General features: G+C 72.8%; 43 protein-coding genes, 2 pseudogenes and 1 riboswitch. Of the genes and pseudogenes, 19 read left to right on the top strand and 26 right to left on the bottom strand.

Annotated features, from left to right (window positions below; genetic code table 11):
• The 11 genes and pseudogenes from ACFYYJ_RS12265 to ACFYYJ_RS12215 form a co-directional block, all read right to left on the bottom strand.
• Positions 1 to 235 (bottom strand): annotated as a pseudogene (locus tag ACFYYJ_RS12265) (sulfate ABC transporter substrate-binding protein); the annotation flags it as partial.
• Positions 236 to 459: 224 nt separating this feature from the next.
• Entirely contained in the window at positions 460 to 1,809 is a 1,350-nt protein-coding gene (locus ACFYYJ_RS12260) for a sulfate adenylyltransferase subunit 1 (protein WP_385121209.1), read from the bottom strand.
• A gap of 2 nt (positions 1,810 to 1,811) precedes the next feature.
• Positions 1,812 to 2,753, bottom strand: coding sequence for a sulfate adenylyltransferase subunit CysD (cysD, locus tag ACFYYJ_RS12255; protein ID WP_385121211.1), 942 nt, complete (start codon positions 2,751 to 2,753; stop codon positions 1,812 to 1,814).
• Positions 2,750 to 3,295: an adenylyl-sulfate kinase gene (cysC, locus tag ACFYYJ_RS12250; RefSeq protein ID WP_385121213.1), complete on the bottom strand. Its 546-nt coding sequence runs from the start codon at positions 3,293 to 3,295 to the stop codon at positions 2,750 to 2,752. The genes cysD and cysC overlap by 4 nt, the downstream gene beginning before the upstream one ends.
• 35 nt (positions 3,296 to 3,330) lie before the next feature.
• On the bottom strand, positions 3,331 to 4,044 hold the full coding sequence (locus ACFYYJ_RS12245) for a phosphoadenylyl-sulfate reductase (protein ID WP_385362387.1): 714 nt from the start codon (positions 4,042 to 4,044) through the stop codon (positions 3,331 to 3,333).
• Positions 4,041 to 4,220 carry a hypothetical protein gene (locus ACFYYJ_RS12240; protein ID WP_007267254.1) on the bottom strand — a complete coding sequence of 60 codons (180 nt, stop codon included), beginning with the start codon at positions 4,218 to 4,220 and terminating at the stop codon, positions 4,041 to 4,043. Before ACFYYJ_RS12240 ends, ACFYYJ_RS12245 begins: the two co-directional genes overlap by 4 nt.
• Positions 4,217 to 5,926 (bottom strand): nitrite/sulfite reductase, encoded by a 1,710-nt coding sequence (locus ACFYYJ_RS12235; protein ID WP_385362385.1) that lies wholly within the window; start codon positions 5,924 to 5,926, stop codon positions 4,217 to 4,219. The genes ACFYYJ_RS12240 and ACFYYJ_RS12235 overlap by 4 nt, the downstream gene beginning before the upstream one ends.
• A gap of 238 nt (positions 5,927 to 6,164) precedes the next feature.
• Positions 6,165 to 6,248, bottom strand: a complete 84-nt coding sequence (locus ACFYYJ_RS12230; RefSeq protein WP_310942095.1) for a putative leader peptide — start codon at positions 6,246 to 6,248, stop codon at positions 6,165 to 6,167.
• Between the two features lie 629 nt (positions 6,249 to 6,877).
• Positions 6,878 to 7,447, bottom strand: coding sequence for a GNAT family N-acetyltransferase (locus ACFYYJ_RS12225; protein WP_385121221.1), 570 nt, complete (start codon positions 7,445 to 7,447; stop codon positions 6,878 to 6,880).
• A 13-nt stretch (positions 7,448 to 7,460) separates the two neighbouring features.
• Positions 7,461 to 8,744, bottom strand: coding sequence for a GAF domain-containing protein (locus ACFYYJ_RS12220; protein ID WP_389131371.1), 1,284 nt, complete (start codon positions 8,742 to 8,744; stop codon positions 7,461 to 7,463).
• Positions 8,745 to 9,100: 356 nt separating this feature from the next.
• Positions 9,101 to 10,744, bottom strand: a complete 1,644-nt coding sequence (locus ACFYYJ_RS12215; RefSeq protein WP_389131319.1) for an acyl-CoA dehydrogenase family protein — start codon at positions 10,742 to 10,744, stop codon at positions 9,101 to 9,103.
• A 17-nt stretch (positions 10,745 to 10,761) separates the two neighbouring features.
• Between ACFYYJ_RS12215 and ACFYYJ_RS12210 the strand changes: the two genes are divergently transcribed.
• A complete protein-coding gene (locus tag ACFYYJ_RS12210; protein ID WP_385121227.1) occupies positions 10,762 to 11,889 on the top strand; it encodes a YihY/virulence factor BrkB family protein in 1,128 nt (375 codons plus the stop codon).
• Positions 11,890 to 11,934: 45 nt separating this feature from the next.
• On the opposite strand, the gene ACFYYJ_RS12205 is transcribed toward ACFYYJ_RS12210, so the two are convergent.
• The gene (locus ACFYYJ_RS12205) at positions 11,935 to 12,810 is read right to left on the bottom strand and encodes a hypothetical protein (protein WP_389131315.1); all 876 of its coding nucleotides are present in this window, start codon (positions 12,808 to 12,810) and stop codon (positions 11,935 to 11,937) included.
• Positions 12,811 to 12,870: 60 nt separating this feature from the next.
• On the opposite strand from ACFYYJ_RS12205, the pseudogene ACFYYJ_RS12200 reads away from it, so the two are divergent.
• Positions 12,871 to 13,615: pseudogene (locus ACFYYJ_RS12200) on the top strand (helix-turn-helix domain-containing protein).
• Here ACFYYJ_RS12200 and ACFYYJ_RS12195 read toward each other — a convergent pair.
• On the bottom strand, positions 13,549 to 13,947 hold the full coding sequence (locus tag ACFYYJ_RS12195) for a VOC family protein (RefSeq protein WP_385121233.1): 399 nt from the start codon (positions 13,945 to 13,947) through the stop codon (positions 13,549 to 13,551). The pseudogene ACFYYJ_RS12200 and the gene ACFYYJ_RS12195 overlap by 67 nt on opposite strands.
• Positions 13,948 to 14,145: 198 nt before the next feature.
• Here ACFYYJ_RS12195 and ACFYYJ_RS12190 point away from each other — a divergent pair, with 198 nt between their 5' ends.
• Positions 14,146 to 15,363, top strand: coding sequence for a cytochrome P450 (locus tag ACFYYJ_RS12190; RefSeq protein WP_389131312.1), 1,218 nt, complete (start codon positions 14,146 to 14,148; stop codon positions 15,361 to 15,363).
• A gap of 71 nt (positions 15,364 to 15,434) precedes the next feature.
• Here ACFYYJ_RS12190 and ACFYYJ_RS12185 read toward each other — a convergent pair whose 3' ends face one another.
• Complete coding sequence (locus ACFYYJ_RS12185; RefSeq protein WP_385121238.1) at positions 15,435 to 15,866, bottom strand: hypothetical protein; 432 nt, start codon at positions 15,864 to 15,866, stop codon at positions 15,435 to 15,437.
• Positions 15,867 to 16,044: 178 nt separating this feature from the next.
• On the opposite strand from ACFYYJ_RS12185, the gene ACFYYJ_RS12180 reads away from it, so the two are divergent.
• The 3 genes from ACFYYJ_RS12180 to ACFYYJ_RS12170 are packed head-to-tail and all read left to right on the top strand — an operon-like array spanning position 16,045 to position 18,772.
• Positions 16,045 to 17,292 (top strand): histidine kinase, encoded by a 1,248-nt coding sequence (locus ACFYYJ_RS12180; RefSeq protein WP_389131308.1) that lies wholly within the window; start codon positions 16,045 to 16,047, stop codon positions 17,290 to 17,292.
• The gene (locus ACFYYJ_RS12175) at positions 17,280 to 17,936 is read left to right on the top strand and encodes a LuxR C-terminal-related transcriptional regulator (protein ID WP_384592199.1); all 657 of its coding nucleotides are present in this window, start codon (positions 17,280 to 17,282) and stop codon (positions 17,934 to 17,936) included. Before ACFYYJ_RS12180 ends, ACFYYJ_RS12175 begins: the two co-directional genes overlap by 13 nt.
• Complete coding sequence (locus tag ACFYYJ_RS12170; RefSeq protein WP_385121242.1) at positions 17,933 to 18,772, top strand: hypothetical protein; 840 nt, start codon at positions 17,933 to 17,935, stop codon at positions 18,770 to 18,772. Before ACFYYJ_RS12175 ends, ACFYYJ_RS12170 begins: the two co-directional genes overlap by 4 nt.
• Before the next feature lie 4 nt (positions 18,773 to 18,776).
• Here the strand turns inward: ACFYYJ_RS12170 and ACFYYJ_RS12165 are convergent, their stop codons facing one another.
• Positions 18,777 to 19,559, bottom strand: coding sequence for a TetR family transcriptional regulator (locus tag ACFYYJ_RS12165; RefSeq protein WP_389131304.1), 783 nt, complete (start codon positions 19,557 to 19,559; stop codon positions 18,777 to 18,779).
• A gap of 82 nt (positions 19,560 to 19,641) precedes the next feature.
• On the opposite strand from ACFYYJ_RS12165, the gene ACFYYJ_RS12160 reads away from it, so the two are divergent.
• Together ACFYYJ_RS12160 and rsgA are read left to right on the top strand one after the other, a co-directional pair.
• Positions 19,642 to 20,844, top strand: a complete 1,203-nt coding sequence (locus tag ACFYYJ_RS12160) for an FAD-dependent monooxygenase (protein ID WP_389131302.1) — start codon at positions 19,642 to 19,644, stop codon at positions 20,842 to 20,844.
• A 176-nt stretch (positions 20,845 to 21,020) separates the two neighbouring features.
• On the top strand, positions 21,021 to 22,130 hold the full coding sequence (rsgA, locus tag ACFYYJ_RS12155; protein ID WP_385362366.1) for a ribosome small subunit-dependent GTPase A: 1,110 nt from the start codon (positions 21,021 to 21,023) through the stop codon (positions 22,128 to 22,130).
• A gap of 202 nt (positions 22,131 to 22,332) precedes the next feature.
• Here rsgA and ACFYYJ_RS12150 read toward each other — a convergent pair whose 3' ends face one another.
• Entirely contained in the window at positions 22,333 to 22,704 is a 372-nt protein-coding gene (locus tag ACFYYJ_RS12150) for a PPOX class F420-dependent oxidoreductase (protein WP_385121250.1), read from the bottom strand.
• Between the two features lie 12 nt (positions 22,705 to 22,716).
• The gene (locus ACFYYJ_RS12145) at positions 22,717 to 23,151 is read right to left on the bottom strand and encodes a DUF4345 domain-containing protein (protein WP_389131368.1); all 435 of its coding nucleotides are present in this window, start codon (positions 23,149 to 23,151) and stop codon (positions 22,717 to 22,719) included.
• Positions 23,152 to 23,254: 103 nt separating this feature from the next.
• On the opposite strand from ACFYYJ_RS12145, the gene ACFYYJ_RS12140 reads away from it, so the two are divergent.
• Entirely contained in the window at positions 23,255 to 23,860 is a 606-nt protein-coding gene (locus tag ACFYYJ_RS12140; RefSeq protein WP_389131299.1) for a TetR/AcrR family transcriptional regulator, read from the top strand.
• Positions 23,861 to 23,869: 9 nt separating this feature from the next.
• Here the strand turns inward: ACFYYJ_RS12140 and ACFYYJ_RS12135 are convergent, their stop codons facing one another.
• Positions 23,870 to 24,352, bottom strand: a complete 483-nt coding sequence (locus ACFYYJ_RS12135) for a DUF456 domain-containing protein (RefSeq protein ID WP_385121258.1) — start codon at positions 24,350 to 24,352, stop codon at positions 23,870 to 23,872.
• 25 nt (positions 24,353 to 24,377) lie between these two features.
• Entirely contained in the window at positions 24,378 to 25,355 is a 978-nt protein-coding gene (locus ACFYYJ_RS12130; RefSeq protein WP_389131295.1) for a helix-turn-helix domain-containing protein, read from the bottom strand.
• A gap of 198 nt (positions 25,356 to 25,553) precedes the next feature.
• Between ACFYYJ_RS12130 and ACFYYJ_RS12125 the strand changes: the two genes are divergently transcribed.
• From ACFYYJ_RS12125 to ACFYYJ_RS12110, 4 genes are all read left to right on the top strand, one after another.
• Positions 25,554 to 29,330 carry a S8 family serine peptidase gene (locus tag ACFYYJ_RS12125; RefSeq protein WP_389131292.1) on the top strand — a complete coding sequence of 1,259 codons (3,777 nt, stop codon included), beginning with the start codon at positions 25,554 to 25,556 and terminating at the stop codon, positions 29,328 to 29,330.
• Positions 29,331 to 30,359: 1,029 nt separating this feature from the next.
• Positions 30,360 to 31,481, top strand: a complete 1,122-nt coding sequence (locus tag ACFYYJ_RS12120; RefSeq protein ID WP_389131289.1) for a protein phosphatase 2C domain-containing protein — start codon at positions 30,360 to 30,362, stop codon at positions 31,479 to 31,481.
• 102 nt (positions 31,482 to 31,583) lie between these two features.
• Entirely contained in the window at positions 31,584 to 33,326 is a 1,743-nt protein-coding gene (locus ACFYYJ_RS12115; RefSeq protein ID WP_389131286.1) for a pyruvate dehydrogenase, read from the top strand.
• A 138-nt stretch (positions 33,327 to 33,464) separates the two neighbouring features.
• On the top strand, positions 33,465 to 33,911 hold the full coding sequence (locus ACFYYJ_RS12110; RefSeq protein ID WP_385362390.1) for an ATP-binding protein: 447 nt from the start codon (positions 33,465 to 33,467) through the stop codon (positions 33,909 to 33,911).
• A 47-nt stretch (positions 33,912 to 33,958) separates the two neighbouring features.
• Here the strand turns inward: ACFYYJ_RS12110 and ACFYYJ_RS12105 are convergent, their stop codons facing one another.
• Both ACFYYJ_RS12105 and ACFYYJ_RS12100 read right to left on the bottom strand, forming a co-directional pair.
• Complete coding sequence (locus ACFYYJ_RS12105; protein WP_385121271.1) at positions 33,959 to 35,017, bottom strand: DUF2637 domain-containing protein; 1,059 nt, start codon at positions 35,015 to 35,017, stop codon at positions 33,959 to 33,961.
• A gap of 198 nt (positions 35,018 to 35,215) precedes the next feature.
• Positions 35,216 to 36,061, bottom strand: a complete 846-nt coding sequence (locus ACFYYJ_RS12100) for a (2Fe-2S)-binding protein (RefSeq protein ID WP_389131282.1) — start codon at positions 36,059 to 36,061, stop codon at positions 35,216 to 35,218.
• A gap of 126 nt (positions 36,062 to 36,187) precedes the next feature.
• Between ACFYYJ_RS12100 and ACFYYJ_RS12095 the strand changes: the two genes are divergently transcribed.
• Positions 36,188 to 36,889, top strand: a complete 702-nt coding sequence (locus tag ACFYYJ_RS12095; protein ID WP_389131279.1) for a GntR family transcriptional regulator — start codon at positions 36,188 to 36,190, stop codon at positions 36,887 to 36,889.
• A 331-nt stretch (positions 36,890 to 37,220) separates the two neighbouring features.
• On the opposite strand, the gene ACFYYJ_RS12090 is transcribed toward ACFYYJ_RS12095, so the two are convergent.
• Positions 37,221 to 38,012: a hypothetical protein gene (locus ACFYYJ_RS12090; protein WP_385361520.1), complete on the bottom strand. Its 792-nt coding sequence runs from the start codon at positions 38,010 to 38,012 to the stop codon at positions 37,221 to 37,223.
• A gap of 199 nt (positions 38,013 to 38,211) precedes the next feature.
• Positions 38,212 to 39,891 carry a PucR family transcriptional regulator gene (locus tag ACFYYJ_RS12085; RefSeq protein WP_385361523.1) on the bottom strand — a complete coding sequence of 560 codons (1,680 nt, stop codon included), beginning with the start codon at positions 39,889 to 39,891 and terminating at the stop codon, positions 38,212 to 38,214.
• A 689-nt stretch (positions 39,892 to 40,580) separates the two neighbouring features.
• On the opposite strand from ACFYYJ_RS12085, the gene ACFYYJ_RS12080 reads away from it, so the two are divergent.
• The 4 genes from ACFYYJ_RS12080 to ACFYYJ_RS12065 all read left to right on the top strand — a co-directional run bounded on the left by ACFYYJ_RS12080 (position 40,581) and on the right by ACFYYJ_RS12065 (position 45,989).
• Positions 40,581 to 42,044, top strand: a complete 1,464-nt coding sequence (locus tag ACFYYJ_RS12080) for an NCS2 family permease (RefSeq protein WP_385121283.1) — start codon at positions 40,581 to 40,583, stop codon at positions 42,042 to 42,044.
• Between the two features lie 70 nt (positions 42,045 to 42,114).
• Positions 42,115 to 43,308, top strand: coding sequence for an XdhC family protein (locus ACFYYJ_RS12075; RefSeq protein WP_389131275.1), 1,194 nt, complete (start codon positions 42,115 to 42,117; stop codon positions 43,306 to 43,308).
• Between the two features lie 129 nt (positions 43,309 to 43,437).
• Positions 43,438 to 44,676 (top strand): YncE family protein, encoded by a 1,239-nt coding sequence (locus ACFYYJ_RS12070; RefSeq protein WP_385121287.1) that lies wholly within the window; start codon positions 43,438 to 43,440, stop codon positions 44,674 to 44,676.
• A 74-nt stretch (positions 44,677 to 44,750) separates the two neighbouring features.
• Complete coding sequence (locus ACFYYJ_RS12065) at positions 44,751 to 45,989, top strand: GNAT family N-acetyltransferase (RefSeq protein WP_389131273.1); 1,239 nt, start codon at positions 44,751 to 44,753, stop codon at positions 45,987 to 45,989.
• A 9-nt stretch (positions 45,990 to 45,998) separates the two neighbouring features.
• On the opposite strand, the gene ACFYYJ_RS12060 is transcribed toward ACFYYJ_RS12065, so the two are convergent.
• Both ACFYYJ_RS12060 and ACFYYJ_RS12055 read right to left on the bottom strand, forming a co-directional pair.
• Positions 45,999 to 48,215 (bottom strand): germacradienol/geosmin synthase, encoded by a 2,217-nt coding sequence (locus ACFYYJ_RS12060; RefSeq protein ID WP_389131271.1) that lies wholly within the window; start codon positions 48,213 to 48,215, stop codon positions 45,999 to 46,001.
• A 112-nt stretch (positions 48,216 to 48,327) separates the two neighbouring features.
• The gene (locus ACFYYJ_RS12055) at positions 48,328 to 50,322 is read right to left on the bottom strand and encodes an ABC transporter ATP-binding protein (protein ID WP_385121294.1); all 1,995 of its coding nucleotides are present in this window, start codon (positions 50,320 to 50,322) and stop codon (positions 48,328 to 48,330) included.
• A 374-nt stretch (positions 50,323 to 50,696) separates the two neighbouring features.
• Between ACFYYJ_RS12055 and ACFYYJ_RS12050 the strand changes: the two genes are divergently transcribed.
• Positions 50,697 to 50,918 (top strand): hypothetical protein, encoded by a 222-nt coding sequence (locus ACFYYJ_RS12050; RefSeq protein WP_385121297.1) that lies wholly within the window; start codon positions 50,697 to 50,699, stop codon positions 50,916 to 50,918.
• A 189-nt stretch (positions 50,919 to 51,107) separates the two neighbouring features.
• Here the strand turns inward: ACFYYJ_RS12050 and cobN are convergent, their stop codons facing one another.
• Positions 51,108 to 54,752, bottom strand: coding sequence for a cobaltochelatase subunit CobN (gene cobN / locus ACFYYJ_RS12045; RefSeq protein WP_389131267.1), 3,645 nt, complete (start codon positions 54,750 to 54,752; stop codon positions 51,108 to 51,110).
• A 53-nt stretch (positions 54,753 to 54,805) separates the two neighbouring features.
• Positions 54,806 to 54,884, bottom strand: a riboswitch (cobalamin riboswitch).
• Between the last annotated feature and the right edge of the window lie 213 nt (positions 54,885 to 55,097).

Below are 55,097 nucleotides of genomic sequence, written 5' to 3'. Positions count from 1 at the left end.
GGATCAGGCCCTCCTGCAGACCGACCAGCGCGGTCGCGTGCGTCAGGTTCGGGAAGTACCCGATCCGGACCTCCGAGGCCGACAGCTTCTTGCCGCCGGCGGCCACGTTCGCCTGCTTCTCCTCGGCCTGGGACCCGTAGCCGCAGGAGGCGAGGACGCCGATCAGCAGCGGCAGGGCGGCCGCGGCGGCGAGGCCGCGGCGCAGGGTCTTGCTGGTGTTGCGGATGGCAGGCACGGGAGGACTTCCTCTCGCGACGTGGTCATCTCATGACGCACGTCTTCGTTCATGGAGCAAAGGCGGGTACGGCAGGTGGGGGGTGAGGGCGCGAAGGCGGGATGCCGCCGGCAATGGGGTCATCGCGCACATCGCGACACCCCTCCCTGGCCGCTGCCGAGGGCGCCGCTGCCCACGCGGCCGCCCTCCTTGGCGAAGGTCGCATAGAGATCGGCGGGCATGACCTAGAAGTCCCAGCCGTCTTCGTCGGCCTCGGCCGCCTCGTCGGCCGCCCGGTCCTTGGAGGCGAAGGACTCGCCCGCCATGCCCGCCGCCAGCGTGGTGCCGTCGGCGGGGTCGATCAGCAGGAAGGAACCGGTGCGGCGCGAGTCGGCGTACGCGTCGAGCGCGAGCGGCTCGGCGGTGCGGACGACGACGCGGCCGATGTCGTTGGCCACCAGCTGCCCGGGGTTCGGGTGCTGGGACAGGTCGTCCAGGGTCAGCCGCGAGGGGATCTCCTTGACGATGGCCTTGACCGTACGGGTCGTGTGCTTGATCAGCACGCGCGCACCCACGGCCAGCGGCTGGTCGGCCACGTGGCAGACCGTCGCCTCGACGTCCTGCGTGGTGGCCGGGGCGCTCGCCGACGGCGCGATCAGGTCGCCGCGCGAGATGTCGATGTCGTCCGCCAGACGCAGCGTCACCGACTGCGGGGCCCAGGCGATGTCCACGCTCTCGCCGAGCGCGTCGATGCCCACGATCGTGCTCGTACGGCCCGAGGGCAGCACGGTCACGGCTTCGCCGACGCGCAGTACGCCGGAGGCGATCTGGCCCGCGTAACCGCGGTAGTCGGGGTGCTCGGCGGACTGCGGACGGATCACGTACTGCACCGGGAAGCGTGCCGGGCAGGCGGTGAGGTCGTGGCTGACGGGCACGGTCTCCAGGTGCTCCAGCACCGTCGGGCCGCCGTACCAGTCCATGTTCGCGGACGGGTCCACCACGTTGTCACCGGCCAGCGCCGAGATCGGGATCGCGGTGATCTCCGGGACGCCCAGGTCCGAGGCGTACGCCGTGAACTCCTCGGCGATGGCCGCGAAGACGGACTCCTGGTAGCCGACGAGGTCCATCTTGTTGACGGCCAGGACCACGTGGGGGACGCGCAGCAGCGCCGCGACGGCGGCGTGCCGGCGGGTCTGCTCGATCACGCCGTTGCGGGCGTCGACCAGGACCACGGCCAGGTCGGCGGTGGAGGCGCCGGTGACCATGTTCCGGGTGTACTGCACGTGCCCCGGGGTGTCCGCGAGGATGAACCGGCGGCGCGCGGTGGCGAAGTAGCGGTACGCGACGTCGATGGTGATGCCCTGCTCACGCTCGGCCCGCAGGCCGTCGGTGAGCAGCGCGAGGTCGGGGGCTTCCTGGCCGCGGGCCTGGGAGACCGCCTCGACGGCCTCCATCTGGTCCGTCAGCACCGACTTGGAGTCGTGCAGCAGGCGGCCCACCAGGGTGGACTTGCCGTCGTCGACGGAACCGGCGGTCGCGAAGCGCAGCAGGGTGGTCGCCGACACATCGGCGAACTGCTCGGTGGTGCTGGTCATTTCTAGAAGTACCCTTCGCGCTTGCGGTCTTCCATCGCGGCCTCGGACATCTTGTCGTCGGCGCGGGTCGCGCCCCGCTCGGTGAGGCGGGAGACGGCGATTTCGGCGATCACGGCGTCCAGCGTGGCGGCGTCGGAGTCGACGGCACCGGTGCAGGACATGTCACCGACGGTGCGGTAGCGGATGAGACGCGTCTCGGGCGTCTCGTCCTCCTTCGGGCCGCCCCACTCGCCGGCGGTCAGCCACATGCCGTTGCGCAGGAAGACCTCGCGCTCGTGGGCGAAGTAGATCTCGGGCAGCTCGATGCCCTCGCGGGCGATGTACTGCCAGACGTCCAGCTCGGTCCAGTTCGAGAGCGGGAAGACGCGCACGTGCTCGCCCGGGGCGTGGCGGCCGTTGTAGAGCTGCCACAGCTCGGGGCGCTGCCGGCGCGGGTCCCACTGGGAGAACTCGTCGCGCAGGGAGAAGACGCGCTCCTTGGCGCGGGCCTTCTCCTCGTCGCGGCGGCCGCCGCCGAAGACGGCGTCGAACTTCAGCTGCTGGATCGCCTCGGTCAGCGGGACGGTCTGCAGCGGGTTGCGGGTGCCGTCCGGGCGCTCGCGCAGCTTGCCCGCGTCGATGTAGTCCTGGACGGACGCCACGTGCAGGCGCAGGCCGTGCTCGGCGACCGTGCGGTCGCGGTACTCGATGACCTCGGGGAAGTTGTGCCCGGTGTCGACGTGGAGCAGCGAGAAGGGCACCGGCGCCGGCGCGAACGCCTTCAGCGCCAGGTGCAGCATGACGATGGAGTCCTTGCCGCCGGAGAACAGGATCACCGGCTTCTCGAACTCGCCCGCCACCTCGCGGAAGATGTGCACGGCCTCGGACTCGAGGGCGTCGAGGTGCGACAGCGCGTAGGGCGCGTCGGCGTCGGACTCGGCGTGCACGTGTGCGGCGGTGGTCATGCCAGACCCCTCTCGGTGAGCAGCGCGTGCAGGGCCGAAGCCGACTCCTGCACGGTCTGCGTGTGCGACTCGATACGGAGGTCCGGGGAAGCCGGCGCCTCGTACGGGTCGTCGACCCCGGTCAGACCGGAGATCTCGCCCGCCGCCTGCTTGGCGTACAGGCCCTTCACGTCACGCTCGGAGCACACCTCGACCGGGGTGGCCACGTGCACTTCGAGGTAGTTCGTCCCGGTGCCCGCGTGGCGCTTCCGGACGGCCTCGCGGCTGTCCGCGAACGGCGCGATCACCGGCACCAGCGCCTTGACGCCGTTGCTCGCGAGCAGCTCGGCGACGAAGCCGATCCGCTGCACGTTGGTGTGCCGGTCCTCGCGGCTGAAGCCCAGTCCGGCGGAGAGGAACTCGCGGATCTCGTCACCGTCGAGCACCTCCACGCGGTGGCCCTCGGCGCGCAGCCGCTCGGCCAGCGCGTAGGCGATGGTGGTCTTGCCCGCGCTCGGCAGCCCGGTCAGCCATACGGTGGCGCCGTGGTCGCTCACGCTCATCTGCTCTGTCTCCGTAGGTTCTTCGCTGGTCGTCATCAGCCGTGCAGTCCGCACTCGGTCTTGCCCCGCCCGGCCCAGCGGCCGGCCCGCGCGTCCTCGCCCTCCGCCACGCGGCGGGTGCAGGGGGCGCAGCCGACGGAGGCGTAACCGTCCATCAGCAGCGGGTTGGTGAGCACGCCGTGCTCGGCGACGTACGCGTCGACGTCGTCCTGGGTCCAGCGGGCGATGGGCGAGATCTTGACCTTCTGCCGCTTCTCGTCCCAGCCGACCACCGGGGTGTTGGCCCGGGTCGGGGACTCGTCGCGGCGCAGGCCCGTCGCCCACGCCGTGTACGCGGTCAGGCCCTCTTCGAGGGGCTTGACCTTGCGCAGCGCGCAGCACAGGTCGGGGTCGCGGTCGTGCAGCTTCGGGCCGTACTGCGCGTCCTGCTCGGCCACCGTCTGGCGCGGGGTGAGCGTGATGACGTTGACGTCCATCACGGCCTCGACCGCGTCACGGGTGCCGATGGTCTCCTCGAAGTGGTAGCCGGTGTCGAGGAAGACCACGTCCACGCCGGGCATCGCCCGGGAGGCCAGGTGGGCGACGACCGCGTCCTCCATGGAGGAGGTCACGGCGAACTTCTTGCCGAAGGTCTCGGCCGCCCAGGTGAGGATCTCCAGCGCGGAGGCGTCCTCCAGGTCCCGGCCCGCCTGCTCGGCCAGTGCCTTGAGTTCCGCGGCCTTGAGACTCACGTCTTGAGTCGTGGTCATATCTCGTCCCCTCCAGCGGTGTCGGACTGAACGCCCCGGGCCAGCAGCCCGAGGTACTTCAGCTGGAAGGCTCGGTTGCAGGCCCTGCATTCCCAGGCGCCGTGGCCCGTCTCGTTCGGAAACAGGTCCTCGTCGCCGCAGTACGGGCAGTAGAACGGTGCGGCGCGCTCGCTCACGAGAGGTCCTCGTCCTTGGCGCGGCCGACCCAGGCGGCGAAGCGCTCGCCGTCCTCGCGCTGCTCCTCGAAGCGCGTGACGACCCGCTCGACGTAGTCCGGCAGACCGGCCGAGGTGACCTTGAGGCCGCGGACCTTGCGGCCGAAGCCGGCCTCCAGGCCGAGGGCGCCGCCCAGGTGGACCTGGTAGCCCTCCACCTGGTTGCCGTCGTCGTCCAGGACCAGCTGGCCCTTGAGACCGATGTCCGCCACCTGGATACGGGCGCAGGCGTTCGGGCAGCCGTTGATGTTGATGGTGAGCGGCTCGGCGAAGTCCGGCAGGCGGCGCTCCAGCTCGTCGATCAGCGAGGCGCCACGGCCCTTGGTCTCGACGATGGCCAGCTTGCAGAACTCGATGCCGGTGCAGGCCATCGTGCCGCGGCGGAACGGGGACGGCTTGACCCGCAGGTCCAGCGCCTCCAGGGCCTCGACGACCGAGTCGACCTTGTCGGCCTCGATGTCGAGGACGATCATCTTCTGCTCGGCGGTGGTGCGCAGGCGGCCGGAGCCGTGCTGCTCGGCGATGTCCGCGATCTTGGTCAGGGTGGCGCCGTCGACGCGGCCGACGCGGGGCGCGAAGCCGACGTAGAACTTGCCGTCCTGCTGCTGGTGGACGCCGACGTGGTCGCGCCACTGGCCGCTGGGCTGCTCGGGCGCGGGGCCGTCGGTCAGCTTGCGCTTCAGGTACTCGTCCTCCAGGACCTGGCGGAACTTGGCCGGACCCCAGTCGGCGACGAGGAACTTCAGGCGGGCGCGGGTGCGCAGGCGCCGGTAGCCGTAGTCGCGGAAGATCGAGATGACGCCCTCGTACACGTCCGGGACCTCGTCGAGCGAGACCCAGGTGCCGAGGCGGACACCGAGCTTGGGGTTGGTCGAGAGACCGCCGCCGACCCAGACGTCGAAGCCGGGGCCGTGCTCGGGGTGGTTCACGCCCACGAACGCGATGTCGTTGATCTCGTGCGCCACGTCGAGCAGCGGCGAGCCGGAGATCGCGGACTTGAACTTGCGGGGCAGGTTCGAGAAGTCCTTGTTGCCGACGATGCGGCGGTAGATCTCGTCGATGGCGGGGGTGCCGTCGATGATCTCGTCCTGGGCGATGCCGGCCACGGGCGAACCGAGGATGACACGGGGCGTGTCACCGCAGGCCTCGGTGGTGGACAGGCCGACGGCCTCCAGGCGGCGCCAGATCTCCGGGACGTCCTCGATCCGGATCCAGTGGTACTGCACGTTCTGGCGGTCGGTGAGGTCGGCGGTGCCGCGCGCGAACTCCTCCGAGATCTCGCCGATGACGCGGAGCTGCTCGGTGGTCAGCCGGCCGCCGTCGATGCGGACGCGCAGCATGAAGTACTTGTCGTCCAGCTCCTCCGGCTCCAGGATCGCGGTCTTGCCGCCGTCGATTCCGGGCTTGCGCTGGGTGTAGAGGCCCCACCAGCGCATACGGCCGCGCAGGTCGTTGGGGTCGATCGAGTCGAAGCCCGCCTTGGAGTAGATGTTCTCGATGCGCGTCCGCACATTGAGACCGTCGTCGTCCTTCTTGAACTGCTCGTTGCCGTTGAGGGGGGTGTGGTGTCCGACGGCCCACTGGCCCTCACCGCGGTGACGACCGGTCTTGCGGCGCGCGGCGGCTGCGGGAGCTGCGGCTGCGGGCGTTTCGGGGGTGGCGGCCATGGCGGTACGTCCTTCTTCGGCGGCTCAGGGCGGAGGGCAGGAGAGCAGGGGGTGGTAATGGAGTGGCCCCGGCACAGACTCTGACGACGCTGAGCGGGTGCGGCTGATCGCCGCGCCTTCGCCGGGGTGACCGGCGGGCAGGGCGGGGCGGTGTTCGGCCTTCAAGGGGCGGCGATGACCGACGCTTCCACGGCGACGATGCCGGGATTGCGGCGATGTGCGGCGGTTGCTGGTTCCGTCAGCACGCCGGACAGATGGCGCTGGACATGCGGCCGAGGTCGACGTGCCGCCGACTCACCAAGGCAATTCCAGCTCCATTCATGACGGAAGCGTGTCATGGGGCGATTGGAGGAGTCCACTAGTGTCCATTATCCGGACGAAGTCGTCCCGGATCGTGGGACGAGTGACGGGGGTCACTCCCCGGACGGCTCCTCGCCGGAAAGCCGGACGCAAGGAAACGGCCCCCAGGCTCCCTGAAAGCCGAGGACACCGCAACGGCGGTGTCCGAGCTCACGAGGGCGACGGCATGACACCGGAGGTACTCGTTCCCGCACCGCCGGCCCTGGGGACGGCGGGGCTCCCGGAGGCGGACCGCGAGGCCGGGGACCCCCTCGACCCCGTCCCCTCGTCGCCCGGGCCCTCCTCGCCTACCCGGCTCGCAGACCGCTCGGCGCCCGCACACTGCTGGAGCAGCTGGTGCGGGACGCGGTCGGGCGCACCGGTCAGGTCTCCCGGCTGTCGCCGCACCTGGCCGCCCTCGGTGTCGACGAGCAGGCCGCGGCGGGGGAGGACGGCCCCGGGCGGACGGGAGACGACGAGCCGGGCGAGTCCCGGACCTACCGGTCCGGCCGCCGCAGGCCCTCGGAGGAGGAGCCCGAGCGGAACGTGGCGATCGGAGGCGTCACGACCGCCCTCCCGACCGGCGGGCCCGTCGTCGGGGTACTGCTGTGGCTAGACCCCCGAGCCCGGCCACGGACCCGGGGTCGGGGTGGGGACCTTCTCGGAGGTCTCCGTGTCGAAGACCTTGAAGCCGCGGCGCCGGTAGTTGTCCATCGCCGTGGGGCCGTCCTCGCTGCACGTGTGGAGCCAGACCCGTCGGGTCGGTTCCCGGTCCGGCCAGCGGGACGCCAGGTCCCACGCCCGGGCGACGCCCACCGACAGCAGGTGCCCGCCTATCCGGCGGCCCCGGAAGTCGGGGAGCAGGCCGAAGTACACGATCTCCACCACGCCGTCGTCCTGCGGGTCGAGTTCCACGTACCCGGCCGGCGTTCCGCGGTCGTACGCCACCCACGTCTCCACCCCGGGCCTCCCGAGGTGCTCCACCCACTGCGCGCGGGTCAGACCGAGCCGGTCCGTCCAGTGGATGTCGCCGCCCACGGAGGCGTAGAGGAAACGGCTGAACTCCGGGGAGGGGACTTCCGACCGTGAGACGGTGATCTCGGAACCCGGGACGACGGCTTCGACCAGATCGTCCGGCGCGTTCATTTCGAGGGACCAGGTGGTGAGGGTGACGGTGCTCATGCACCTCAGGGAATCACATCCCCCAGCCCTCGACGGAGGGACCTTCGGCCCCCTTTCTTCCCAGCCGCGCCCGGATCACCGACGGCGCCGTGGAGTGCGGGAGCAGCGCGGCCGGGTCCTGCGGACGGATCAGCTCCACTTCCACGTCCGGCGCGAAGCGGTACGGCCGGTGGGTCAGCACGCCCGCCAGGTGACGGCGTACCCGGGACATCTCCGCCCGTACCGTCACCGTACGGGTGGGATCCCCGAACAGCTCCGCCGCCAGCTCCGCCGCGGAGCACCCGCGCGGGTTCTCCGCCAGCAGGAACAGCAGCTCCGCGTGGCGGGGGCTCAGCTCCTGCGTCCAGCTCCCGGCGGCCCCGTACACCGTCGCCGAGCAGGCGGCACCCGCCCGGCCGAGGTCGAGGGCGACCCGGGTGGCGGCGGTCTTCGTACGGTCCTCCGCGATCCGCAGCAGCCAGCCGCCGGGCAGTGGCTCCACCACGCAGCCGCCGAGCTGCGGCACCCACACCCGGCCCGGCCCGAAGTCCTTCGGCAGCGGGATCCGCTCCGCAGGCACGATGCCCGTGACGGCGGCCGTCCAGCCGTGCGGGTCGACGGCCAGCGCCCGCCCCGGCAGCCGGGCCAGCAGCGGCGCGGCCACCGCCCGCAGCCGCTCCAGCGATTCCAGGTGCCGGACCCGCAGCTCCCGCTCCGCGAGCCGGGCCACCGAACTCACCCACGCCAGGGTCGCCGGGTGCATGGTGGCCAGCGGCCCGCTGACGTCGACCACGCCCAGCAGGCGCCCGTCGCGCGGGTCCCGTACGGGCGCCCCCGCGCAGGTCCACTCGTGGTGGCTGGAGACGAAGTGCTCCGCCGAGAACACCTGCACGGGCCGCCGGGCCACGAGCGCCGTGCCGACCCCGTTGGTGCCGACCACGGCCTCGTCCCAGTCGGCCCCCACCGCGAAGCCGAGCCGGTCCGCCTTGCGCAGGATGGAGGAGTGGCCCTCCCGCCACAGCAGCCGCCCGTCCGCGTCGGCGACGACCATGATGTGCAGGGCCTCGTCCAGGGCCGGCAGCAGCCCTTCCCTGAGCACCGGCAGGATCTCCCGCAGCGGCGAGCCGTGCCGCCGCTCCTCGGTCTCGGCGACCGAGAGCATCCGCGAGCGCGCGTCCCGGTCCGGATGCACCCCGCCGGCCATCATCCGGCGCCAGGACTCCGCGATCTCCGGTCTCGGCGGGGCCGGCGGCCTGGCCCCGGCCAGCGCGGCCTCCCGTACCCCCTTGAGCAGACGTGCGGCCTCCCGCGCGTCCATGGCCGAGATGCGTGCGGCGTCGACCGCGCCGCCCGTGGTATTCACCACCGGAACCTCCCCGTCGAACAGGTTCTGCCGAGCGAGCCGCCCGTGGTCCCGGGCCGCCGTTTCCCCCGGCACCCGAAGGACGACTGTCGCACCAAGGGTTGCAACCCCGTGCAACTCTCGCCAAGTCCCGTTCGGTCGACCGAAACTGTCCGGACGCCGCCAGACGGCGTGGCAGCTCCTCCTCGGGGCTCTCCCGGACCAGAGGTGGCGCCGAGTCGGCGCGGCGCCACCTCTGGTTCCGGTCAACGGGCCCGGATCCCGGCTCGGAACGGTTTGGGGACCGTACGCGGGAGCCCGGCGGCTCCCTCCTAGCCCGCGATCCGCGCCCGTTCCACGACCGCGCCGAGGGCGAGGCCGTGCGGCAGCGTGCCGAAGGCCGCGCCCCAGTCGCCTCCCAGCCGGGAGGCGCAGAAGGCGTCCGCCACCTCGGGCGGCGCCCACCTCACCAGCAGCGAACCCTGGAGCACGAGCGCCATGCGCTCCACGACCCGGCGGGCCCGGGCCTCGATCCCCTCCAGGTCGGCGAGCTCAGTGAGGAGGTCCTTGATGGCCGAATCCAGCCGGTGGTCGGCGCCCCGGGCCAGGCCGATCTCCTGGAGGAAGGCGGCGAGGGCCTGAGGCTCGCGCTGGAGGGCGCGGAGCACGTCGAGGGCCTGGACGTTGCCCGAGCCCTCCCAGACGGAGTTCAGCGGGGACTCGCGCAGCAGCCGCGGGAGCCCGGACTCCTCGACGTAGCCGTTGCCGCCCAGGCACTCCAAGGCCTCCGCCACCATCGGCGTACAGCGCTTGGTCACCCAGTACTTCGCCACGGGCACCGCGAGGCGCAGGAAGGCCTTCTCCTGTTCGGTGGTCGCGTCGTAGGCGGCCGCGAGGCGCAGCACGAGGGTGGTGGCCGCCTCCGACTCCAGGGCGAGGTCCGCGAGCACGTTGCGCATCAGCGGCTGCTTGATGAGCGGCGCTCCGAAAGCGGAGCGGTGCTCCGCATGGTGAACGGCCTGCGTGAGCGCCTGCCGCATCAGCGAGGCCGAGCCGATCGCGCAGTCCAGCCGGGTCGCCGCGACCATCTCGATGATGGTTCGGACCCCCCGGCCCTCCTCGCCGACCCGCCGCGCCCAGGTCCCGTCGAACTCCACCTCGCTCGACGCGTTCGACTTGTTGCCCAGCTTGTCCTTCAGCCGTTGGATCGCGAACGCGTTGCGCGTCCCGTCCGGCAGCACTCGCGGCACCAGGAAGCAGCTCAGCCCGCCCGGAGCCTGCCCCAGGACCAGGAACCCGTCGCTCATCGGGGCCGAGCAGAACCACTTGTGCCCGGTCAGCAGGTACTCGCCGGACGCGTCCAGGGGCTTCGCCGCCGTCGTGTTCGCCCGTACGTCGCTGCCGCCCTGCTTCTCCGTCATCCCCATGCCGAAGAGCACCCCGCCCTTCTCGGCGGCCGGCCGCAGCCCCTCCTCGTACACGTGCGAGGTCAGCCGGGGCTCCCACTCGGCCGCGAGCTCCGGGTCGGTCCGCAGCGCCGGGACGGCGGCGTGCGTCATCGAGACCGGGCAGCCGTGACCCGCCTCGGCCTGTGACCAGACGAAGAACCCGGCGGCGCGGCGCAGGTGCCCGGCCGGGCGGCCCCAGGCGTCGGTGAGCCCGGAGGTCACGGCGTGCCCGAGCAGCCGGTGCCAGGCCGGGTGGAACTCCACCTCGTCGATCCGGTTGCCGTACCGGTCGTGCGTGCGCAGCTTCGGAGGGTTCTCGTTCGCCTGCGCACCCCACTCCTGGGCCTGCGCCGAGCCGGCGGCCCGCCCGAGCGCGGTGAGCTCCTCCCGTACCTCGGCGAGGAGTTCGGGCTCCGCGGAGGCGAGGTGGCGCTCGACGCCCTCGGTGAGCGCCCGGTCGCCTCCGTAGACGTCGTGGCCCACGAGGGGCGGGGCCTGGTTGGTGACTGTGTGGGTGGTGGCTGCCATGCGGATACCGTAAGGACGTGCAGCCAGCAAAAGAAAGCTTCGAGCGGATCCCGGGACGCCCGGGACGGCTCCACCGGGCCCGCGCCCTCTACCGCAACGTGTCGAAGCGGAAGATGGGCTGGCTGCTGCTGAAGGACACCGTCAATTCGTGCATCGAGTACCGGATCCTCGGGCTCGCGGCCGAGGCGGCCTTCTTCACGCTCCTCTCGCTGCCGCCGCTCTTCCTCGGCCTGCTGGGCCTGCTCGGCTACGTGGACGGCTGGACGAACACCCAGTCGGTGCAGAGCATCGAGGAGAACATCCTGAACGCGGTCGGCACCGTCCTCTCGGACCGGGGCGTCAACGAGATCGCGAGACCGATGCTGGACGACGTCACCAGGAGCGGCCGCCCGGACCTGATCTCCCTCGGCTTCGCCATCGCCCTGTGGTCGGGTTCGCGCGCCGTCAACGTCTTCATCGACACCATCACCGTGATGTACGGCCTCGACGGGCAGCGCGGCATCGTCAAGACCCGGCTGCTGGCCTTCCTGCTGTACGTGGTCGCGCTGCTGATCGGGGCCATCGTGCTGCCGCTGATGGTGGTGGGGCCCGACGCGGTGGTGCGGCTGGTGCCCTGGGGCACGGACGTGATCGCGATCCTCTACTGGCCGACGGTCACCCTGCTGTCCATCGTCTTCCTGACGACGCTCTACCACGTGTCGGTGCCGGTGCGCTCGCCGTGGATCGAGGACGTGCCGGGCGCGCTGGTCGCCCTGGCGATGTGGGTGCTGGGCTCGTTCCTGCTGCGCATCTACCTCACGAACACGGTGGAGGGCCCCACGATCTACGGCTCCCTGGCCGCCCCCGTGGCGGTGCTGCTGTGGATCGGCATCTCCGCCTTCGCCGTGCTGGTGGGCGCCGCGGTCAACGCAGCCATCGACCGGGTCTGGCCCTCGGTGGCCACGGCCGCGGCGCGCGAGGCGAACGAGCGGGCCCGGGAAGCGGAAGCCGCCCAGCTGATCGCGCGGGCCGCCGCCTGGCGGGCCCTGGCCGAGGGCGAATCGGAGGACGACGAGGACGGTGGCGCCATGCCGTCGGAGTTCCCCGAGCGCTGGTCGAAGTTCCTGCCGCCGGAGGACTACTCCTCGCGCCTGCGCAAGCACTGAGCGGCCAGGACCGCAGGCCCGGCCGGGTCCCGGGCCGCTCAGTGCTCAGCCCTTGGACCAGACGACGAGCCGGCCGCTCACCGTCGGGCTGTACTCCTTGCTGGTCTCCTCGACGAGGGCCATGGCCACGGAGCCCCGGTCGGTGACGGAGCACAGGGCGGCGCCCTTCACGATGCCGCGTCCCTGGGCGTCGGAGCCGCCGAGCTGCACGGGCCCGAAGCCTGTTCCCGCGGCCGCCCGGCAGTTCTCGAAGGTCTGGGCCTGTCCCGCGCGCAGCACCCCGACCTGCCGGCCGGTGGTCGTCATCAGCTTCACGTACGTCGGCGCGTCGCCGGTGTTCCCGCAACCGAAGGACTCCGGCCGGTACTCCAGCTCCATGGCGGCGGTCTGTTCCGCCGTGGCCCCCTTCCCCGTGGACTGCACCTTCACGGAGGTGGACACCCCGGCGTCCAGGTCGACCAGCTGTGTCTCCCCGCACGGTGGAGGCGCGATGCCCCACCGGCCCTGCTGGGTCTGGTAGCCGGCGGGGGCCGTCAGATCCGGACCGCTGCCCGACGGACTGGGAGAAGCCGAGGACGGACCGGGCAGGGGTGCGACCTTCGTCCCGGACCCCGACGGCGAGGGGGAGGAGGCCGACGGGGAGGGTTGCGGCGACGACGGGCCGGCCGTCGCGGTGGCCGCGCCGCTCGCGCCGGACGGCGTCGCGGTGTCGTTCTTCGCCGAGGTGGCGAACAGCGTCGCCACCGTCCCCACCACCGGGACGACGATCCCGATGACCCACCAGGCCCAGCGCGGCGGGTGGCCGGAGGGCGCGGGGGCCGGCGCGGGGGTGGTGTACGGCGCGTACGGCGGTGGGCTCGGCGGCTCGGTCGGCCTCGGCGGAACTCTCCCCGGATCGGGCTGCCCGACTGTGTCCGTCACTTCTCAACTCCCCCTGGTGCCAACGGATGCGGAGACCTTACCGCCCGCTGATCTCCGGGGATGGCCTGGTGTGGAGGGACGTACCAGGAAGCGCCGTCGCGGGCCGTGCCCGGGGCCGTGTTGTGGCGGGCCGGGGGCGGCGGTGTCGTGCTGCCCGACGGGTGCATGGACCTGCTCTGGGTGGACGGGCGGCTGCTGGTCGCCGAGCCCGACACCGGACCGCACCCCGCCGGGGAGGTCTCGGGGCGGGCCTTCGCCGGGATCCGGTTCGCACCCGGGGCCGCGCCCGCGCTGCTCGGCGTACCGGCGCACGTGCTGCGCGACCGGCGCGTCGACCTCGCCGACCTGTGGCCCCGGCCGGAGGTCCGGCGCCTGACGGGGCTGGTGGCGGGGTACGGGGACCCCCGAGCGGGGCTCGAAGCGGTGGCCGCCGCCCGCGCGGCCGGGGCGGGGGCGCCCGACGGCTTCGCCGCCGAGGTGACGGCCCGGCTCCGCGCGGGGGAGACGGTGGCCGGGATCGCGGCCGCGCTCGGCGTGGGGGAGCGGCGGCTGCACCGGCGCTCCCTCGACGTTTTCGGGTACGGGCCCCGCACCCTCGGCCGGATCCTGCGGCTGCGGCACGCCCTGGCCCTGGCCCGCTCGGGGACGGCGTACGCCGAGGTCGCCCACATCGCCGGCTACGCCGACCAGGCGCACCTCGCCGGGGAGGTGAGCGCCGGCCGGGACGACGCTGAGCGCCTACGCCGGACCGGCCGGCGCGAAGAGCGAGACCCCGCAGCCGTCCGGGTCGAGGACCACGGCGTAGCGCTGGCCCCAGAAGGCGTCCCAGGGCTTGAGGTGCCCGGTGTATCCGGCCTCCGTCAACTCGGCGTATACCGCGTCCACCTCGGCGGGTGAGTCGCACAGGAATGCCAGTCCCACGCGGCCGTCGCCGTCGGGGCGGGTCCACGACGGGTCGAAGGACCGCATGGTCGCCTCCGTGTCCCAGCCGATCCGCAACCCGCCGGGACCCGCGGCCTCGACGTGCGGCTCCCCGTCGGCGTCGGCGGGGATCTCCAGGCCGAGGCGGCGGTAGAAGGCGAGCGAGGCGGCCATGTCGGAGACGACGATGCCGATCATGTCGAGTCGAGGAGTCATGGGGCCAGGCTAGGACCGGCCGGCCGGGGAGTCTTGAACGAATCGGACACGGGTCGAGGATTGACGGACCGTCAGTTCGATGGGCAACGTGTACGGGGAAGCCGATCCGAGTCCCGGGCGGTCCCGTGCCACCGCCCCGCGGCCTCCCCGGCAGCTCGTCGTGGAGGCCCTCGGAGCCCTACCGAAGGGACGCGACGCATGATCCCCGCCGGCGAAGTCGACCTGCTCGAGGACACCTGGTCCCGCGAGGTCCCGCACGAGCAGTTCACCCGGCTGCGCCGCGAGGACCCCGTGCACTGGCACGAGATGCCCGGCCCCCACGAGGGCTTCTACGCCGTCACCCGGCACGCCGACGTCAAGGCGGTCAGCCGCGACCCGGAGCTCTGGTCCACGGAACTCGGCTCCTTCATGGTCCGCGACCAGAGCCCCGAGTCCCTGGAGTCCCTGCGCCTGGTCCTGCTCGGCATGGACGCGCCCCGCCACTCCCGCTACCGCGCGCTGGTCAGTGCCGGATTCACGCCCCGGGTCGTGCGCCGGCTCGCCGTCCGGATCGGCGAACGGGCGGCCGCGCTGGTGGAGAGGGCCGTCACCCCCGGCCGGGACATGGACTTCGTGGACGAGGTCGCGGCGTGGCTGCCGATCCAGACGATCTGCGAGATGGTCGGCATACCGGCCGGCGACGAACGGCTGATCTTCGACTGGAGCAACCGGATGGCCGGCGCCCAGGACCCGGAGCTCTCGGCGGGCAAGCACGACAGCGACCTCGCGGCCGCCGAGATCTACGCCTACTGCGACGCCCTGACCGCGCAGCGGCGGGCGCACCCGCGCGAGGACATCCTCTCGACCCTGGTCCACGCGGAGGTGGGCGGCGACCGCCTCACGCAGCACGAGATCAACATGTTCTTCGTGCTGCTCTGCGTCGCGGGCAACGAGACCACGCGCAACCTGCTCTCCCACACCGTGCTGGCCCTCGCCGGACACCCCGGCGCCCGCGCCGAACTCGCCGCGTCCCCGCAGGACGAGGCGCTGTGGAACTCGGCCACGGAGGAGTTCCTCCGGTGGGGCGGATCGATCCACAACTTCCGGCGCACCGCCACCCGCGACACCGTCCTGCGCGGCCGCCCGATCGCCGCCGGTCAGAAGGTGGTCACGTACTACACCTCCGCCAACCGGGACGAGGACGTCTTCGAGGCCCCCTTCACCTTCGACATCCGTCGCACCCCGAACGAGCACCTCGCCTTCGGCGGAGGCGGCCCCCACTTCTGTCTCGGCGCGGGCCTGGCCCGTACGCAGATCAAGGCGCTCGTCCGCGAACTGCTGCTGCGCCACCCCGACTTCGTCCTGGCCGGTGAAGTGCGCCGACTGCGCTCGGACTTCATCAACGGCATCAAACACCTGCCGGTGCGCTTCGGTTAGGTCGTCTCTTTCGGATCTTGCCGGGCGGCGCGGGCCAGGCGAGATCCGGAAGGGACGGCCTGGCCGCGCTCTCAGTGCGGCGCCCGGCGCGCGGCCGCCACGGCGCACGCAGCCGCCAGCGGAAGCTCGGCCGCCAACGCCAGCAGCAGGGCCGTCCCCTGCTCGGAGGTCCCGGCCGAGGTCGTCACGTCGAACCAGGCGTCCATCACCAGCAGCGCGGCCGTCGCGGCGGCCACCGGCGAGGCCCGGGGGTCGCGTTTGCGCAGCAGGGCCCCGGTGCCGGTCAGCCCGGCGGCCAGCATCAGGTCCAGGCCGATCCACGCCGTGGACCAGTTGGAGACCTCGGTGGTCTGCGGCAGGGTCTTCGCCAGGACGAGCATCCACGGGACCAGCGCCATCCCCGCCCCCGTGAGCACCGTCGCGAGGCGGGGCGCGCGCCGGCGGCCGGGGAAGGGGCGGGCGCCGAGCTGCCGGGTGCGGAACTGCGGGGCGACGAGCGTCATGGCTTCCGGGTCTCCTCACGGTCCGGCGGTCCGTCCGCCGGGCACGCCCCCAGCCTCGTCCGCCGGACCGCGAAGATCAGTAGCACCACCGTCCGAACCGGGGGTGGTGCCAGGTACACCCCCACCCGGGTGCCGGCGTGATGGCAACCCTCCGACCAGTGCGATTACCGTACGGGGCATGGCACTTCGCGGCGCGCTGAGGCGTACGTACACCTGGACCGCGGCGCACGCACCGTGGTCGGCGTGGGCCCGGCGCAACACCGCCTTCACCGCGGCCGCGATCCCGGTGGCGCTGCCCGCGCTCCTCGCCCTGGCGTACGCGGTCGTACCGCCCGGGCACAGCCCCGTCGCGCTCCTCCTGCTGTTCGCCCTCAGCCCGCTGCTCACCACCCTCCAGCGCAGCCGCTTCTGGACCCTGCTCGACCTCGACGTGCCCGAGGTGGCGCGCGAGGAGCGCTGGTGGAGACCGCGCGGGCTCCTCGAACGGATGCGCTCCGAGGCGACCTGGCGCCAGTACGGCTACCACCTCGTCGTCAGCCCGCTCGTCGCGGCGGCCGGTGCGCTGGTGGTGCTGGCCTGGGGCGCCGGTGTCGCGGGCACCACCCTGTACGCGTGGGACTGGGCCCTGCCGTACCCGGACCGGAGCCTGAGCCCCGAGCTGATCACCGTGGCCGGTGTCCTCCTGCTGCTCTGCGCACCCTGGCTGGCCGCGCTCACCACCCGTGTCGACGCCTTCGCGGCGGCCGCCCTCCTCGGCCCCAACCGTTCCCGCGAGTTGGAGCGCCGCGTCGAGGACCTCGCCGAGAGCAGGGCCGGCGTCCTGGACGCGGCGGACCTCGAACGCCGCCGCATCGAAAGGGACCTGCACGACGGAGCCCAGCAGCGCCTCGTCGCACTCGCCATGAACCTGGGCATCGCCCGCGCCACCCTGACCGACCTGCCGCCCGAGGCCAGGGCCGTCATCGACGAGGCCCACCGCGAGGCCAAGGAGGCAATCGAGGAGCTGAGCAACCTGGTACGGGGCCTGCACCCGGCCGTACTGGAGGACCGCGGGCTGGACGCGGCGCTCTCCGGGATCGCGGCCCGGGCCCCGTTCCCCGTCGAGCTGACCGTGGACATGGGCACCCGGCCGGGCCCCACCGTGGAGGCCGTCGCCTACTTCGTGGTGTCCGAGGCCCTGGCCAACGTCGCCAAACACGCCCGCGCCGCCCACTGTTCGGTGCGCGTGGAGCGCGCCGGGGGCCGGACCGGCGAGCGACTGCGCATCACCGTCACCGACGACGGGGTCGGCGGAGCCGATCCGGCGCACGGCACCGGCCTGGTGGGCCTGCGCAAGCGCGTAGGGTCGGTCGACGGAACCATCAAGATCACCAGTCCCATCGGGGGACCGACCGACATCACCGTGGAGCTGCCGTGCGCGCCGTGATCGCCGAGGACTCCGTCCTGCTGCGCGTGGGACTCGTCAAAGTCCTCGACATGGCCGGGTTCGACGTGGCCGCCGAGACCGGCGACGCCGAGTCGCTGCTCGCCGCCGTCGAGGAACACCGCCCCCAACTGGCCCTGGTCGACGTACGGATGCCACCGGGCTTCACCGACGAGGGGGTACGCGCCGCTCTGGTGATCCGCCGTCAGTACCCCGACACCGCCGTGCTGCTGCTCTCCCAGTTCGTGGAGGAACGCTACGCCGCCGATCTGCTGGCCACCCGCAGCGGCGCCGGCATCGGCTACCTGCTCAAGCAACGGGTGGCCGACGTCGAGGAGTTCGTCGACGCGCTGCGCCGCGTCGCCGCCGGCGGCACCGCTCTCGACCCCCAGGTCGTCGCCCAGCTCCTGCTGCGCCGCGGTGGCGGCCCGGACCCCCTGGAGCGGCTCACCCCGCGCGAGCGGGAGGTCCTCGCCCTGATGGCGGAGGGCCGTTCCAACGCGGGCATCGCCACCGAACTCGTCGTCAGCGAGAGCGCGGTGGCCAAACACATCAACAGCATCTTCACCAAGCTCGACCTGCCGCCGGCCGACGGCGACCACCGCCGGGTCCTCGCCGTCCTGCGCTTCCTGGACGGCACGCCGTGACGGCGTCCGACGCGCCGGACGCCGCGGACCCGCGGCCGACCGGCCGGCCACGGCGCAGGCACCGCCGGACCTGGATCGCGGTGGCGCTGCTCGGGACCCTCCTGGTGCTGCTGCCGACCGCCTGGCAGACGTGGTCGCTCGGAGCCGTACGCAGCGAAGTCCTGGCGGGCGGCGGCGACGGCCGCCCGGTGAGCGCGCTGGAGATCCTGGGCGGCGACGCCGACATCACCGTCACCCCCCGCGGGGACCGGCAGGTCGGCTACCGGGCCGAGGTCGCCTGGTCGGTCGGCAGGCCCTCCGTCGAGACCAGCCGGCTCGGCGACGCCCTGCGGCTGACCCCACACTGCCCCGGCGCCGACTCCTGGCGGGTCGTCGCCGCCGGCTGCTCGGTCAAGCTGGCGGTGACCGTGCCCGCCGGGATCCCCGTGAAGGTGACGGCCCGCTCCGGCCGGGTGTCCCTGACGGGCCTGGGCGGAACCGTCGACGCGGAGGTCGACTCCGGCCGTCTGGAGATCAACGGCCTGCGCGGAGCCCTGCGCGCGAGGGTGGACTCGGGCCGCCTGACCGCCGCCGACCTCACCTCACCCCAGATCGACGTCCGGGTCGGCTCGGGCCGCGCCGCGGTCACCGCCATCGCCCCGCCGGAGCAGGTCGTCGGCAAGGTCGGTTCCGGCCGCCTGGCCGTCGTCGTGCCCGTGGCGACCACGTTCCGCACCACCTGCGAGGCCGGCAGCGGCCGCTGCGAGGTCCCGGACGGCCTCCGCGACGGAACCTCACCGAGGACCCTCGACATGGAAGCGGGCTCGGGCCGAGCACAGGCCCTGTACGGGCCGTGACCGCTCACGACGCCGACGGGTCCGCCGGCGGCAGGTGCCGGTAGACCGTGGCGCGGGAGACCCCCAGGGCGGCGGCGATCAGTGCGGCACCGCTCCCGGCGGCGTGCATGCGGCGCGCGGTCTCGATCATGGCCGTGCTCATCGCGGCGGGCCGCCCCCGACGGCTCCGGGGCGGCGCCGGGGGCTCGGCGGCCGGCTCGGCCGTACCGTCCAGGAGGCGGTGCACGCCGTCCAACACGGCCGCGCGCAGCGCCTCGACCGGGGCGTCGGCGAACAGCAGCACCGGGTCCGAGAGCATCGCCACGGCCTGCGCGGCCCGCACCCGCTCCGCCAGACCGGGATCGGCCCCGGCCACCAGCGCGTTGGCCCGCAGCATGGCGTCCCGGAAGCGCGCGAAGGCGGGCCCGGGGGTGGCCAGGGCCATGTCCTGGAGGTTCAGCCGGAGCAGGTAGCGGTGCTTCAGCCACACGTCGAGCATCCCCTCGATGGCCGCCCAGCGGGCCCGTCCCGGCCCCGCGGCGGCGGCGTTCGCCATCGCCGCCGCGAGATCGCCCAGCATCGGCTCCACGAGCGCGCCCAGGATGTCGACCTTGCCGGGGAAGTGGTAGAGCACCGCGGCCTTGGTGACGCCGACCCGCTCCGCGATCTCCCGCAGCGAGGTCTCGTGGAATCCACGGACCCCGAACAGCTCCATGGAGGCGCCCAGGATCCGCCGCCGCGTCCGCGACGTCTCATGAACCAATGTCTCGTAATCCGTCTCGGAATTACTGTTCTCAGCGCGTTTCACGCCGAACACCGTATCTCCTTGCCTGAGTTGTGGACAGATGCCTACAGTCACGCCTGACCGACGGTAAGCAGGAGGGGATGTCGTGGACGACAGGACCGTACTGATCTCCGGAGCCGGGATCGCCGGCCCGACGCTGGCCTACTGGCTGGCCCGGCACGGCTTCCGGCCGACCGTGGTGGAACTCGCGACGGGCGTCCGCTCCAGCGGCAGCCCCGTGGACGTCCGGGGACCGGCGGTGGAGGTCGCCGAACGGATGGGCATCGCCGAACGGTTGCGCGAGGCGGGCACCGATGTGACGGACCTGTGGTTCGTCGACGCCGCGGGGCGGCGCACGGGCGGACTCCCCCTGAGTGCGGTCACCGGCGTGGCCGCGGGCGCCCGCGACATCGAGATCGGCCGGGGCGACCTCGCCGCGATCCTCCACCGACAGGCGGCCCCGCACGCCGAGTTCCTCTTCGGCGACTCCATCACCGCCATCGAGCAGGACGAGCACGGAGCGGACGTCACCTTCCGGCACGCGCCACCGCGCCGCTTCGGCCTCGTCATCGGCGCGGACGGCCACCACTCGGGCGTCCGCGGGCTGGTCTTCGGGCCCGAGAGCCGGTTCGTCACCCATGCCGGCCTCTACGTCGCCACCCTGCCCCTCGGCATCCCCGCGCCCCGGCCCCGCACCGTCGTCGCGCACAACACCCCCGGTCGGATGGCCGCCGTACACCCCCGCCGCGGCGACTCCCTCGCCTTCTTCGCCTACCGCTCCGCCCCCGTACCGGAGTCGGACCACCGGGACACCGACGGCCACAAGCGGCTGCTCCTCGACGCGTACGAGGGGGGCGGCTGGCGGATCCCCGAACTGCTGGACCGTGTACGGGCCGCCCGGGACCTGTACTTCGACGCCGTCGGCAAGGTGCGCATGGACCGGTGGTCGCACGGCCGCGTCACACTGCTCGGGGACGCGGCCTCCTCGGTGTCCCTGTTCGGGGACGGCAGCACCCTGGCCATGGCGGGCGCCCACACCCTGGCCGAGGAACTGGCGGCGAGCCCCGAGGACCACGCGGCCGCCTTCCGCCGCTACGAGCGGCGCCACCGCACCCTCGTGGAACCCAAGCAGCGCGGGGTGGAGCGGGCCGCGGCCATGCTGGTCCCGGCGACGCGCACGGGGATCGTCGCGCGGGACCTGGCGAGCCGGGCGTGGTCGGCCGGAAAAAGAATTGGCAACGGCGCGAGGGGCCTTGTTACGGTGGGGCAGTTCCCGCCGAGGACGGACGGGGGCACATCCAGCACGTGATCGATCCGGAGGTGAGTTCATTGATGACTGTCGTCACGCAGGGCGCTGCCCGCACTCAGAAGGCCATCAATGTCACTTCCGTGGTCTCCGGCTGACCTCACACCTCTTTTCACGCGCCGCGCCGCCATCGAGCGGGCGGGTGCGCGCTGCCGGGGCCACCCTGTGAAGGGTTCCCCTTGTCTTTCTCTTCTTTCCCGCAGTCTTCCGCCTTCTCGCACGCCCTCGCTCCCCTCGGCTGGGACGACGCCTGGGCGGCCGAGTTCACCCCCTACGCCGAGCGGGGACTCCTGCCCGGCCGGGTCGTACGGGTCGACCGCGGCCAGTGCGACGTCATGACCGCGGACGGCGTCGTCCGCGCCGACACCGCCTTCGTCACCCCGCACGACCCGCTCCGGGTCATCTGCACCGGTGACTGGGCCGCGGTGGAGGCGGGCGGCAATCCGCGCTACGTGAAGGCGTACCTGCCGCGCCGGACCGCCTTCGTGCGCTCCACCTCCTCGCAGCGGTCCGAGGGGCAGATCCTCGCAGCCAACGTCGACCACGCGATCATCGCCGTATCACTGGCCGTGGAACTCGACCTCGGGCGCATCGAGCGCTTCCTGGCGCTCGCCTGGGAGTCGGGGGCACAGCCGCTGGTCGTCCTCACCAAGGCGGACCTGGTCCCGGACCCGGTGGCGCTCGCACACCTGGTCCAGGACGTGGAAGCCACCGCGCCCGGGGTCCAGGTGCTGACGGTCTCCTCCCTGACCGGGGAGGGCATGGACGTCCTGGCCGCGGTCGTCGGCAGCGGCACGAGCGTGCTCCTGGGCATCTCGGGCGCCGGGAAGTCCACGCTGGCCAACGCGCTGCTCGGCGACGAGGTCATGGAGGTCCAGGCGGCCCGCGAGGTCGACGGCAAGGGCCGCCACACGACCACCACCCGCAACCTGCTCGCCCTGCCGGGCGGCGGCGTACTGATCGACACCCCCGGGCTGCGGGGCGTCGGACTGTGGGACGCCGAGGCGGGGGTCGGGCAGGTCTTCTCGGAGATCGAGGAGTACGCGGAACAGTGCCGCTTCCAGGACTGCGCGCACGATGCGGAGCCGGGCTGCGAGGTGCTGGCCGCGGTGGACTCGGGGGCGCTGTCGGAACGCCGGCTGGAGAGCTACCGCAAGCTGCTGCGGGAGAACCGGCGGATCGTCGCGAAGACGGACGCGCGGATGCGGGCGGAGATCAGCCGTGACTGGCGCCTCAAGTCGGCGGAGGGCCGCGCGAACTACGCCGCGAAGCGGGGCGGCCGGGCCTGACCGTACCGGTACCGGTCTCGGCGCCGCTCCCCGGGGCTCCGCACCGGACCCCGCGCCTCAAACGCCGGCGGGGCGCTGGATGTTCCAGCCCGTCCGGCGTTTGAGGACCGTTCCCCGGGGAGGAGCCCCGGGGAACGGTGGAAGGGCGGGTAGGGGACCGCTCCGCGCAGCGGCCTCCCCGGCACCCCCGGGGAGGGACCCGTCACAGCCCCCACGTGTGGACCCGTTCCGGACGGATCCGGATCACCTCCGGGCTGAAGTGGGGGCCGAGCCCGTGCGGGCCCACCTCCAGCTCCGCCCGGCCCCGGATCTCGATCCCGCGCACCCGCCACGGCCGGGTGCTCACCAGGTCGTCGACCACCAGCGCCAACCGCGCATTGCCCCGCAGGTTGCGCCACTTCTTCGACGCCCCCATCGCCATTCCGCCGACCAGGATCGTCCCGTCGTCCTGCGGGAAGAACCCCACCGGGTTCACCTGTGGCTGTCCCGCCGCGTCCACCGTGGCCAGCCGGCCCAGGTGCTGGGAGCGGAGGTATGCCTGCTCCGCCTCGCTGAAACCGTCGAAGTCCCTCATGCCGAGAGCTTCTCAGGCGCGCCCGCCCACCGCATCGGGCCGCGGCCCTAGGTCCGAGGTCCCGGCCGCCTTCTCGTCGGCGTCCGCCAGCCAGAAGTACACCGGCGGCAGCACCAGCTCGATGACCATGAGCACCACCTGGAACCCGTGCGGCCACCCGTGGACGGCCAGGGACAGCAGCCGCCCCGCCGCGCCCAGCAGGAACACCCCGGCCAGCCACCGGACCACGCCCGCCGGGATCGGCGACCGGCGGCCCGCCCACAGCCAGGCCAGGCCGTAGCCCGCGAACGTCGCGCCCAGGAAGCGGCCGAGGCTGTCGACCGTCGCACCGGCCCCGCCCGCGCCCGGCACCGCCGCGTTCCCCAGGGCCACGTGCGCGAGCCCGATCGCCAGGCACGCACCGCCCATCGCCAGTACGAGCCATTCGAGAGCTTTGGCCTTGGTCATGGTCATGGTGCCGTCTCCCTCCCCCTGCAAAGTAGACCCGTGTCTACTACCGCACGACCAGTACGCACCCACTAGTAGACGCGTGTCAAGTAGCATCGGTCCCGTGCCTCCCCGTCAGCGCCTCACCCCCGTCGAGCGCCGCGCCCGCCTCCTCGCCGTCGGCGCGCAGCTCTTCGCCCAGCACCCGTACGAAGACGTGCTGATGGAGACCGTCGCCGAGCGGGCCGGTGTCTCCCGCGCGCTGCTCTACCGGCACTTCGCCGGCAAGCAGGACCTGTTCGCCGCCGTCTTCCGGCAGGCGTCCGACCGGCTGCTCGAACAGGTCCCGCTCGACCGGCCCGGGGACCCGCTGGGTCAACTCACCGAGGGGCTCGACGTCCACCTCGACTACTTCGTGGCCCACCGCAACACCGTCCTGGCGGCGAACCGCGTCCTCGCCGGCGACCCGGTGGTCCAGACGATCATCGACGGTGAGCTGGACGTCCTGCGGACCCGGGTCCTCGGAGTCCTCCCGCTCGCGGACGATTCCGCACGGGAGGCCGTGGCCGCGGTCCTGAAGAGCTGGCTGGTGTTCGTCCGGGTGCTCTGCCTGGACTGGCTGACCACCGAGACCTGCACGCGCACGGAACTGCGCGACACCTGTATCGGCGCGCTGCTCGGCGCCCTGCGCCCGTTTCTCGGAGCAGACCTCGGGCAGCAGCTGCCCTGAGCGCCCCGCCTACCGCGCCAGCACCGCCCCCACCCACGCCCCCACCACCAGCAGGCACGCGAAGAGCTCCACCAGCACGCTCGTCCCCACCGCCCGCATCACCGTCCGCACCGAGGCCCACGCCTCGCCGTGCGTGCCCAGGCGGAGCCGTTCGCAGAGGTAGGCGCCGCCCACGAAGCCGGGGATCGACCCGATCACCGGGACCAGTACGAAACCCAGCAGCGCGCCCGCACCCGCGAAGACCGCCATCCGCCGGGTGACCCCCACCCCCCGCAGCCGGCGCGGAGGGAGCTGCCGCTTCACCACCTGGACCACCAGCAGCAGGGACGTCGCCGCGACCAGCAGGGCCCACGCCAGGGCCGAGCGCTCGTGCAGCGACCACCACATCACCCCGGCCCACACCAGCAGGGTCCCCGGGACGCCGGGGACCATCACCCCGACCACCCCGAGCAGCAGCACCAGCCCCACCAGGAGCAGCTGAGGCAGATCCATGCTGCTCAGCCTGACCGACCAGGGGCTATCGGGCCACCCAGCCCCGTTCGTAGGCGTGCCAGCCGAGCTGCATCCGCGTCGTGACCCCCGCCAGTTCCATGAGCCCCTTCACCCGGCGCTGCACCGTCCGCAGGCCCAGTTCCAGGTGTTTGGCCACACTCGCGTCCGTCAGGCCCGCCAGCAGCAGGGAGAGGATCTCCAGGTCCGTGGCGTCGGGGGAGCCGCCGCCCTCCTCCGCCGTGCCCGAGGCGCCCAGCCGCAGCGGCAGGGACTCCCGCCAGACCGCCTCGAACAGGCCCATCAGCGACTCCAGCAGCCCCGACGCGTGGACGACGAGGGCCGCCGGTTCCGAACCGCGCGAGGTCAGCGGCACCATCGCCAGGGTGCGGTCCGCGATCACCAGCTTCGTCGGGACCTCTCCCGTCACCCGGACCTGTTCGCCCCGAGCCAGGGCCGTCGACGCCTCCCGGATGCCCCGCGGCAGGGTCAGCACCTCCCGCTCGATGACCACCCGGTAGTCGACCCCGCGCACGGAGGCCCGCTCCTCGGCCTCGTTCTCCGTACCCGTCACCACCTGGGGCCGGCCGCTGACCAGCGCGCACACCTCCTCCGCCGCGCCCAGCTGGAGCTGGTGGAAACGGTGCGCCACCGCGCTCGCGCCCTGCACCACCTCCACCAGGTCGTGCACCGCGGGCTCGGCCGCCTCCGCCCGGTACTCCTCCGCCAGCAGCGCCGCCGCCAGCTCGGCCTGCTCCAGCTCGTGCCGCTGCTGGGTGAGCAGGGCCCCCAGGGCGACCCCGGGCGGAGCCGCCACCCAGCGGCCCGGGCGGGCCGAGGACTGCGCGGCCAACCCGTGGCGCTCCAGATGGCGCAGCGTCCGCTCCGTCTGGGGCACCGGCAGGGTCAGCCGGTGCGCGAGATCGGGGGCCTCGGCCGCGCCCATCGCCACCAGGGCGCGGTACGCCGACTCCTGCCCCTCGTCCAGGCCTATCGCACCCAGCAACCCGCCCACCCACCTTTCGACACGCGCCTGGCGGGAAGCGGCCACGGCGCAAACCCGCCTCGGACATCATCGCCGTACCACCCGCCCCTCTGTAAAGGTCATGCCACCGCAGCACCAACATCCGCCGGCCTGGAGCCACTTGAGCGGCAGCTTTGCCGTGCAATGCAGCAGTTGGCCGGAATTGACCTGGGGAGAGCGATGCGCCCGATATCGCGTACGGCACTGGGAGCGGCCACCGCTGCCGTCCTGGCCGTCACCGCAGTCGGCCCGTCCACGGCACAGCCGCACGACGGGGCGCCTGGAGCGGGGAAGAGACCACTCGTCGGCAGCGAGGCGGCCGGGAAGCAGCCCACGGCCCCCGTCACCGTCACCCTCGTCACGGGTGACCGGATCCTGGTCTCCACCGACGCCGCCGGCCGTACGGCCGCCACCGCGATGCCGCGCGAGGACGGCTCGCAACCGCTCGTGCAGACCCGGCAGTCGGGCAAGGACCTCTACGTCTACCCCGAGGGCGCGGTCAAGGCCCTCGCCGCGGGCAAGGTCGACCACGAACTCTTCAACGTCACCGGCCTCGTCCGGCAGGGCTACGACGACGCGCACACCAAGAAGCTCCCGCTCATCGCGGTCTACGACGGCTCCGTCAACGTGGCGCGCAGCGCCCCGCCGGCCCCGCGCGGCGCCGACCGGTCCCTCGTCCTCGGCTCCATCGGCGCCGTCGCACTCGCCGCCGACAAGGGCAAGGCCGCCGACTTCTGGGCCGACGTCACCGCCGGCGCCACCGCCGACGGCCGCTCCCGAGCGGCGGGCGGCGGACTGAAGAAGCTGTGGCTCGACGGCAAGGTCCAGGCGAACCTGGAGCGGTCGACGAAGCAGGTGAACGCCACGGCCGCCTGGGCGGCCGGGTACGACGGCAAGGGCACGAAGGTCGCCGTCCTCGACACCGGTACCGACCTCGAACACCCCGACCTGGCGGGCCGCGTCGCCGCCTCGAAGAACTTCACCGACTCCGACACCGACGCCGACCGGCAGGGCCACGGCACCCACACCATCTCCACCGTCGGCGGCTCCGGAGCCGCGAGCGGCGGAGCCAAGAAGGGCGTGGCACCCGGCGCCGAACTGCTCAGCGGCAAGGTCCTCGACGACGCCGGGTACGGCCTCGACTCGTGGATCATCGCGGGCATGGAGTGGGCCGTCGAGTCCCAGGCCGACGTGGTCTCCATGAGCCTGGGCGACCCCTCCCAGACCGCCTGCGACGACCCGCTCGCCGCCGCCGCGGAGAAACTCTCCCAACAGGGGCCGCTGTTCGTGATCGCCGCCGGCAACTCCGGACCCGGCGACAACACGGTCTCCTCGCCCGGTTGCGCCGCCAGTGTGCTGACCGTCGGCGCCGTCGACCGCGACGACACCACCGCCCCCTTCTCCAGCCGGGGCCCCGCCGGACTCCGGCACACCCTCAAGCCCGAGATCGCCGCCCCCGGCGTGGGCATCTCCGCCGCCAACATGGGCGGCCGAGGGGTGTACGCGTACCAGTCCATGTCCGGCACCTCGATGGCCACCCCGCACGTCGCGGGCGCCGCCGCCATCGTCAAGCAGCGCCACCCCGACTGGACCGGGCAGCAGATCAAGGCAGCCCTCGTCGGATCCGCCGATACCGCGATCCCCGGGGACGTACGCGAGACCGGCGGTGGGCGCCTCGACGTCAAGGCCGCCATCGACACCACGGTCACCGGCGCCCCCGCCATCCAGGGCGGCGCCCACGACTGGCCGCAGGACGGCAGCGACCGCCTGACCGTCGAGGTCCCCTACACCAACCTCGGCAAGAGCCCCGTCACGCTGAACCTCGCCGTCGAGAAGGTCACCGGCAACGACGGCTCCAAGGTCCGCAGCCAGATCGCCCGCCTCGGGCAGCGCACCGTGACCGTCCCCGCCGGGGCCACCGTCAAGGTGCCCCTCGCCCTCGACCCGGCCGCGAAGCTGGACCGCTCCCAGTACGGGGACGTCACCGGCCGCGTCGTCGCCACGGCGAACGGCGTGCACGTCTCCACCCCGTTCTCCCTGTACGTGGAGCCCCAGACGGTCACCCTGCGGGTCAAGCTCGTCGACCGCGCGGGCAACCCGGCCGCCGGACCGTCCTCCCTGGACGTGATCGGTACCGACGACGCCACGGGTGAACGCCGCTTCAACGACGGCTCCGTGGACCAGGTCTACCGGGTCCGCCCCGGCGCGTACTTCCTCTCCGCCTTCATCGGCACCCCCGACGCGGGCCAGGACGCCACGCTGATCGACTCCCTCACGTACCTCGGCCGCCCCCAGGTCGAGGTGAAGAAGGACACGACCGTCGTACTCGACGCCCGCAAGGCCGGCCGCCTGGCCATCGAGGCCGACAAGCCGGTCGAGAGCCGCAACACCACCCTCGCCTTCGCCCGCAGTTGGGACGACGCCTGGCTGCACGCGGGCACGGCGGCCGGCGGCCGCACCATCCGCGGTTTCTACGCCTCGGTCGAAGGCCGCGCCACGGACGGCGGGTTCGAGTTCGGAAGCTACTGGCGGGCGGGCGCGCCGCTGCTCTCCGAGCTGAAGGCCGTCGGCGGTCCGGTCCTGCACCCGATCACCGCGAGCACGGGCAGCGACAACCTCGACGGAACCGGCAGCGCCCCGCTCGTCGACGCGGGCACCGGCACCCCGCAGGAGCTCGACGCGGCCGGCGCCAAGGGCGCGATCGTGCTCGTCAAGACCGTCGACGCCGGACTCCACGAGGTCGCCCGTGACGCGCGGGCGGCCGGCGCCAAGGCCGTGCTCGCCTACCGCGAGGCGCCGGGCCGGTGGGTCGGCTCGACCGGCTTCGGGGGCGCGCTGCCCACCCTCTCGATCGACGCCGCCGAAGGGCGGGCGCTGCTCGCCAGGCTGAAGGCGGGCGCGGTCACGCTGGCCTGGAAGGGCACGGTGCGGAGCCCGTACGCCTATTCCCTCGCCTTCCCCGAGAAGGGCCAGGTCCAGGGCGGCCACACCTACCGGGTGCGCGACCGCGACCTCGGCCAGGTGGACTCCTCGTACAACTCCATGGGGGTGGCGGCCGACTTCATCGACCTGGCGGGCGCCTACCGGCCGATCGGCACGGCGGTGTACTTCGGTTCGATCGAGACCGTCGCGGTGCCGGGCACGCGGACCGAGTACTACTCGGCCGGGGACACCGCCTGGGACCAGACGCTCTCCAGCAGCTTCCCGTGGGGCGAGTTCATGGTCGGCGAGCAGCGCACTTATGCCAAGGGGCAGCGGCTCAAGGCGAGTTGGTACGACGGGATCACCGGCCCGGTCGCCCCGCGCGACTCCTCGGGCAAGGAGACCCTGGCCGCCGAGCGGCAGGGCGGCCTGATCGGCTTCGCCCCCGCGATGTGGGGCGACGGCGGGCACGCCGCGCAGCCGGGCTCCTTCGGGGACATCGGCGGACTCCGACTCAAGCGGAACGGCGAGGTGATCGGGGACAGTTGGTACCCGTTCGGGGTGTTCGAGGTCCCGGCCGAGGAGGGCCGCTACGAACTGACCCAGTCCATCCAGAAGATCGGCCCGCCGGCCCGCGTCTGGCAGCGGTCCGCCGAGGTGACGACCACCTGGGGCTTCACCTCGAAGCTCGACCCCGCCGCGTACTCGCAGGGCCTGCCGATCCTCTTCCCGAGGTACGCGGCCCCGCTGGACGGGCTGAAGACGGTGGCGGCGGCGAACGGCCAGGGCATCGCGCTGAGCGCCACCGGGCACGCCGGGTACGCGCCGGGTGCGCTGAAGTCGGCGAAGCTGTCGTACTCGTACGACGGCGAGAACTGGACGGCGGCGAAGGTGAGCGAGCGCGGCGGCGTGTGGACCGCGGTCGTGGACCACGCCGGGGCCTCCGGCAAGCAGGTTTCGCTGAAGGTCGAACTGACCGACGCGAAGGGTGCCTCCGTCACCCAGACGGTCGTCCGGGCGTACGACATCCGCTGACCCGTACGAGTGAGGGGGGAAGGGTCCACCGGGCGGCGGCCCGGTGGACCCTTTTCGCGCGTTCGGCGTTTTCCGCTCGCGGGGTTGGCCGAGAATGAGGGCATGAGTCAGCAGGGCGCGGGCGCGGACGACTGGTGGCAGAAACTGTACGAGGACCCGGACGCGGTCCCGGACCCCGACCCAGGGGACACCCTGGACACCCGCTTCCACACGGCGTCCTCCCTGACGACCCCTCCCACACCCCCACGCCCCACCGAGGCCGCACCGCCCCCGGGGACCACCCCGCCCCCGGCCGCACCGCCGACCGGGCCCCCTCCGGTGCCCCCGCCCTCCGGGGCCACCGCGGCCCCACCGCCCCCGTCAGCCGAGCCTCCGGCTCCACCGCCCCCCGGGGCTCCACTTCCCCTGTCGGCCGAGGCGCCGGAGCGCGCCGTCCCGGTTCCGCCGCCTCCTTCGGCCGCGCCTCCGGCCGGACCCGCTCCGGCTCTGCCGGCCCCCGGAGCTCCTTGGGCCCCTGCGGCTCCGCCGCCCCCCGCAGCCGGGCTGCCCGAGCGCGCCGTCCCGGCTCCGCCGGCCCCTCCGGCATTGCCGCCTCCGGCTCCTGGGGCTCGGGCACCGCTTTCGGTCGAGGCGCCGGAGCGCGCCGCCCCGGTTCCGCTGCCTCCTTCGGCCGCGCCTCCGGCCGGACCCGCTCCGGCTCCGCCGGCCCCCGGGGCTCCTTGGGCCCCTGCGGCTCCGCCGCCCCCCGCAGCCGGGCTGCCCGAGCGCGCCGTCCCGGCTCCGCCGGCCCCTCCGGCCGTGCCGCCTCCGGCTCCGCCGGCCCCTGGGGCTCCATGGGCTCCTGCGGCTCCGCCGCCCCCTGGGGCTGCCTCGGCCCCGCCGCCCGCCCAGGCCCCGCATGGCCCAGGCGTGCCGCCGGCCCCGGCTCCGCCATGGGGGGCCGCCGCCGTGCCGTTGGCCGGGCAGGCAGGGCCGCCGCCGGTACCGGCCGCGGCCCGGCCCGGGCCCCCCGCCCCGCCGGCCGCGCCCGTGCCGGTCCCGGCACCGCCGGTGGAGGCCGGGCTCCCCGTCCGGCCCGTCGTGCCCGGGCCGCGCGCGGATCCCGAGCCGTTGGACGGGGCGGCCGATCCCGCACCGGCGCCACCCGTACCGCCGACGCCGCCGCAGGCACCCCCGCAGGCACCCCCGCAGGATCCGAGGGCCGGTGGCGTCACCGGGTACGCGCTCGGTGACGTGGACGTGCCCGCCTGGACGGCGGAGGAGGAGCGGACCGTGCAGGTGGCCGTGGACCCGGGGTACGACGAGCGCCCCGAGGTCCGACACCTCGGCGACCGCGCGCCCACCTACGCCGCCGAGCCCGGAGCCCTGCCCGCCGCCGACCCGGCCGCGCTCGACGACCTGACCCCCGACACCGTCCTGGAAGGGGCCCGCTACGGCACGTACACCCTGCGCGCCGCCTCCCTACGCGGGGACTCCGCCCGCTACCGGGGCGAGGCCCGCCGGGACCACCTGCTCACCGCCCGCTTCGGCACCGGCGACGACGCCCTGGTGATGGTGGTCCTCGCCGGAGGCGACCGCGCCGCCCCCGGGGCCCCCGCGGCCGCCGCCGACCTCTGCCGCACCGTCGCCGCAGCCGTCGGCCGGAGCCAGGAACGGCTCGCCGAGGACATCCGCGCAGGTCGCCGCGATGCCCTCCGCTCCGGCCTCCAACGGCTCACCGACCGCGGCTACGGCCGCCTCCGCGCCCGCGCCGCCGAACTCGGCCTCGCCGAGGAGGCGTACACCGCCGGGCTGCGCGCCCTGCTGCTCCCCGTGGACCCGCAGTGCCGGACCCGGGTGTGCTTCGGCTCCGGCGCCGGCGGGCTGTTCCGCCTCCGGTCGGGCCAGTGGCAGGACCTGGAGCCCGACGGAGCTGTGCCGGAAGGGGAGTTCCGCTTCCGGGCCTCCGTGGCCCGGCCGGGTGACACCCTGCTCGTCTGCTCCGGCGGCCTGGCCGACCCCATGCGGGAGGAGGCCCTGCTCCCGGCCGAGCTCGCCGCGCGCTGGTCCGAGCCGGAACCCCCCGGCCTGGCGGCCTTCCTCGCGGACACCCAGCTCCGCCTCAAGGGCTACGCCGACGACCGGACGGCCGCCGCGGTCTGGGAGGCGTAACAGGCGCAACAGCCACACCGGGCCCGACAGGCGCGGCAGGGGCAAACGTGCATGGATGGAAGGCGCACCGGCAGAGCCGAACCGGAGAGGGGCGCCCCATCCATGGCCCGACAGAACGTGGCGGAGCAGTTCGTGGACATCCTCGTGCGCGCGGGCGTGCGCAGGATGTACGGAGTCGTCGGCGACAGCCTGAACCCGATCGTCGACGCGATCCGCCGAACCGGCGACATCGAGTGGATCCAGGTCCGCCACGAGGAAACGGCGGCCTTCGCGGCCGGCGCCGAGGCCCAGATCACCGGCCGCCTCGCCGCCTGCGCGGGCTCCTGCGGCCCGGGCAACCTGCACCTGATCAACGGGCTGTACGACGCGCACCGCTCGATGGCCCCGGTCCTCGCGCTCGCCTCGCACATCCCGTCCGGCGAGATCGGCCTCGGGTACTTCCAGGAGACCCACCCCGACCGGCTCTTCCGCGAGTGCAGCCACTACAGCGAACTGATCTCGAACCCGCGGCAGATGCCCCGCCTGCTGCAGACCGCCGTGCAGCACGCCATCGGCCGCAGCGGCGTCAGCGTCGTCGCCCTGCCCGGGGACATCGCCTCCCTGCCCGCCCCCGAGAAGGCGGTGGAGCACGCCCTCGTCACCGCCCGGCCGACCGTGCGCCCCGGTGACGGCGAGATCGAGAAACTGGTCCGGCTGATCGACGAGGCGGACAAGGTCACCCTCTTCTGCGGCAGCGGAACCGCCGGGGCGCACGCCGAGGTGATGGAGTTCGCCGGCCGGATCAAGGCGCCCATCGGACACGCCCTGCGCGGCAAGGAATGGATTCAATACGAGAATCCCTACGACGTCGGCATGAGCGGGCTGCTCGGCTACGGCGCCGCCTACGAGGCCACCCACGAGTGCGATCTGCTGGTCCTGCTCGGCACGGACTTCCCGTACAACGCGTTCCTCCCCGACGACGTGAAGATCGTCCAGGTGGACATCCGGCCCGAACACCTCGGCCGCCGCTCCCAACTCGACCTCGCCGTCTGGGGCGACGTACGGGAGACCCTGCGCGCACTGAACACGAGGGTGAAGCCCAAGACGGACCGCCGTTTCCTGGACCGGATGCTGAAGAAGCACGCGGACGCGCTGGAGGGCGTGGTCAAGGCGTATACGCGCAAGGTGGAGAAGCGCACTCCGATCCACCCCGAGTACGTGGCCGCCGTCCTCGACGAATTGGCCGATGACGACGCCGTCTTCACCGTCGACACCGGCATGTGCAATGTGTGGGCCGCGCGCTATCTTTCCCCGAACGGCAAGCGCCGCATCATCGGCTCCTTCAGCCACGGTTCCATGGCGAACGCTTTGCCACAGGCCATCGGGGCGCAGTTCACCGATCGCTCCCGTCAAGTGGTGTCGATGTCGGGTGACGGTGGCTTCTCCATGCTGATGGGAGATTTCCTCACCCTCGTGCAGTACGACCTGCCCGTCAAAGTGGTCCTCTTCAACAACTCATCGCTCGGCATGGTCGAGTTGGAGATGCTCGTTTCCGGCCTGCCCTCGTACGGAACTACGAACACGAATCCCGACTTCGCGGCCATCGCCCGCGCGGCGGGCGCGTACGGGGTCCGCGTGGAGAAGCCCAAGCAGCTCACAGGGGCTTTGAAGGATGCCTTCAGGCACCCGGGACCGGCCCTCGTGGACGTGGTCACCGACCCCAACGCGCTGTCGATTCCGCCCAGGATCAGCGCGGAGATGGTGACCGGATTTGCACTTTCCGCCAGCAAGATCGTCCTCGACGGAGGGGTCGGCAGGATGATCCAGATGGCTCGATCCAACCTCCGCAACGTGCCCCGCCCGTAAGCCCGCAGGAGTGCGGATCGGCCCGGGGGGCATGCATCCCGTAGACCTGTTCGACCAGTTGGGGACACACGACGAGGGAGGGGCATCGCCGTGCGGGTGGGGGCGAAGACCGGGAAGCCGTGGCGCAGAGGCAGGCCGGTGCCGCGCGAGCCGTCCGGTCCGGAGGGGGCGGCCGCGGTGGACGGGCCGGCGATCAACCGGAGCGTGCGCCGGGCGGATCTGAAAGCGGTGGGCGAAGTCCGGAAGGCGTTGAGGGAGTTGATGCGCCACCGGTGCGCCACCGATGCCGCCGAGGTGGCCGAGCTGCTCATCACCGAGCTCGTCACCAATGCCCTCGTCCACACCGACCAGGGGGCGGAGGTGTCCGCGAGTCTCGACGCCGGCCGGTTACGGGTGGAGGTCCGGGACTACGCCAACCGCCGGCCCCGGCCGTACGTACCGACCGCCGACGACGGTACGCACGGCCGGGGACTGGTGCTGGTGCAGGCGCTCGCCGACGACTGGGGCGTGGACGCCCCGGACCTCGGCGGCGGCAAGGTGGTGTGGTTCGAGCTGGAGCGGGGATACGACGTGGGGCCCGCCTGACCGACGGGCCCACGTGACCGGCCGGACCGTGCGAGAAGGCCCGCCGGTCAGCCGAACTGCTGCTCCAGGTCCTTCAGTTTGCGCTCCAGGGAGTCGAGCCGGGGGATGGTCTGGGTGTCGTCCTCGGCGGTGAGATCCACCGTCCGGGGGCCGGTCACGTCAGCGGACCCGGTCCGGCTGACGGCCTGCAGGGAGGGCCGGCGTCGCAACGGCAGCTGTCCTGTTTCCGATATGGCCGGCTCCGCGCCGACCGGCGCGGAGCCGACTCCCTGCGTGAGCTCCGGGAGTTCGACCTGGCGGCCGCGGGACCGCCCGAACGCCCGGTTCTGCCGGCCCAGCGCCTTGATGCGCGCCCGGTCCAGCCGGTTCTGATCGCGCCTGCGGTGCCGGTCCTGCTCCCTCTCCCGCTTGTCCTCGCGCACCTCGTCCACGGCCTCGTCGAGGGTGCGCACCCCCTCCAGCAGCATGAGGGACCACGCGCCGAAGGTCTCCCGGGGCGCCCGCAGCCAGCGGACCATCCGGATCTGCGGCAACGGACGCGGGATCAGGCCCTGTTCGCGCAGCGCCGCGCGGCGGGTCTGCTTGAGGGCCCGGTCGAAGAGGACGGCCGCCGAGAGGGACATCCCCGCGAAGAACTGCGGAGCGCCGTCGTGGCCCATGCCGCGCGGGGCGTGCACCCAGTTGAACCAGGCGGCCGCGCCCGCGAACAGCCAGACCAGCATGCGCGAGCCGAGGGCCGCGTCGCCGTGGCTGGCCTCGCGGACCGCGAGCACCGAGCAGAACATCGCGGCGCCGTCGAGGCCGAAGGGGACCAGGTACTCCCAACCGCCGGAGAGGTTGAGGTTCTGCCGGCCGAAGCCGACCAGTCCGTGGAAGGAGAGCGCGGCGGCGACCGCCGCGCAGCAGAAGAGCAGGACGTAGGAGGCGGTCCCGTAGACGGCTTCCTTGCGCCGCCGCCGTTCCTCGCTGCGCTCCCAGCTGTCGTCGGCCGCGGCCTTCTCGCTCTCGCGCCGGCCCCGGGCCAGTACCGCAACCGCCGCAGCCACGCCCAGGATCAGCAGACTGCCGGGCAGCAGCCAGTCCAGCGATATGTCGGTCAGTCTCATACGGATGTCCTTGCCTCGCGAATGCGGCCGTGCGGCTTTCCGGGCGCCATAGTGGCGCAGCCGGTCCGTCGTGCACGCGGGTTTCGGGGCAAGTGGACGCCATCGGGGGGCGGGGCCCGCCGGATAGGGTGTTGTGACTCGAACTGACGCTCGTGGTAACCGAGTTGAGTTCGAATTCAGTCAGTCGTACGGGTGGGTTCAGGCGGCGGTCGCGGTGAGCCGGGTGACCCGGTCGGTGTCACAGGTGCGCGGGCAGGTGACACAGGTGTCGTCCGGGCGGATGGTGTAGAAGAAACAGCACCCGACCCGGTCCCGGGTGGACAGCTCCTCGCCGGCCGGCCCGGAGAGGGTGCGGAACCCCGCGCCCCCGGCGTACGGGTCGGTACCGCCGGGCAGGAGCGCCTCCAGTTCGACCATGGCGCGCCGCTCCTCTCCGGGCCCGAGCAGACTCGCCACGTACCAGAGGCTCTCGACGACCTCGTCGGTGACCAGGCCCCACAGGGCGCGCCGGCCGCGCCGCATGCGCGGGCCGAAACCTTCCAGCAGCGGGCCCAGGTGCTCGGCCGCGGCGGCCCGTACCTCGGCGCGCAGCCCCTCCTCGTCGGGCACGACCCGCGCGCCGGGGAGGGCGGCCGCGGGGTCGTCCGGCAGGCAGGCGAAAGTTCCGACGCGTACGGCCATCCGGGCGTCGGCGCGGTGGAAGGCCACCCGGTCGACGGGCAGCCGGGGGACGCGCCGGTGCAGGAACCACGGCAGGGTGATCAGCAGGCAGGCCGGCCACGCGTACCGGTGCAGCCCGAAGCCCGCCACCACGTCCGGGCGGGCCCGGCGGCCGTGGTCCCGGGTGATCTGGGCCTCGTCCCACGCGAGGAAGGCGTCGAGGGCCGCCCCGCCCGCGGCGAGCTCGTCGGCGCCGACCCACCCCGCACCGCCGGGGGTCGGTTCGAGCGCGGACAGTTCGCTGACGCGGAGTCCGGCGTAGGCCTCGGTCAGTCGCGCGTACGCGTCCGCCACGGGGGAGCCGGTCGGGGTCGTGACGGTCATGGGGGCCACCGAATCGCACGATCGTTAACAGGTAAGCCTTACCTTACCTGCCGTCGGTGGCCGTATCACCTTGTGGGACGTCGCATATTCTCGGGGCAGGTCGAGACCAGTGAGGAGGGCCGCCGCATGCAGCCGATGCCATCGATCCCGTCGAATCCGTCGATCCCGCCGATCCCATCGATCCCGGAGCAGAAGACCGCCGGGAAGGTGTTGCGCCATTCGGTGCGCGGTCAGATCCTCGACGCCCTGCGGGCGGCGCTGATCGAGGGGGAACTGGCGCCGGGGGAGATCTACTCGGGCCCGGCCCTGGGGGAGCGCTTCGGGGTCTCGGCGACCCCCGTGCGCGAGGCGATGCAGCAGCTGGCCCTGGAAGGGGCGGTGGAATGCCTCCCGAACCGGGGCTTCCGGGTCCTGTCGCGGACCCCGCGCGATCTGGCCGAGCTGGCCGAGGTACGGGGGCTGCTGGAGATCCCGGTCATGCTGCGGCTCGCCCGGTCCGTGCCCGCCGAGGCCTGGGAGGCCCTGCGCCCGGCCGCGGCCGCGACGGCGGAGGCGGCGGCGGAGGGTGACCTGCCGGCGTACGCGGAGGCGGACCGAGCCTTCCACCGGGAGGTGCTCTCCCTGGCGGGCAACGCCCAGCTGGTGGCGGTGGCCGAGCAACTCCACCGACGTGCGTTGTGGCCCCTGCCGGGAGCGCCCCGGGTCCGCCGCGCGGAACTCGTCGCCGACGCGGCCGAGCACGGGCTGCTGCTGGACGCCCTCACGGCGGGGGACCTCCCGGCGGTGGAGTCCCTGGTCCGCCGACATTTCGCGGGTGCCGGCCACTGACGAAGCCCGGCTCCGCCGGCCCCGGAGCTCCGCCCCGGACCCCGCGCCTCAAACGCCGGCGAGGCTGCAATGGCCCCCCGGGGCCCCAGCCGCACACGCCGGCTGACTCCGGCCACATCCGGCCCCGCGCGGTGCCACGCACGCGTGCGGGCTGACGCTGGCCACGTCCGGCCACATCCAGCCCCGCCGGCGTTTGAGGCGCGGGGGTCCGGGGGCAGGGCCCCCGGCAGCGGCGCCGCACCCGACGGCGCGGGAGCCACCCTGCGGGGGACCGCCGACCGGTCGTGCGGGAGCCACCCCGCAGGGGAGCACGTGGCCTGCCCTGCGGGAGCTACCCGGCAGGGGAGGGCGTCGGGGCGAGTTGGTCCGCCAGCCAGGTGGGGATGCCGCCCAGGAGGTGGAACAGGCGACGGGCCTCCGCGCGCAGACGGGTCGCCTCCGGTTCCGGCTCGGCCTCGGCCAGGGCGGCCAGCGCCGGGGCCGTGCCGACCAGGAAGCCCAGTTCCTCCCGGATGCGGAGGGACTCCAGGAAGCCCTTGCGGGCCTCCGCCACCTCCCCGTCCCGCAGGGCCAGCGCCGCCAGGTGCCGCCACGTGAAGGACAGCAGCAGCACGTCCCCGTGCGCCTCGGCCCCCGCGTGGGCCCGCCGGTACGCTGGCCTGGCCGACTGCGGGGCGTCCGCCAGGTGCTCGGCGACCAGCCCCCGGCGGAAGTCCAGCAGCGGGCGGGTCCGGGACCCCGGGGACAGCAGCGCCGCCGCCCGGCCCAGCGCGGAACGGGCCTCGTCGGCCCGGTCGCGTACGCCCAGCACGGTCGCCGCGTAGGCGAGCTGGCCCCGCTCGCAGGCCGCCGCGCCGCGGTCGTCGTCGTCCTGCGACACCGCTTCGGCGACCCGCAGCGCGTCCTCGGCCTCGGCCCAGCCCTGCCCCGTGAACAGGCACCTCTCGACCAGCAGCGCGGTCCGCTGCACGGCCGCCCCGGCGTCCGCGCTCTCGCCCGCGCGGGGCGTCAGCAGCGCGGCCGCGTCGGTCCAACAGCCGCGCGAACGCAGTCGCCATATCGCCCGCTGGAGGGGGTCTTCTCCCCCCGTGGATCCGGCACCGGACATGGCGGTCTCCGCCACATTGCCCTCCCCAAAGCAATCAAGCAGCACGTCGTCGAGCCCTGGGGCGAAATGAGAGCACGGATCGACGGCTCCGGCCAAGGGGTCGGGTGAACTCTTTCACAAAGTCCGGACACCTCGTCAGCCGCCCCCGGCCGGCGGACCGGGCGGGGGCGGAGGGGACGCGGAGGGGATACGGCCTGCGTACGGCCGGGATGGCTCAGCTCATGCGCAGTGCGAGGAAGAAGTCCAGCTTGTCCTCGAGCCGCGACAGGTCGCGCGCCGTCAACTGCTCGATTCGCCCGACCCGGTAACGCAGCGTGTTGACGTGCAGGTGCAGCCGCGTCGCACAGCGGGTCCAGGAACCGTCGCAGTCCAAGAACGCCTCCAGCGTCGGGATGAGCTCCGCACGGTGGCGGCGGTCGTAGTCCCGCAGCGGGTCCAGCAGCCGCGCCGTGAACGCGCGCCGCACGTCGTCCGGCACGAACGGCAGCAGCAGCACGTGCGAGGCCAGCTCGTGGTGGCCGGCCGCGCAGACCCGGCCCGGGCGGGCCGCGGCGACCCGGCGGGCGTGCCGGGCCTCCTCCAGCGCCCCGCGCAGCCCCTCGGCGGAGTGCACGGCCGCGCTGACGCCCAGCGTGAGCCGGCCGTCGTCCGACAGACCGGCCTGCAGCGGGTCGCGTACGGCCGCCAGCAGCTCGTCGGCGTGCAGGGCCGAGTCCGGGCCCCGGTCCTCGGGGGTCTCCCCGGGCAGCGAGGGCAGCGGCACCAGGGCGATGGCCTCGTCACCCGCGTGGGCCACCGCGATCCGGTCGGAGGGCTCCGGCCCCGAGACGGACGGGTCGACGAGGATCTCTTCCAGCAGCGACTGGGCCACCGGGCCGCCGGGGATGTCCCCGCCGTCCCAGTCCACCCGGGCCACGACGACCTGCCAGTGCGGGGCGCCGCCCACGCCGGGCAGCAGCACGGGGGCCGCCACCCGCAGGCGGGCGGCGATCTCGGCCGGCGGGGCACCCGTCTGGACCAGTTCGAGGACTTCCTGCGCGAGGCGGCGGCGCACCGTGCGCGCCGCGTCCCGCCGGTCCCGCTCGACGGCGATCAGCTGGGTGACGCCCTGGAGCAGGTCGAGGCGCTCGGCGGGCCAGTCGCCCGCGTCCGCCTCCACGGCCAGCAGCCAGTCGGACAGCACGCTCTCGCGCACGTCCTTCGGGGCCGGACCGGTGGCGCCGCGCCCCGCTCCCCTGATCGGGAAGAGCGAGTAGGTAATACCCTGGATGGAGATCCGGTGCGGTCCCCTGCGGCCCGTCCGGACCGCCGCGAGGTGCTCGCTCGCCAGTGCAGCGCACACCCCCGGCGCCAGCGGTTCGCCGGCTCCGGCGATCTGCCGGCCCGTGGGGGACAGCACCCAGGCCCGGAGATCGAGGTCCGTGGTGAGCAGATCCAGCACCACATCGGGCCCGCCGCCCGCGGGACCCGAGGTCATCAGACGGCGGTGCCGGTCGACCACGGCCGCGAGGTCGCCGGCACGCTCCCCCGAAACCTGCCGCACCACGTATTCCGTGATCGTGGCGAATGCAACGTCCTCGTTCACTGCGAACAGCGGCAGACGGTTGCGGACGCAGGCCGAAACCAGATCGTCCGGGATGTCCCCCAGCTCGGCCTCGCCCGCCGCGAGTCCGGCGACGCCCGCGCTCGCGAGCAGTCGTACGAACGGCTCGGAATCGGCTGAATTTCGCCTCCATGCCAGGCCGGTGAGGACGAGCTCACCTCCGGACAGGTATCGGCTGGGATCGCGCAGGTCGGTCGTCATGACCCCGCGGACGGTACGGTCGAGCTCTTCCTCGCCGCCCAGCAGCCGCAGCCCCAGCGCCTCGGTTTCCAGCAGTGCGCGCAGCCGCATGATGTCGCCGCCGATCTGTCTCGTTGTTGCCGTTGGAAATCGGGCAGGTTGTCGCGTCCTGCCTTTCATACGAATCTACAAGACGAGGGAGCCCCTCAGCCAACTCCTTCATGGTTTCGGTGACTGCACTCGGGGGACGCGCGGCTTGTGTACTGACTCCACACCGCATTAACAACACGTGAACGACCAGTCGAGAGGCGCCGGCTTCCTGGCTTGAAGTGAACGCCCCGATGACGTAGAAGAGAGCCGCTCATGGACTTCCTTCGCCCCACAGGCTGGGAGGAGGCACTCGCCGCCCAGGCAGAGAGCCCACCAGCCGCGTCGATCGTGGGTGGCCGTCCGGAAATCCTCACCGGGATTTTCTAGGACGGAGCGGTACGGGAGCCGACAGGCCCCCGGAACCCCCTGAGAACTTCCGGGCGGTGTGACACGGGAACGTCACACTTGCCGCCGCACCGCCCGGAGCAACACGAAGTGCCGCACCGCTCGCGGTCCCTTCAACCTGGCAGTACCCCTGCAAAAAAACACGTAGTACCAGCGGGTCACCCCCGCACTACCCGCAGTACACGCAATGAAATCTCGCGTCGCCTCGGGCCGTCACCCCGGGTCGTGCAGCCAACGCAGTTTCCCAAATCCCGCGTCTTCAATCTTCTTGCGGGTGCCCCTTTGAACCTTGGGAGTTAGGCACCATGACCCAGTCGTCTGTGGAGCCCAAGACCAGTGCGGATGAAGCCGGTGACGGCTCTCTGAACCCCGCCGGGCGTTCTTGGCTCGACCGGTACTTTCACATAACCCACAGAGGGTCCAACGTCGGCAATGAAGTTCGTGGCGGTATCACGACCTTCATGGCGATGGCGTACATCCTCCTGCTCAACCCGCTCATCCTCTCCGGCAAGGACGTCGCCGGAGACACCATGAGCCAGAAGGCCCTGATCACGGCCACGGCTTTCGCCGCCGCCCTGACCACGCTCCTCATGGGCTTCGTCGGCAAGGTGCCGCTCGCGCTCGCCGCCGGTCTCTCCGTGTCCGGTGTGCTCGCCTCGCAGGTCGCTCCGCAGATGACCTGGCCGCAGGCCATGGGCATGTGCGTGATGTACGGCGTCGTGATCTGTCTCCTGGTCGTCACCGGCCTCCGCGAGATGATCATGAACGCGATTCCGCTCGCGCTCAAGCACGCGATCACGATGGGCATCGGCCTCTTCGTGGCGCTGATCGGCCTGGTCAAGGCCGGCTTCGTCGGCAAGGGCCCCGAGTTCGGCCCGCCCGTGCAGCTCGGTTCGGTCGGTGAGCTCGCCGGCTGGCCCGTGTTCCTCTTCTGCGTGACCCTGCTGACGATCTTCATGCTGCAGGCCCGCAAGGTCCGCGGCGCGATCCTCATCGGCATCGTCGGCGGCACCGTCCTGGCCGCGATCCTGAACGCCGTCGTCGACATCGACGCGAAGGCCTGGAAGAACGGTCCCCCGACCCTCTCCGGCTCCGCCGTCTCGATGCCCGACTTCTCGCTCTTCGGCAAGGTCGAGTTCGGCGGCTGGGGCGACGTCGGCGTCATGACCGTCGGCATGATCGTCTTCACCCTGGTCCTCGCCGGCTTCTTCGACGCGATGGCCACCATCATCGGTGTCGGTACCGAGGCCAAGCTCGCCGACGAGCAGGGCCGCATGCCGGGCCTCTCCAAGGCGCTCTTCATCGACGGTGCCGGTGGCGCCATCGGTGGTATCGCGGGTGGTTCCGGCCAGACCGTCTTCGTCGAGTCCGCCACCGGCGTCGGTGAGGGAGCCCGCACAGGCCTCGCCTCCGTCGTCACCGGCCTCTTCTTCGCCGCCTGCCTCTTCTTCACCCCGATCACCCAGCTCGTCCCGGGTGAGGTCGCCTCCGCGGCCCTGGTCGTCATCGGCGCGATGATGATGCAGAACGCCCGCCACGTGGACTGGGCCGACAGCGCGACCGCGATCCCGGTCTTCCTGACCGTCGTGATCATGCCGTTCACCTACCAGATCACCGCTGGTGTCGCCGCCGGTGTCATCTCCTACGTCGCCATCAAGGTCGCGCAGGGCAAGGCCCGCGAGGTCGGTGCCTTCATGTGGGTGCTCACCGGTATCTTCCTGGTCTACTTCGCCCTGCACCCGATCGAGGCCGCGCTCGGCGTCAAGTAAGCCGGGGGAGTGATCACCACCTGACCCTCCACGCATCCGATACTGGAAGCCGAATCCCCAGGAGGCAGCCGTGCTGGACATCGCCGAGGAACTGAACCGGTGGGTCCGGCAGGGTCGTGACTTCGCCGTCGCCACGGTCGTGGCGGTCGGCGGCAGCGCCCCGAGGCAGCCCGGTGCCGCCCTCGCCGTCGACGGCGAGGGGACGGCGATCGGCTCGGTTTCCGGTGGATGCGTGGAGGGCGCGGTGTACGACCTGTGCCTCCAGGCGCTGGAGGACGGCGAGACCGTCCTGGAGCGCTTCGGGTACAGCGACGACGACGCCTTCGCCGTGGGTCTGACCTGCGGCGGAATCATCGACATCCTCGTCGCCCCGGTCCGCGTGGGTTCTCCCGCGCGGGCCGTTTTCGCGTCCGCCCTCGCGGCCGCCTCCCGCGGCGAGGCCGCGGCCGTGGCGCGGGTCGCCGCGGGCCCCGCGGGCCTGATGGGCGGAGCGGTCCTGGTCCGCGCGGACGGCTCCCACGAGGGCACGCTCGCCGCCCGGCCCCATCCCGACGCCGCCCTCGGCGGACACCCCGAGCTGGACCGCGCCGTGGCCGAGGAGGCCCGCGCCATGCTCGACACCGGCGCGACCGGAGTGCTGGAGATCGGCGCCGACGGCCGGCTCTGCGGAGAGCCGCTCAAGGTGCTCGTCGAGTCGAGCGTCGCGCCCCCGCGGATGATCGTCTTCGGGGCCATCGACTTCGCCTCCGCCCTGGTGCGGATCGGAAAGTTCCTCGGCTACCGCGTGACCGTGTGCGACGCCCGGCCGGTGTTCGCGACGAGGACCCGCTTCCCGGAGGCGGACGAGATCGTCGTCGACTGGCCGCACCGCTACCTTCAGGCGCAGACCGCGGGCGGCGACCTGGACGGCCGTACCGTCCTGTGCGTGCTCACCCACGACGCCAAGTTCGACGTCCCGCTCCTGGAGACGGCCCTGCGGCTGCCCGTCGCGTACGTCGGAGCCATGGGCTCCCGCCGTACCCACGAGGACCGCAACCGCAGGCTGCGCGAGGCCGGTGTCACCGAGCTGGAGCTGGCCCGGCTGCGTTCGCCGATAGGCCTGGACCTCGGCGGCCGCACCCCGGAGGAGACCGCGCTGTCCATCGCCGCGGAGATCGTCGCCAACCGGCGCGGCGGCAGCGGCGTGTCCCTGGCGGGCGCGCACACCCCGATCCATCCCGACCCTTCGAAGAAGGCGGCCGGCCGGATAGGGTCCGTCGCCTGACGGACCCGCTCTCGCCGACGACTGGGCGCAACTCCCAAGGGGTTGCGCCCTTTTGACGTTCCGTCTATTTTACCGGCCGGTAACAGGAGGCACTCTCTCCATCCCTTCCCCCACACCGGAGCCGAGCGGATGATACGTACCCTGCGAACCCTGGGCGTGCTGGCCGCGGCCACCCTCCTCACCGCCGCCGTGCCGGCGGCCGCCGCGGCTCCCGGCGACGGACTGCGGGAGGTGCTCTTCGTCGGGAACAACTGGGAGGGCACGGCCGACGTCCTCGCCTCCACCGGAGACCTCGCGAAGGTCGGCCGGATCAACGTGATCCCCGACAAGGCGGAGCGGCTGCGGGAGATCTACCTCAACCCCGTCAAGCTCGCCTTCTTCCTCGGGGTGCGGCAGACCGCCGGCGAGGGCCACGACCAGTTCGTCGACGACATGTACACCACCCCGGACGGCACGGCCGTGGTCGCCTCCCGGCCCAGCTTCGCCGACGTCGTCTCCATCGACGTGCGCACCGGCCGGGTGAACTGGCGCTTCCCCGTGGCCGGCTACCGCGCCGACCACATGGCGGTCTCGCCCGACGGGACGAAGGTCGCGGTCTCCGCCTCCACCGCCAACACCGTGCACGTCCTCGACATCGCCACCGGCAGGCAGGTCGGCTCCTTCGCCACCGGGGACAAGCCGCACGAGAACGTCTTCAGCCGCGACGGCCGCTTCCTGTGGAACAGCGCCATCGGGGACGTGACCTCCGCCCTCGACGCGCCCTGGCTGGACTGGACGAAGGGGGATCGGAAGATCACGATCGTCGACGCGCAGACCTTCCGCACGGTCCGGGTGATCGACATGCGGGAGCGGCTGGACGCCTTCGGCCGCCCCGACCTCTCCGACGCGGTGCGCCCCGTCTCCTTCAGCCCCGACGAGTCGAAGTTCTACTTCCAGGTGTCGTTCCTGAACGGCTTCCTGGAGTACGACGTGGCCTCGGACCGGATCACCCGCCTCAAGATGCTGCCCGCGAACCCCGCCACCACCTCCGACCGCACCAAGTGGGTCAACGACTCCCGCCATCACGGCATGTCCATGAGCCCGGACGGATCCAAGCTCTGCATCGCGGGCACCATGGACGACTATGCGACCGTCGTGGACCGGGCCACCCTCACCGAGGGGCCGCTCGTGCCCGCCGACAAGCCGTACTGGGCCACCGTCGACGGCGACGGCACCTCCTGCGTGATCTCCGAGAGCGGCGCCGACCGGATCACGGCCATCGACTTCGCCACCGGGACCAAGCGGGTGTCCGTGCCGGTGGGCGACCACCCGCAGCGCGTCCGTCTCGGTCACGTCCCGGCCGGCTGGACCGGTCCGACGGGCGGCTGACTCGAATTGGCCAAACGCGCACATCAGGCCATTTTGGTGTGACCGGTCCGGGATGACCGATTAGTCTCGCGATCATGGTGGACATCCGTGAGGTACCCGAGGCAGACATCGACCGCGCTCTGGAGCTCGCGTACCTGGTCTTCCACGATCGCCCCGAGAAGGAGGCGCGGGAGAGGCACCACGCACTGCTGGCGCGCTGCCGCCGCACCGGCGCCTACGACGGGGACGCCCTGGTCGGCTTCATGGCCGCGCACGACTTCCGGCTCTCGGTGCCCGGGGCGGACCTGCCCTGCCCCGGGCTCACCTTCGTCTCCGTCGCCCCCACCCACCGCCGCCGCGGGGTGCTCACCGGGCTGATGGAGGAGACCCTGGGATACGCCGCGGCCACGGGCAGCCCGATCGCCGCGCTGTGGGCCTCCGAGGCCGCCATCTACGGCCGCTTCGGCTTCGGCAGCGCCACCACCGGAGTCACCGTCGAGATCGACTCCACCCGCCCGCTGGCCCTGCGCCTGGCCCCGGACCCGCGCCCGCTGCGGCTCGTCGACCCGGCCGGGGCCCACGCGGAGATCGCCCCCTTCCACGAGGCGGCCCGAGCCGCGCGGGCCGGCCGCCCGACCCGCGGCCCGGCCCGCTGGCGCGAGGAGTGGCTGTGCGAACAGGCCGAGGACGACGACGAGTTGAGCCCACCCCGGATCATCGTCCTCGGCGACCCGGGCGAGCCGATCGCCGGCTACGTGATCTACCGCACCAAGGCCGAGGACAGCTCCCGGCCCGTCCGCGCGCCGGGGCTGGTCCGCGTGGAGGAACTGGAGGCCGAGACCCCCGCGGTGGCCGCCGCCCTGTGGGAGTGCGTGGCCGCCCTCGACCTCACCGGCAAGGTCACCGCCTGGGGCCGGCCGGTGGACGACCCGCTGCTGCACTTCGCCGCCGACCGGGACCAGGTCCGGGTCACCGCCCAGTTCCCCGCGCTGTGGCTGCGCCTGGTCGACGTGGGGGCGGCACTGGCCGCCCGGTCCTGGGCCGCGCCCGTGGAACTCGTACTGGAGGTGCACGACGTACGGCTGCCCGCCAACGCCGGGCGGTTCCGGCTGAAGGCGGGGCCGGGCGGGGCCGCGTACGAGCACGCGGACACCGCCCCCGACCTGGCCCTGGACGTGCGCGAACTGGCCGCCTGCTACCTGGGCGGGACCCGGGTCGTCGAACTCGTCGCGGCCGGGCTCGTACGGGAGTACGCGCCCGGCGCCGCGGCGGCGCTGGACGCGGCCCTGGCGACGGGGAACGGACTCCTGCCGCACACCGCCGACGAGTTCTGAGGCGACGGCTCAGGCGGGCAGGGAGATCCGGGCCGCCGACATGCCGAAACCGGGCTGCCGGATCCGGGTCGACAGTGGGTCGGGCAGACGGTTCAGGTCCTCGGGCCGGTAACGGCGGGTGCCGCGGTGCCAGTTGAGGATCCCGGCGTGCCAGTCCTCCAGCTCGCCGACGTACGCGTCCAGCGCGGCCCGGGCGTCGGCGTCGAGCTTCCAGTCTTCGTAGAGCACGGGAAGTTGGTTCGCCACGATGTGCTCGAACTCCTCCGTGCGCTGCGTCATCAGCGCATGGCAGATGCCCAGGGCCTCCGGATAGCCGATGTCGAAGAAATTGCGGGTCACCAGGACGTGGTTGTGCAGATCGCCCTCGACCTCGATCTCCTTCTGGTAGGAGAAGATGTCGTTCATCAGGCAGGCGGCGTCCGAGACGGCGTTCTCCAGGGAGCGGATCGTCCCCGAGGCGTAGATCCCCTCGGGGATGCCCCGGCCCTGGTGCCTCAGCCGGCACAGGTACATGGTGAGGCGCGAGCCGAAGGTGAGGCGGCGCATCTCGGCGTAGTCCACCGGGTCCGGGACGCGGTTCTGGATCTGGTTGTCGACCTCCCACACCCAGCTCTCCAGCATCTCCACCAAGGTCGAGCGGAACTCGGCGCGTTGACCCGGGGACATGTCGATCGTGGTGCGGACCCACAGATCGCACAGCGCCCGCTCCATCGCCGTCACCGGCGCGGGCTGCCCGGCGTGGTCCACGGGCGCCATCGCGATCAGACGTGCCGTCGTCGCCTTGGCCGCCGCGAGGTCCCGGCCGCGGCCGAAGACCAGCGGGTAGTAGTCGTCCGCGTACGTGCCCCAGCTCAGCCAGCACGCGTTCAGGGACAGGGCCTCGGGCGAGGCGTCCGGGTCGATGCCGGCCGAGCAGAGCGCGAAGTCGTAGCCGCGCAGCTTCTGTTCGTCCCAGATGGCGGAACCGGGATCGCCCGGCTGCGGCTCCAGCAGGCCCATGTCCCGGCACCAGGCCACCGACTCCTCGCGGGCGCGGGCCAGGTGCGGGCTGAGCTTCAGCTCGTGCGGCATGTGGATCTCGGGGACGACCGAGGGACCGGTCCGCTCGAAGGGGACGTGGGTGAAGGAGCGGCGCCGCAGCTCCATCGAGCGTTTGACGAAGACGGACCGCAGGTCCAGCGCGCTGGTGCCGAGCCCGCTCGGGAGGAAGGGCAGGGTGACGGGGGAGGTGCGCCTCGCGCCCTCGTTCATGTAGCGGCTGGAGACCGTGTGCCATTCGTGGCCGCCGGACTGCCAGTCCTGGAGCCCCTTGACGTAGCCGAGGACGGCCGCGACCTCGGCCGGGTCCAGGGCGTGGTCGGCGAAGAGCTGGGGCAGCTCGGTGAAGACCGTCTGCTCGAACTGGTGGAGGCGGGAGGTCAGCAGGTCGTTCGCGGTCTCGGCGGCCTCCTGGGTGGTGCAGCCCAGGAAGGTCTCCAACACCAGCACTGCGTTGGAGAGTTCACCCTCCTCGGTCACTTCCCGTTGGTAGGAGAACAGGTCGTTCCTGATGTGCACGGCGTCGGAGAACGCGTCGCGCAGCACCCCGAGGGGGCGCGCGTGCGCGACGCGCGCCGGGACCTCGGCGGACACGTACTCGATCAGTCCGGCCGACCAGGGGGCGCCGCCCACCTTGCGGCGCATCTCGATGTATTCGAGGGGGTTCGCGACACGCCCGATGTCGATGTTGGCCAGCTCCCACATCGATTCGTCGAGGAGGTTCCTCGTCGATTCGGAGAACCGTTCCCTCCAGTCGGTCGACATCGCGGGTACGGTCCGCGCCCACAGGTCGGCGAGCCCCGCCTCGACGGGATTCGTCGGCTCGGGGAACCCCCGGGCGAGATCCATCGGCATGAAGGCGGCGAGCCGGTCGAGGTACTCCCGGGCACCCGCACGGTCCTTCGTCCGCTTGAACGTCTCCAGGAAGTGGTCGTCGAAGAAGAAGACCCACACGTACCAGTCGGTGACCAGCGACAGCGCGTCGGCGCCGCAGTCGGGGTGGGTGTGGGCGCACAGCAGCGCGTAGTCGTGCGCGTCGAGGTCGCGCTCCTCCCAGACGCCGGAACCCTCCAGCATCCCGAAGTCGCGCGCCCACTGCTTGGTGTGGACCCTCGCGGCCTCGTAGTGGGGGTTCTGTCGCGCCGGGTGGGGCACGTAGAAGTCGGGCAGTCGGAACGGCTGCGTCACAGCAGGCGGGGCCTTTCGCTCATGGGTACGGGGGCCGGTTCGCTCCGGCCCCCGCACGAGATCAGCAGGGCCCTACCCCGACGGCCGCCGCGATAAGGGGAAGTTCACTTCATCAGGTGATGGATGTGTCCTTCCGCCGCTCGTGTGCCTGTCGTGGGATAGAAGGGTGGCGGCCGAACTGCTCCGCTTGCATCCGGTACATCGCCGCGTACCGCCCGTCGAGCGCCAACAGCTCCTCGTGGCCGCCCTGTTCGACGAGCCGCCCCTCGTGCAGCACGTGGATGACGTCGGCGTACCGCACCCCGGACATCCGGTGCGTCACGAGGACCACCGCCCGCTCCGGCCCCGCCAGGCCCCGGATGGACTCGAACGCGGCGATCTCCGCCTCCGGGTCCAGGGCCGAGGTGGGCTCGTCCACGACGATGACGCGGGCGTCGCGGAAGCGCGTACGGGCCAGGCCGAACTTCTGCCACTGCCCGCCCGACAGCTCCGACGCGCCCCGGAACACCCGGGCGAGCAGGGTCTCGTAGCCGTGCGGCAGCTTCTCGACGATCCGGTCGGCCCCGGCGTAGCGCGCCGCGGCCACCACCTCGGCGGCCTGCTCCACGGCCCGGTCCGGATCCTCCTCCCCGGGCCTTCCGATGGCGATGTTGGTGCGGGCGGTCACCGGCCAGCGCTCGAAGTCCTGGGTCAGGAGGGCGACCCGGTCGAAGACCGCTTCCCGGTCGGCGTCCCTCACGTCCACCCCGTCCCAGGTCAGCGCTCCGGAGTCGGGCAGGTGCAGGCCGGCGAGGAGTTTGACGAGGGTGCTCTTGCCCGACCCGTTCTCCCCGACCAGGGCGACGACGGTGCCCGCCTCGATGGTGAGGGAGACCTCCGACAGCGCGGGCTCTTCCCGGTCCGGGTAGCGGAAGCAGACCTCGTCGAGCCGTACGGCGCGGAGCCGCTCGGGCAGCGCCCGCCCGCCGGTCGGAATCGCCCGCCGCCCCGCCTCGGCCACGAACCGCTCCAGGTCCCGTACGTACAGGGACTCCTCGTGCAGGGTGTTGGTGGTGGCGACGAGCGCGCCCAGGCTCGCCGACCCGGTGCGCACCGCGATCACCGCGGTACCGGCGACGGCGAGGTCCATCCGCCCGGTGACGATGAGCGCCCCCATCGCCCCGTACGTGACCAGCGCGGCCACCCCGGACAGCGCGGCGGCGAGCAGTTCGGTGGCGGCCTTGTCCTTGGCGAGGCGGGTGGCCTCGCCCTCGGCGTGCTCGCCCATGTTGCGGTAGTGGCCGAGCAGATGGCGACCGACCCCGTGCACCCGTACCTCGGGGGCCGACGTACGGGAGACCAGCAGCTGACCGATCAGTCGGGCGGCCCTGACGTGTTCCACCCAGGTGATCATGGACAGGTAGCGGCGCTGCGCCACCCGCATCGCACCCCAGCCTCGCGGGGCGGCGATCAGCACCAGCATGGGCAGCAGCAGCGGGTGCAGCACCGTCAGCACCCCGCCGGTGGCCACCAGCGAGACGACCCCGCCCAGCGTGGCCACGCACGCACCGACCGTCCGGCGCGCGGAGGGCGGACCCCACTGGGCGCTGTCGAGCAGCCGCCGGAACTCCCCGTCGTCGATGGCCTCCAGTTCCACCTCCACGGCGGCCTTCAGGTACTGCTCGTGCGCGGCCCGCTCCACCTTGGGCTCCAGGCGCCCGGCCGCCGCCGTCGACCGCGAGGCCAGGACGGCGCCGAGTACGGCGACGAGCACCCCGACGGCGAGCGCGGGCCCGGCGGCGTACAGCCGGTCGCCGGGGTTCCCCGCGCCGAACAGGGTCCGCAGTACGTCGCTCAGCACGAGCAGTCCGACGGCGGCGGTCACCCCCTGCCCGGCCTCGGCGACCGCGACGGTCAGCAGCGCCCGCCGGTCGCACTCCCAGGCGAGCCGCAGCGTCCCGCGGACCATGCGGGGCATGGCCCGCAGGGTGGTGAGGAGCCGGCTCTCCAACTGGGCGTATTCGTGCTCGGTCCAGCCGGCTTCGTAGCGCAACGGCCCGCCGAAGAGCCGACGCTCGCTCTCGGAGACGGCGGGTCGAACCTTCTCGGGCCTGCGGAGCAGCCTCATGCGCGGCCACCCCCGCCCCATGCCCGGTCGAACACCACATGTACGCGCACGGATCGCAAGATTCCTCCCGAGCTGCCACGGCCACGAACTGACGCCGCAAGAACGTGGCTGTTCAGAGCGGCGTCACGGCCCCCGGGGAACGACCTCCCGCACACACGTGCGCCACGACCGCCGACCCCAAGCGGCGCCCGGGCCCGGCCCCGTGACACGGCGTTCGAACCACCCGGAGGTGGTGATGCCCCCCTTCGAGGGATTGCGTCCGGCTCGGAGGTGTCGGCGCCCGGGCGTGTCCCGGGGTGTCGGGGCACGGGGCGATTGTCGGATTAGGTTAGTTTGTCCGTGTTGTGGTTCCGGCGTTCCGGGAGGGAACACTCATGGCTATCGATCTGGACAAGGTGCTCGACAAGGCGTGGGCCGAGAAGCCCCTCTCCGAGGTGCTTTCGGCTCCCGTTTCCGCGCTCAAGGGCGTCAGCGACAAGGACGGCGAACTGCTCGCGCAGGCCTTCGGCGTGAAGACCGTCGCCGATTTCGGGCAGCTGAAGTACGCCCGGTGGGCGCAGGCGCTCGTGGCGCTGAACCAGACCGTCAAGGTCTAGTCGGCCGGGCGCGTGCGGTTCGCGGTGTTCCCGGATCAGGGTGCCGCGATGCGGTCCGCGTATTCGGGGTCCGTGGACACGACTGCGAAAAGACCGTCCCCCTCGCCCTTCCGGTGGGCGAGGGGGACGGTCCGCGTTGCGGAGAGCAGGGTGCGGGCAGTGGTGAGGTGGCCCGCGTCCAGGGCGGTACTACTCCGCTTCGGCTTCCAGGTTGCCTTCCGTGTCCAGGTAGACCTGGCGGAGGGATTCGAGGATCTGCGGGTCCGGCTTCTCCCACATGCCGCGGGACTCGGCCTCCAGGAGGCGTTCCGCGATGCCGTGCAGGGCCCAGGGGTTGGCCTCCTCCAGGAAGGCGCGGTTCTCCGGGTCGAGGACGTACGTCTCCGTGAGCTTGTCGTACATCCAGTCCGCGATCACGCCGGTCGTGGCGTCGTACCCGAAGAGGTAGTCGACCGTCGCGGCCAGCTCGAAGGCGCCCTTGTAGCCGTGGCGGCGCATCGCCTCGATCCACTTGGGGTTGACCACACGGGCGCGGAAGACGCGGGACGTCTCCTCGACCAGGGTGCGGGTCTTGACCGTCTCGGGGCGCGTGGAGTCGCCGATGTAGGCCTCGGGGGCCGTGCCGCGCAGGGCGCGGACCGTGGCCACCATGCCGCCGTGGTACTGGAAGTAGTCGTCCGAGTCGGCGATGTCGTGCTCACGGGTGTCGGTGTTCTTGGCGGCCACCGTGATGCGCTTGTACGCCGTCTCCATCTCCTCGCGGGCCGGGCGGCCCTCCAGGCCCCGGCCGTACGCGTAACCGCCCCAGACCGTGTAGACCTCGGCCAGGTCGGCGTCCGTACGCCAGTCGCGGGAGTCGATGAGCTGGAGGATGCCCGCGCCGTACGTGCCGGGGCGGGAGCCGAAGATACGGGTCGTCGCGCGGCGTTCGTCGCCGTGGACGGCCAGGTCCGCCTGGGCGTGGGCCCGGACGAAGTTGTCCGCGGCCGGCTCGTCCAGGGAGGCGGCGAGCCGGACCGCGTCGTCCAGGAGGCCGATGACGTGCGGGAACGCGTCGCGGAAGAAGCCCGAGATGCGGAGGGTCACGTCGATGCGCGGGCGGCCGAGCTCCGCGAGCGGGATGGGCTCCAGGCCGGTGACACGGCGCGAGGCCTCGTCCCAGACCGGGCGGACGCCGAGGAGGGCGAGGGCCTCGGCCACGTCGTCACCCGCCGTGCGCATCGCACTCGTACCCCAGAGGGACAGGCCGACGGAGGCGGGCCACTCGTCGTCGTGGTCCGCGCGGTAGCGGGCGAGGAGGGAGTCCGCCAGGGCCTGGCCCGTCTCCCACGCGAGGCGGGAGGGGACGGCCTTCGGGTCGACCGAGTAGAAGTTGCGGCCGGTGGGCAGCACGTTGACCAGGCCGCGCAGCGGCGAACCGGAGGGGCCCGCCGGGACGAACCTGCCGTCCAGGGCCGAGACCACGTGGGCGATCTCGTCCGTGGTGCCGGCCAGACGCGGGACCACCTCGCGGGCGGCGAAGGAGAGGACGTCGGCGACCGACTGCGGGTGGCCGGCGGCGACGGCGGCCACCGCGTCCTGGGACCAGTCCGCGTCCTCCATCGCCAGGACCAGGGCACGGGCCTGCTCCTCGATGGCGTCCGCCGACGTACGGGTGGCCGCCGACTCGTCCAGGCCGAGCGCCTCGCGCAGGCCCGGGAGGGCCGTCGTACCGCCCCAGATCTGGCGGGCGCGCAGGATCGCGAGGACCAGGTTGACGCGGGACTCGCCGGTCGGAGCGCCGCCGAGGACGTGCAGACCGTCGCGGATCTGGGCGTCCTTGACCTCGCACAGCCAGCCGTCGACGTGCAGCAGGAAGTCGTCGAAGCCGTCGTCGTCGGGGCGTTCGGCCAGCCCCAGGTCGTGGTCGAGCTTCGCGGCCTGGATCAGGGTCCAGATCTGCGCGCGGATGGCCGGCAGCTTGGCCGGGTCCATGGCGCTGATCTGCGCGTACTCGTCCAGGTGTTGTTCGAGGCGGGCGATGTCGCCGTACGACTCGGCGCGCGCCATCGGCGGGACGAGGTGGTCGATGAGCGTGGCGTGGACGCGGCGCTTGGCCTGGGTGCCCTCGCCCGGGTCGTTGACCAGGAACGGGTAGATCAGGGGCAGGTCGCCGAGGGCCGCGTCGGGGGCGCAGGAGGCGGACAGGCCGGCGTTCTTGCCCGGCAGCCACTCCAGGTTGCCGTGCTTGCCCAGGTGGATCATCGCGTCGGCGCCGAAGCCGCCGTCGGCGGCCGCCGCCTGGATCCAGCGGTACGCCGCCAGGTAGTGGTGCGACGGCGGCAGGTCCGGGTCGTGGTAGATCGCGATCGGGTTCTCGCCGAAGCCGCGCGGCGGCTGGATGAGGATCAGCAGGTTGCCGCGGCGCAGGGCGGCCAGGACGATGTCGCCCTCCGGGTTGGCGGAGCGGTCGACGAACATGTTGCCGGGCGCCTCGCCCCAGTGCTCCTCGACGCTCTCGCGGAGGTCGGCCGGGAGCTCGGAGTACCAGCGCTTGTAGTCCGCCGCCGGGATGCGGACCGGGTTGCGGGCCAGCTGCTCCTCGGTCAGCCAGTCCTGGTCGTGGCCGCCGGCCTCGATGAGCGCGCGGATCAGCTCGTCGCCGTCGCCGGAGACCAGGCCCGGGATCTCGGCGGCCGGGCCGAAGTCGTACCCGTGGGAGATCAGGGTGCGCAGCAGCTCGACGGCGCTGGCCGGGGTGTCGAGACCGACCGCGTTGCCGATGCGGGAGTGCTTGGTGGGGTACGCGGAGAGGACCAGCGCGATCCGCTTGTCACGGCGGTCGGTGTGGCGAAGGCGGGCGTGGCGCACGGCGATGCCGGCGACGCGGGCGGCGCGCTCGGGGTCGGCGACGTAGGCGGGCAGGCCGTCCTCGTCGAGCTCCTTGAAGGAGAACGGGACCGTGATCAGACGGCCGTCGAACTCGGGCACGGCGACCTGGGTGGCGGCGTCGAGGGGGGACAGGCCCTCGTCGTTCTCCTCCCAGGCGGAGCGGGAGCCGGTCAGGCACAGGGCCTGGAGGATCGGCACGCCGAGGGCGGCGAGGGCGCCGGCGTCCCAGGACTCGTCGTCTCCGCCCGCGGAGGCGGTGGCGGGCTTGGTGCCGCCGGCGGCGAGGACGGTGGTGACGATCGCGTCCGCGGACTCCAGGGCCTGGAGGAGCTCCGGCTCCGGGGAGCGCAGGGAGGAGACGTAGAGCGGGAGGGGTCGGGCGCCCTGGGCCTCGATCGCGTCACAGAGGGCGTGCACGAAGGCGGTGTTGCCGGACATCTGGTGGGCGCGGTAGTAGAGCACCGCGATGGCCGGGCCGGCGCCGTCGGTCTGCTCGGACGTGCGCTCCAGGGGGCCCCAGGTGGGGGCGGCGGCCGGGGGCTCGAAGCCGTGGCCGGTGAGGAGGACCGTGTCCGAGAGGAAGCGGGCCAGCTGGCCGAGGTTGGCCGGGCCGCCGTGCGCGAGGTAGGCGTGCGCCTCGGCCGCGATGCCGATGGGGACCGTGGAGGCCTCCATCAGCTGGGCGTCGGGGGCCTGTTCGCCGGTCAGGACGACGACGGGACGGGTCTGGCCGGGGGCGAGGAGGACGTCGAGGCCGTCCTGCCAGGCGCGCAGGCCCCCGAGGAGGCGTACGACGACCAGGTCGACCCCGTCGAGGAGCGCGGGGAGGTCGTCGAGGGGGAGCCGGGAGGGGTTCGCGAAGCGGTACTCGTCCGGGGCGGCGGCGGTGGCGGTGTTCGCGGCGGTGTTCGCGGCGCGGGCGCTGAGCAGATCGGTGTCGGACGTCGACAGCAGCAGGATCATGCGGCGGCAGGCCTTCCTCGGGGTTTCCGCGCCCCGGGCAGTGAGGACAGCGGGAGTTCCTGACTCACCCCGCGGGTCGCTCCGCGGGGTTCACAGTGGCGGGACCGCGCCGGATTCGCACCGGGCTTCCTCCCATGTCGCCGTCCTCGGCGATGGCGGACCGTCTGGCGCCGCCGGGGGTCATCCTAGGGGGGCTTTGCCCTGGCCGGGCGAGGTGGGGGTGCGTCTGCTGCGCGGGCGGGCGGGGTTGGGTGCGGGGTCGGGTGCGGCGCCGTTGCGGGGGGGGGGGGCCCCCAACACACACCCCAAAACAACCAACACCGCAAACCACACAGAGGCGGCGGG

The organism is Streptomyces sp. NPDC002467, from assembly GCF_042889825.1.
Taxonomy (GTDB): domain Bacteria; phylum Actinomycetota; class Actinomycetes; order Streptomycetales; family Streptomycetaceae; genus Streptomyces.
This window is presented reverse-complemented; position numbering and strand designations above follow the sequence as displayed.

What these genes read in the sequence shown, in the direction of transcription:
- ACFYYJ_RS12055 (WP_385121294.1), bottom strand. Translation starts at nt 50,322, where the DNA reads ATGAGGCTGCTCCGCAGGCCCGAGAAGGTTCGACCCGCCGTCTCCGAG.
- ACFYYJ_RS12180 (WP_389131308.1), top strand. Translation starts at nt 16,045, where the DNA reads ATGGCACTTCGCGGCGCGCTGAGGCGTACGTACACCTGGACCGCGGCG.
- ACFYYJ_RS12235 (WP_385362385.1), bottom strand. Translation starts at nt 5,926, where the DNA reads ATGGCCGCCACCCCCGAAACGCCCGCAGCCGCAGCTCCCGCAGCCGCC.
- ACFYYJ_RS12100 (WP_389131282.1), bottom strand. Translation starts at nt 36,061, where the DNA reads ATGACCGTCACGACCCCGACCGGCTCCCCCGTGGCGGACGCGTACGCG.
- ACFYYJ_RS12050 (WP_385121297.1), top strand. Translation starts at nt 50,697, where the DNA reads ATGGCTATCGATCTGGACAAGGTGCTCGACAAGGCGTGGGCCGAGAAG.
- ACFYYJ_RS12190 (WP_389131312.1), top strand. Translation starts at nt 14,146, where the DNA reads ATGATCCCCGCCGGCGAAGTCGACCTGCTCGAGGACACCTGGTCCCGC.
- ACFYYJ_RS12220 (WP_389131371.1), bottom strand. Translation starts at nt 8,744, where the DNA reads ATGGACGCGCGGGAGGCCGCACGTCTGCTCAAGGGGGTACGGGAGGCC.
- cobN (WP_389131267.1), bottom strand. Translation starts at nt 54,752, where the DNA reads ATGATCCTGCTGCTGTCGACGTCCGACACCGATCTGCTCAGCGCCCGC.
- ACFYYJ_RS12125 (WP_389131292.1), top strand. Translation starts at nt 25,554, where the DNA reads ATGCGCCCGATATCGCGTACGGCACTGGGAGCGGCCACCGCTGCCGTC.
- ACFYYJ_RS12245 (WP_385362387.1), bottom strand. Translation starts at nt 4,044, where the DNA reads ATGACCACGACTCAAGACGTGAGTCTCAAGGCCGCGGAACTCAAGGCA.
- ACFYYJ_RS12145 (WP_389131368.1), bottom strand. Translation starts at nt 23,151, where the DNA reads ATGACCAAGGCCAAAGCTCTCGAATGGCTCGTACTGGCGATGGGCGGT.
- ACFYYJ_RS12135 (WP_385121258.1), bottom strand. Translation starts at nt 24,352, where the DNA reads ATGGATCTGCCTCAGCTGCTCCTGGTGGGGCTGGTGCTGCTGCTCGGG.
- ACFYYJ_RS12225 (WP_385121221.1), bottom strand. Translation starts at nt 7,447, where the DNA reads ATGAGCACCGTCACCCTCACCACCTGGTCCCTCGAAATGAACGCGCCG.
- ACFYYJ_RS12230 (WP_310942095.1), bottom strand. Translation starts at nt 6,248, where the DNA reads ATGAATGGAGCTGGAATTGCCTTGGTGAGTCGGCGGCACGTCGACCTC.
- ACFYYJ_RS12095 (WP_389131279.1), top strand. Translation starts at nt 36,188, where the DNA reads ATGCAGCCGATGCCATCGATCCCGTCGAATCCGTCGATCCCGCCGATC.
- ACFYYJ_RS12080 (WP_385121283.1), top strand. Translation starts at nt 40,581, where the DNA reads ATGACCCAGTCGTCTGTGGAGCCCAAGACCAGTGCGGATGAAGCCGGT.
- ACFYYJ_RS12115 (WP_389131286.1), top strand. Translation starts at nt 31,584, where the DNA reads ATGGCCCGACAGAACGTGGCGGAGCAGTTCGTGGACATCCTCGTGCGC.
- ACFYYJ_RS12215 (WP_389131319.1), bottom strand. Translation starts at nt 10,744, where the DNA reads ATGGCAGCCACCACCCACACAGTCACCAACCAGGCCCCGCCCCTCGTG.
- ACFYYJ_RS12105 (WP_385121271.1), bottom strand. Translation starts at nt 35,017, where the DNA reads ATGAGACTGACCGACATATCGCTGGACTGGCTGCTGCCCGGCAGTCTG.
- ACFYYJ_RS12085 (WP_385361523.1), bottom strand. Translation starts at nt 39,891, where the DNA reads ATGCGGCTGCGCGCACTGCTGGAAACCGAGGCGCTGGGGCTGCGGCTG.
- ACFYYJ_RS12260 (WP_385121209.1), bottom strand. Translation starts at nt 1,809, where the DNA reads ATGACCAGCACCACCGAGCAGTTCGCCGATGTGTCGGCGACCACCCTG.
- ACFYYJ_RS12195 (WP_385121233.1), bottom strand. Translation starts at nt 13,947, where the DNA reads ATGACTCCTCGACTCGACATGATCGGCATCGTCGTCTCCGACATGGCC.
- cysC (WP_385121213.1), bottom strand. Translation starts at nt 3,295, where the DNA reads ATGAGCGTGAGCGACCACGGCGCCACCGTATGGCTGACCGGGCTGCCG.
- cysD (WP_385121211.1), bottom strand. Translation starts at nt 2,753, where the DNA reads ATGACCACCGCCGCACACGTGCACGCCGAGTCCGACGCCGACGCGCCC.
- ACFYYJ_RS12070 (WP_385121287.1), top strand. Translation starts at nt 43,438, where the DNA reads ATGATACGTACCCTGCGAACCCTGGGCGTGCTGGCCGCGGCCACCCTC.
- ACFYYJ_RS12065 (WP_389131273.1), top strand. Translation starts at nt 44,751, where the DNA reads ATGGTGGACATCCGTGAGGTACCCGAGGCAGACATCGACCGCGCTCTG.
- ACFYYJ_RS12185 (WP_385121238.1), bottom strand. Translation starts at nt 15,866, where the DNA reads ATGACGCTCGTCGCCCCGCAGTTCCGCACCCGGCAGCTCGGCGCCCGC.
- ACFYYJ_RS12150 (WP_385121250.1), bottom strand. Translation starts at nt 22,704, where the DNA reads ATGAGGGACTTCGACGGTTTCAGCGAGGCGGAGCAGGCATACCTCCGC.